This is a genomic window from Actinosynnema sp. NPDC002837 (assembly GCF_040295345.1).
Taxonomy (GTDB): Bacteria; Actinomycetota; Actinomycetes; order Mycobacteriales; family Pseudonocardiaceae; genus Actinosynnema.
On sequence record NZ_JBEOVG010000005.1, the window covers coordinates 171,579 to 227,231 of the forward strand.

The following is a 55,653-nucleotide window of genomic DNA, read 5'->3' on the forward strand; positions in this document are numbered from 1 at the left end:
GAGTTCGAGACCGGTCACCTGGTCGAGCGGGGCGTCGAGCCGACGGAGTCCGAGGACGCGTCGACCCGCACGCCGGAGCCGAGCGCCCGCTAGCCCCGGAACGTCCGCACGACCAGGTGCGTGGTGGCCGCGACGACCAGCGCGCCGGTGACCACGTGCGCCGCCACCAACGGCGCCGGCAGCGCCAACGCCTCCTGCACCGAGCCGATCACGCCTTGGACGACCGACAGCGCGAGCGCGGCGAACGCGGCCGCGGTGCGCAGCACGATCGCCGCACCGAGCTGGAGGCCGACCAGCACCACGACCGCCACCGCGTGCCACGCGGCCACCTCGGCGAGGTCGTAGCCGAACCGGCGCGCGTCCTCGTCACCGCCGTGCGGACCGCTGCCGGTGACCAGGACGCCCAGCACGACCACGGCGGTCAGCGCCACGGGCATCGCCCTCATGCCGTACCGGAGCCGGAAGTCGGCCGGCGCGGTCGGCACCGCGTCGGGCCTGCCGAGCCGGTCGACCAGCACGACGAGCGCGGCGACCAGCACCATGCTGACCAGGAAGTGGACCGCGACGATCTCGGGCGCGAGGGCGCGGCGCACGCTGAGGCCGCCGATCAGGCCTTGCAGACCCACGCCGACCAGCACGCCGACGGCCAGCGGCAGCGTCTTCGGCGGACGGGCGCGGTGCCGGGCGACCGCCACCACCAGGACCAGCACGACGAGCCCGACGACGACGCCGAGCACCTGTGTTGGAGTGCGCCGCCTCCGGCGTCGCGGGCTCGGTCGCCTGGAAGTCGGTCGTTCGCGCCCTGATTTCCCGACGATCGAAAAGCGTGATCCCCGGCAAATGAGGACGCGAACGACCGACGCGCCCTCGCGTGGTGGTCCGCCGGCGATGCGTCGGAAAGCTGCCAGACCCGGCCGCACCGCCCAGGCAGCCCGGATCGCGCTACCGGGCGCGCTTGACCCGCGTCTCGTCCCACACCGGCTCGTCCACCTCGACGACCTCGCCGTCGGACCGGAACAGCAGGAACCGGTCGAAACCGCGGGCGAACCAGCGGTCGTGCGTGACCGCGACGACCGTGCCGGTGAAGCCTTCCAGGGCGTTCTGCAACGCCTCGGCCGAGTTCAGGTCGAGGTTGTCGGTCGGCTCGTCCAGCAGCAGCAGCGTGGCGCCGGACAGCTCCAGCAACAACACCTGGAACCGCGCCTGCTGGCCGCCGGAGAGCGTCTCGAACCGCTGGTCGCCCTGCTTGCCGAGGCCGTAGCGGCTCAGCACGGCCATCGCCGCGCCCCGGTCGAGCCCCTTGCGGCCGCCCTCGCCGTGCCACAGGACGTCGACCAGCGTGCGGCCGATCCACTCCGGGTGCTGGTGGGTCTGCGCGAACAGGCCCGGCACCACCCGCGCCCCGAGGCGGCACACACCCGTGTGCGCGACGTCGCCGCCACCGAGCAGCCGCAGGAAGTGGCTCTTGCCCGACCCGTTCGAGCCGAGCACGGCCACGCGGTCGGAGAAGAAGACCTCCGTGCTGAACGGCTTCATCAACCCGGTCAGCTCGAGGTCCTCCACGGTGATGGCGCGCACGCCGGTGCGGCCGCCGCGCAGGCGGGGCGTCACCTTCTCGTCCGTCGGCAGCTCCGGCGGCGGACCCGCCTCCTCGAACTTCTCCAGCTTGGCCCGCATGACCCGGTACTTCGCCGCCATCACCTCGCTGATCCTGGCCTGGATCTGGAGCGTGCGGACGAGCTCCTTGAGGTGGTCGTGCTCCTCGTCCCACCGCCGGTGCAGCTCGGCGAGCCGGTCGATGCGGGCCGCGCGGGCGCCGTGCCAGGTGCCGAACGAGCCCGCGTGCGTCCACGCCGAGTGCGCCTCCACCGTCACGACGTGCGTCGCGGCGACGTCGAGCAGCTCCCGGTCGTGGCTGACCAGCAGCACGGCCTTGCCGGTCTCGCGCAGCCGGTCCTCCAGCCAGCGCTTGCCGGGCACGTCGAGGTAGTTGTCCGGCTCGTCGAGCAGCAGCACCTGCTCCGGGCCGCGCAGCAGCGCTTCGAGCACCAGCCGCTTCTGCTCGCCGCCGGACAGCGTGCGGACCTCGCGGAACCGGGCCCGGTCGAATGGCACGCCGAGCGCGGCGACCGTGACGGTGTCCCACAGCACCTCGGCGTCGTAGCCGCCGACCTCGCCCCACGCGGTGATCGCGTCGGCGTAGCGCATCTGGGTCGGCTCGTCGTCGGTCTCCATGAGCTGGAGCTCGACCTCGTCGAGCGCCTTCGCGGCGGCGCGCAGCGACGCGGGCGACGCGGCCAGCAGCAGGTCGCGGACGGTGCTTCCGTCCCGGACCGAGCCGACGAACTGCGGCATCACGCCGAGGCCGCCCTGCACGCGGACGCTGCCCGCGGTGGGCGTCAGCTCGTTCGACAGAATCCTCAGCAGGGTCGTCTTGCCGACGCCGTTCGCGCCGACCAGGGCGACCACGCTGTTCGTGCCGACCTTGAACGACACGTCGCGGAACAGCTCGCGGCCGTCGGGCAGGCGGAAGGCGAGGCCGTTCGCGTCCAGGTATCCCACCCGCGCATGGTCGGCCATGGCCACCGCGGAGGGCCAGCGGATTAGGCCGGATCCGCGAAGTGTGACGCACCTCCCCGACCACCGGGGTCGGTCGACGGGCGTGATCGGGCGCGGCGCGACTGCGCGATGAGCTGGTGGGCGCCGGCCCGCTCGTGCGGGACCGCGGGGCGGTCCCGGCTCACCGCCAGGTGTAGCCGCGCATCAGCATCAGCAGCGCGCCGAACCCCAGCGACGCCAGGGCGGGGCCGAACGCCCCGAGGAACAGCAGCAGCACACCCAGACCACCGAACGTGGCCACGAGGGCGTAGCTGAGCACGGGGTGCCGGGGTTTGCCGGCGACGAGCGCCGAGGCCAGGCCCGGCTCCTCGTCCGCGAGTCTGCTCTCGATCTCACTGAGGGTGCGGCGTTCCGCTTCGCTCATCACGGCCGAGGGATACCCGGCGCCCCACCCGCAAAACCACCCCGAACGGGGGCCTGAGCAGGCAAGATCAGCGCGACAGGGCTACAAGCCGCGATACCGCCCGCAGGTACTTCTTGCGGTAGCCGCCGCGCAGCATTTCGGCGGTGAAGAGCTCCGAGAGCGGCTCGCCGGACACCGCCACCGGGATGTCCCGGTCGTAGAGGCGGTCGCCGAGCGCCACGAGCCTCAGCGCCACCGCCTGGTCGGGCGCGGGCCGGACGTGGCGCAGGTGCACCGCGGTCACCCCGTCCACCAGCCGGCCGTAGCTCGACGGGTGGATCCGGGCCAGCGCGGCGCACAGGTCGGCGAAGTCGTCCAACGTGCTGCCGGGCGTGCTCACGGCCTTGGCCACGAGGTCCTCGTCGGCCATCGGCGGCGGCGCGTCGGGCAGGCCGCGGTGGCGGTAGTCGGGGCCGTCGACCCTGACCACGGTGAACTTCGCCGACATCGACTGGATCTCGCGCAGGAAGTCGGCGGCGGCGAACCGGCCCTCCCCCAGCTTGTCCGGCAGCGTGTTCGACGTGGCCGCGACCGACACGCCCGCCGCGGTCAGCTCCTTGATCAGGCGGGTGACCAGCATCGTGTCGCCCGGGTCGTCCAGCTCGAACTCGTCGATCGCGAGCAGCTTGTGTGCGGACAGCCGGCGGACGGTCTCGCCGAAGCCCAGCGCGCCGACCAGGTTGGTCAGCTCGACGAACGTGCCGTAGGCCTTGGGACCGGGCACGGCGTGCCAGACCGAGGCCAGCAGGTGGGTCTTGCCGACGCCGAACCCGCCGTCGAGGTAGAGCCCGGGCTTGGCGTCCTCGGCGCCCGACCGCTTGAACAGCCGGCCGAACACGCCCCGGCCGCCGCCCTCGGACACGCGTTCGGCGAACTCACGGCCGGCCCGCACCGCCGCGGCCTGGCTCGGCTCGTCCGGGTTGGGCAGGTAGGTGGCGAAGCGGACCGCGTCGAAGCGGGGCGGCGGGACCATCGCGTCCACCAGCTCGTCCGCGGCGACGTGCGGGGTGCGGTCGGACAGGCGCGGCGGGGCGGACATGACCGGATCGTAACGGCGTGCTGGGATGTGGCGGTGCGGATGTTGTGGCCACCACGTGACGGCGAGATCACCGACGACGAGCTCGAACGGCTCTACGACTACCCCGACGGGCTCGACCGGCCGTGGGTGCAGGTGAACTTCGTGTCCAGCGTGGACGGTGCGGTGTCGGTGGCCGGGCGGTCCGAGGGGCTGGGCAACGACGCCGACCGAAAGGTCTTCATGCTGGGCCGCGACCTGTGCGACGTGGTGCTCGTCGGCGCGGGCACGGCCCTGGTCGAGGGCTACCACGGGGTCAAGGCGGGCGAGGTGCGCGCGTCCCGGCGGGCCAGGCTGGGCCTCGCGCCCGTGCCGCCGGTCGCCGTGGTGACGGGGCGGTGCTCGATCGAGCCGACGTCCACGCTGCTGACCAGCACGACCGTGCCGCCGATCATCCTGACCACGCGGGCCGCGCCCCGGGAGCGGCGTGACGCGCTGGCCGCGGCGGGCGCCGACGTGGTCGTCGCCGGCGAGGAGACCGTGGCCATGGACCTGGCGCTGGCGGCCCTGCGCGAGCGCGGCCTGCACCGGGTCGACTGCGAGGGCGGGCCGAAGGTGTTCGGCGCGTTGATCGACGCGGACCTGGTCGACGTGCTGTGCGTGACGTTCTCCCCGCTGCTCGCGGGAGGTGACGCGGGTCGGATCTCGAACGGTCCGCTGCCGCCGGCGCCCCGGTCGCTGGAGCTGGCGTCGGTGCTGCACCACGACAGCGCCCTCCTCCTGCGGTACCGCAAGGTGACGCCTGATCCGGTGACGTCCGGCCCGTCCACGCCCTGATCCGGATACGGTCCGCTCCCGAACGTGCACGCACCGATTCGGAGGGACCGCCGTGGCCCAGAGCACCGCCGTCAAGCCGGAGACCGGCACCGCGCCGCGTGCGGCCGACGACACCGAGCAGGGCAGGACCACGATCGCGTCGTCGGTCGTGCAGAAGGTCGCGGGCATCGCGGCCCGGGAGATCTCCGGCGTGCACGCCGTCGGCGGCGGGGTGTCGCGGGCGTTCGGCGCGTTGCGCGAGCGCATCCCGGGCGCGGGCACCGTGAACACCGCCGGCGTGGCCGTCGAGGTGGGCGAGAAGCAGGCCGCGGTCGACCTGGACATCATCGTCGAGTACGGCGTGAGCATCGTCGACCTCGCGCGGGCGGTGCGGCGCAACGTGATCGGCCAGGTCGAGCGGATGACCGGGCTCGAGGTCATCGAGGTCAACATCGCGGTCAACGACATCCACCTGCCCGAGGAGGACGAGGAGACCACGCCGACCACGGGGTCCCGGGTCGAGTGACGGACGTGGCGGAGGACGTCGAGGCGGCGGTGCTGGCCCACCCGGAGGTGGCGCGGCTGGACGGCGCGTTCGCCTCCTACCTGCCGGGACGGCGCGTGCTCGGCGTCCGGGTCGGCGCGCGGGTCGAGGTGGCGGTGGTGCTGCGGACCGACCGGCCGATCGGCGAGGTGGTGCCGGAGCTGCGGGCGCGGGTGACGCGGGTGGCGGGCGCCGCGCCCGTGGACGTCGTCGTGGCCGATCTGGAGTGGGAGAGCTGATGAGCGCGACGCAGACGGGTCTGCTCGCGGGCCTGGTCCTCGGGCTGGCCGCGACCAGCGGTTTCACCGCCTTCCTGGTGACCCTGGCGGTCGGGGTGATCGGCCTGGTCGTGGGCCGGGTCCTCGACGGCGAGCTCGACCTCGGCGACCTGCTCGGCCGGGGCCGCGACAAGTGACCGACGCGGAGGGCTCGCTCGAGATTCACCCGACCGTGGTGCGGAAGGTCGCGGCGCACGCCGTCCGGCTCGTGCCCGGCGCCGAGCCGAGCGCGGTGGTGAAGGTCGACGAGGTGGAGGGTGACCTGGACCTCGCGGTGAAGCTGGCGTTGCGCTACCCGGCGCCCGTGCGCACGGCCGCCGCGGACGTGCGGCGGCGCGTCACCGAGGAGGTCGAGCGGATCACCGGCTACCGGGTCCGCTCGGTGGCGCTGACGGTGTCCGCGCTGCGCGCCGAGACCCGGCCGCGGGTGGTGTAGGTGCGGGTCCTGCTGCGGGTGCTGTCGCCGTTGCTCGGGTCGGCGCTGGCGGCGGCCGGCGCGCTGCTGGTCGTCGCGGTCGCCCGGCACTGGTCCGGGCACGGGTGGCCGACGTGGCCGGACTGGTCCTGGGTGGACCGACCGGTGCTCGTGACCGGCGCGTGCGTGGCCGCCGGAGGGCTGTTCCTGCTGGTCGTGGCGTCACGGGCGGGGGTGTCGCAGGTGCCGCTGGACGACCCGGCCGACGGCGTGCGGGTGGTGACCACGCCCGCGTCGCTGGCCCGCGTGGTCGGGCACCGGGTGCGGGCGGAGGACGGGGTGGTGGACGTGTCGGTCACCGCGTCGCGGCGCAAGGTGCGGGTCCGCGCGACCAGCCGCCTGCACGACGAGGCGTCGTTGCGGCCGCGGCTGCTGGAGGTGGCCCGGGCCGCGGTGGACGACCTGCCGATGCCCGTGCGGCCGAAGGTGTCGGTCATCGTCATCTCGCCGAAGGACCGACCGTGAACCGCTCGAACCGCGCCGAACGCGTGCTGGCCGCCGTGCTCGGCGTGCTCGCCCTGCTGGTCGGCGGCGCCGCCGTCGTGCTGCACCGCTTCGCCGTCGACCGGCCGGTGCTGGACCCCTTGGTGCTCGACTGGGCCCGGCGGCACCTGCTGCCCGTCCGGCTCGGGCTGATCGCGCTCGGCCTGCTCGCGGTGGTGCTCGGGCTGTGGTGGGCGTGGCGCGCGGTCCGCCCCGAACGGCACCCCGACCTGCTCCTGGACGACGTGGTCGTCACCGCCAAGGCGCTGGCGGCGGCGGTGCGCGGGGACGCCGAGCAGGTGCACGGCGTGGCCGGCGCGAAGGTGGCCGTGGTGGGCGGGCGCGCGTTGCGGCTGCGGTTGACGCTGCGGCACGGCGCGGACGTGCGCCGGGTGTGGCGGGAGTTGGACGGTCGGGTGCTGTCGCGGGCCCGCGCCGCGCTCGGCGTCGAGGTCCTCCCGACCGCGGTGCGCCTCGATCTGGCGAAGAGGCAGCGCCAACGCGTGCGCCGGGCCCGGTCACCCGGCAGGATGGCCGCGTGGCGCTCCCGTTGACCCCTCCCGTGCAGCCGATGCTGGCCACCTCGGTGGACGAGATCCCGACCGGCTCGGACCTCGTGTTCGAGCCCAAGTGGGACGGCTACCGCTGCCTGGTGTTCCGCGACGGCGACGAGGTGTTCCTCCAGTCCCGCAGCGGCAAGCCGCTCAACCGGTACTTCCCGGAGGCGGAGGCCGCGCTGCGGCGCACGCTGCCGCCGCGGATCGTCGTCGACGGCGAGCTCGTCGTGGCCAAGGACGACAAGCTGGACTTCGACGCGCTGTCCGAGCGGATCCACCCGGCGGAGAGCCGCGTGCGGCTGCTGGCGGAGCGGACGCCGGCGAGCTTCGTGGCGTTCGACCTGCTGGCCCTGGGCGACGAGCTGCTGCTGGAGCGGCCGTGCACGGAGCGCCGGTCCGCGCTGGAGGGGCTGATCACGCCCGGCGACGGCCTCTACCTCACGCCCGCGACCACCGACGGCGACCTGGCCGCGCAGTGGTTCGAGCTGTTCGAGGGCGCGGGCCTGGACGGCGTCATCGGCAAGCCCGCCGCCGGCGAGTACACGCCGGGCAAGCGCACCATGATCAAGGTCAAGCACGCCCGCACCGCCGAGTGCGTGGTGGCCGGGCTGCGCTGGCACAAGGACACCGAGCCGGGCACGGCGGTCGGTTCGCTGCTGCTCGGCCTGCACGACGACGCGGGCGTCCTGCACCACGTCGGCGTCGTCGGCTCGTTCAAGGCGGCCGAGCGGCGGGCGTTGGCCGAGGAGTTCAAGGACCTCATCACGACCGACGAGCACCCGTGGCTGGTGGAGCCGGACGGCCGCCGGCTGCCCGGCGAGATCAACCGGTGGCGGGGCAAGCACGCCGACTGGGTGCCGTTGCGGCCCGAGCGGGTGCTGGAGATCGCGTACTCGCAGACCGAGGGCGGCGCGCCCGCCCGGCTGCGGCACAACGGCCAGTTCCGCCGCTGGCGGCCCGACCGCGACCCGGCGTCGTGCGGCTACGACCAGCTCGAGCAGCCCGCGCGCTACGACGTGGAATCGGTGCTGCGAGGCGAAGTTCGCCCCGCGTGACCGCTCGGGTGAGTACCGTGGTCGGCTGTGGCCGAGGTAGCTGACGTGAACGTGCTCATCCGGGAGTTGGACGATCGCATGCAGCACGACTGCCGGCGGCTGTCGGCGTGGCGGGTCGTGCACCGGACGACCGGGCTGTTCTACACCGTGGTGCTGATCTTCGTGCCCGCCGTGCTGGCGGTGGGCTTCACCTCGTCGGAAACGCCGCTGGGCAAGGTGCTGCTGCTCATGGCGGCGGTGGTGGGCGGGCTGAACGTGACGTTCCGGCCCTACCTGCACAGCCTGAACCGCCGCAGCGCCGTGAACACCATGCGCCGGCTGCGCGACGAGTTCCGCGCCGACGTGGCCGCCACGGTCGAGGGCGAGCTGCTGGCCGTCTACCGCAAGTACTCGGCGACCTACGCGACGATCTTCGAGGAGCGCGGCGGCGAGCTGATCGACGGGCGGCTCAGCGTGGAGGAGCCGCCGCCCGACCCGCCGGCCAAGCCTCAGCACTGAACCTCAGCTGCGGGCCGCGCGCACCTTCGCCACGAAGTCGTCCACGCCCTGCCGTGCGACCTCACGTCCGATGAGGTCCAGCGGCAGGTCGTCGAGCCGCTTGAAGCGCACGCAGCTCTTGCCCATGTCGAGCTTCCGCCCGGTCGCCTCGAACTCGGCCCGGAACTCCTGCTCGCGCTCGCCGTACACGCCCATCAGGTACAGCGAGACGTGGTTCTTCTGCGACGCGAGGGACACGTACCCGAGCGGCTGCCCGTTGTAGGTCTTGCCGGACACCTCCAGCGGCACCGAGTAGGTGATCATCCCCCACTGCACGCCCTCGACGTACCCGGCCGGCAGGTTCGCCAGGATCACGTCCCGCACCGCCGACACCGTGGAGCGCCGGTCCTCCGGCAGCTCCGCGAGGTACTCCTCGACCGTCCCGGCCTTGCTCCGGACCACTCCTCACACCTCCGGTCTGCCGGTCCGGGTGGCGCCGATCGACGCCAGCACCACGCAGAACACCGCGACCCACTGCGCGGGGCGCAGCGCCTCGTGCAGCAGGACCAACCCGGCCACCGCCGCGACGGCCGGCTCCAGGCTCATCAGGATGCCGAACACGCGCGGCGGGATCTTGCGCAGCGCCTCCAGCTCCAGCGAGTACGGGACCACCGACGACAGCAGCGCCACCGCCGCGCCCGCGACGAGCACCACGGGGTCGAGCAGCATCGTGCCCGCCTCGGCCACGCCGAACGGCAGCGCCACGGCCGCGCCGACCACCATCGCCAGCGCCAGGCCCTTGCCGTCGGACGTGCGGCTGCCCAGCGCCGCGGTCAGCAGGATGTAGCCGGCCCAGCACGCGCCCGCGCCCGCCGCGAACAGCACGCCGGGCAGCGACAGGCCGCCGTCGACCCTGGTCAGCAGCAGCACGCCGGTCGCCGCGAGCAGCGCCCACACCCCGTCCAGCCAGCGCCGCGACCCGATGACGGCCACCGCCAGCGGGCCGAGGAACTCGATGGTGACCGCCGCGCCCAGCGGGATGTGCTTGATCGCCTGGTAGAAGCTCAGGTTCATGGCGCCGAGCACCAGCCCGTAGCCGAGGACCACCGCGTACGTCCGGTGGTCCAGCCGCAGCGACGGCCGCCACACCGCGAGCAGGATGAGGGCGGCCAGCACGAGCCGCAGCGTGACCGTGCCCGCGGCGCCCGCCAGGGTGAACAGCTGCTTGGCCACGGCGGCGCCGACCTGCACGCTGACCACGCCCAGCAGCACCAGCGCGGGCGGAGGTATCGCGCCGAACGCCTTGGCCGCGATCGTGACCGGCCCGGAGCGGTGGAGCCTGCGTTCGGGGATGCCCTCGACGTGCACTGTGACCACGCGGACATCCTGCCCCAGCCCGCTCACCGAAGTCTCACCTGGACTGTGTGAGGCTCTGCACCGAACCTCTGGGGCAACCAGCCCACCGGGAGTCCAATGCCGTGGGAGAGAGCGAGGGGACCGCTGTGCCGCGTCGGCGTCACGCCGCTTCGATGTTGGTGGCTCTGAGCGCGCTGGCCGCGTGCAGCGCGGGTCCGTCGACCCGGCCGGTGATCGCCGTGCACGGTGACGGCGAGGAGCCGTCGTCCGTCACCACCCCGTCCGGTCCCCGCGAGGTCCCGCCGCTGGAGAGCTACGAGACGCCCGGGCTGTCCTGGTCGTCGTGCACGGACTCCGCGCGTGCCCGGATGGGTGATTCCGCGCCGGCCGGCACGTGGGAGTACGAGTGCTCGCAGCTCACCGTGCGGCTGGACGTGCCGAGCCGTCCCGGGCGGGGCAACTTGGGTATGTCCCTGCTGCGCGTGGGCACGGGCGGCAGCCCCTTGGTGGTGGTCGGCGAGGCGGGCGGCGAGCCTGGGACGTTGAAGGCGGCGCGGCTGGCGGCGAGCCTGCCCGCGACGGTGCTGAGCACGTTCACGCTGATCGGTGTCGACCGGCGGGGCACCGGCGAGTCGGACCCCGTGCAGTGCGTGCCGGACGCGGCGCGGGTCGGGATCGTGGAGGCCGATCCGGGGGCGGAGTCGAACGAGGACCTGGTCGACGCGTACACGTTGGCGAGCCGCGAGTGCGTGCTCGACATGGAGAACCGGTTGCCCGCGGTGGACTCGTGGCGTGCGTCGGCCGATCTCGAGCAGCTGCGCGAGGCGTTGGGCGTGCCGCACCTGAACGCGATCGGGCTCGGTGAGGGTTCGCGGGTGCTGACGCTGTACGCGTCGCGGTTCCCGGACCGGATCGGGCGGATGGTGTTCGACGGCGCGCCGGACCCGACGTTGGACGTGACGGCCGTGATGCAGACGCGGGCGGTGGCGGCGGAGGAGACGTTCTCGGCGTTCCAGAAGGACTGCGTGGTGCGCGGGTGCCCGTTGGGGGCCGGTGCGACCGATCGGTACAAGGCTTTGCTGGACTCGCTGCGGGACCGGCCGTTGCGCGGCGGCGATTTCGACCTCACGCCGGGGACCGCCACGGAGGCCGTGCTGGCCGGCTTGGCGGACCGGTCGCGGTGGGGCGCGCTGGCTGACGCGATCGTGGCGGCGGAGGGTGGTGACGGCGCCAAGCTGGGTGCGTTCATCGAGCCGCTGCTGCTGGAGCGGGACGACGACCCGCCGCGCATCGACGCCGGGATCATCACGGGGTGCAACGACACGACGACCCGCGTGCCGCCGGAGCGGGTGGCGGGTTTGACGGAGGACTGGCGCACCAAGCACCCGATGTTCGGTGCTCACTTCGCGCGCAAGCTGCTGGCCTGCGGCCCGTTCCCGGTGCCTCAGGCGGTGAAGGTGCCGAGGCTCGTGGGGGCGCCGCCGGTGCTCGTGCTGACCACGGCGTCCGACCCGGTCACGCCGCGTGAGGGCGGGGAGCGTGCGGCGCAGGCCCTGCCGGCCGGGGTCGTGGTGGGGTGGCAGGGCGGCGGGCATGGCGCACTCGGCCAGTCGGCGTGCGCGACGAAGGCCGCGGAGGAGTTCCTGGTGGACGCCAAGGTGCCGTCCAACGGCACCGCCTGCCCACCGTGAGGCCGGCACCACGTCACCCGGCACCCCGACCGCAACCCCGCTACCCTGCCCGCGGACCCTCCCGCGTCCCACCCGCCAGGGCCCACGACAACCAAACACGATCGAGTGAACCTGGCCGGAAAGTGTACGGAAACACTGTTCCCGTACCTCGGTTGAAAACCAGCGGACCCGCCGAAACCACCCCCGACCGCCCACCACCCGGCACCCACCACCTGGCAGCCGGCACCCGGCAGCCCGTCAGCCCGTCAGCCCGTCACCCGTCACACCAGCCCAACCAGCCGCCAACCCCCGGACCCTGGCCCCGCCGCCCCGAGCCCTGCACCCGCCGAGCCCGAACGCGACCCCGCCACGAGACGGCCACCGCACACCCTCTCGGCGAACGACGGCCCTGACGCACCACGGACCTGACGACGCCACGGACTCGGCAGCACGGACTCGGCAGCACGAGCCCGACGGCACGACGAGCCCGGCAGCACGAGCCCGGCAGCACGACGAGCCCGGCAGCACGAGCCCGACGGCACGACGAGCCCGGCAGCACGAGCCCGACGGCAGGGCGCCTGACCCCCGCGACATGGCGTGTCCGCAGAGGTGATCCGGGCGCGGAACCCTGGGTGCGAAGTCCCGGCCCGGTGGATCCGGGCCGCGAACCCGAGCGGGCGTTCGGACGGCGCGCGAAAGGCCAGCGGCGGCCGGTAGTCGGCGCGAAAGCTGGCGGTGGGTCGGCGCAAAGGCCGGCGCCGGCGGCGGGGCGGCGCGAAGGGCCGGCGGCGGGCGGTGGGGCGGGCGAAAGACCGGTGGCGCTCGATTGGCGGCGGTGGTCGGTGGTGGTCGTTGGCCCGGACCCCGGCTCGCTGGGGCGGGCCGGGGTCGGGTGGTTGCGGTTTGCGGCCTGCTTGGCAGGCGCGGGATGGACTAGCAGGTGGAGCAGCACCCGCAGCCGGGGCCCGTGCAACCCGAGCACCCGCAGTTGTGGGCTTGAGCGTGCTCAGCGGTCGTGATCTCAACAACCATCTTGTGCCTCCGCGGCGTCGAGGGACTTCGTGCGACCGAAGGTATTTCGACCCCACGGTCCGCCCCTACCGCCGGCCAGGGGAAGTACCCTCACCCGATCGCGGAACGCCAATCATCAATACGTTGCAATACGTGTTCTCGCCAGGTCAGCACCCGCTCCCGCCCGGTCAGCCGGTCAGCTCGTCCAACGCCCGCTGGGCCGCCTCCAGCTCCGCCCGCAGCTGCTCCACCCGCGCGAGGTGGCGTTCGCGGGCCGCGCTGAGCACGCTCTCGACCGCCTCGTCGACCTCCGGCGGCAGCAGCTTCGACGCCTGCGACACCGCCGACGCCGCCACCGGCGCGGCCTTCAACGTGCGCTTCGACCCCCACTGCACGTCGACCGTCCACTCGCCGTCCGCGGTCGACGTGAGCGTCACGGTCACCTCCGCCGGCTTCGCCTGCTTGCGCGCGGCCGGTCGGCGTTCCGCCGGCGCCGCGGGCGCGGCAGGCGCCGGAGCGGGCCTCGGCTTGGGCGGGGCGGGCGCCGGCGTGTAGATGTGCTCCACCGGCGCCACCGGCGGCGGGGTTTCAGCGGCGGGCGCCGGGGTGCGCTTGCGCGGAGCCGGCTTCTCCACGGTCAGTTCGGCCGGCGAGAACGACAGCTCGTCCTTCTCCCCCGTCGGCCGCACCTGGATGAAGTCCCCCTCGGCGGGTTCGGTGAACGCCACCACCTTCGCCGACCGCCCGGCCTCCACCCCGACCGCGGCGGAGGTGAACCAGACCGCGGGCGGTCGGCCCGCGGCCAACTCCGCACGCAGGTGGTCGATGTCCTGCGGGGACAACGAGCTCTGCTTCGCCTTCGCCATCGCCTACCTCCACGACTTGCACAAGATCTGTCGGGTGCAGCTTGCCCTACCCCACCGACAATCCCGCGAGCTGCCGGTCGTGGGCACGTCCCAGCGCCCCCTGCGCGACCACCGATCCCACGAGCGCGAGGAGCATGTCCCAGTGCGTGTCCCACACATCACCTTGCGTGCCAAGGAAGTCCGTCGCCGACTCACCCCCGATCACCGCGCCGGCCCACTCCACGAACTCGTAGCCCGCGCTGACCGCCAGGCACGTGGCCGACACGAGGAAGAACGTCCACCGCCCCGGCCGCAGCGGCGTCCGGCGCAACAAGATCTCCCGCGCCAGCACCGCGGGCACGAAACCCTGCACGAAATGGGCGAACCGGTCGTAGTGGTTGCGGTCGGTCCACAGATCGCCGAACGGCACCTCGGCGTAGGTGTAGTGGCCGCCGAGCGCGAGCACCAGCGCGTGCCCGAAGATCAGCCAGTACGCGAGCGGCGTGAGCGGGAACCGGCGGCGCGTCCACGCCAGCAGGGGCAGCGCGATGAGGATCGGCGCGACCTCCAGCAGCCAGGTGACGTAGCTCTTGGGCCGGATGGCCGACACCGCGACCGCCACCACGACGAGTACCGCGAGGGTGACCGGCAGGCGGTCCCTTGGCTGCATCCGGCGATCCTGCCACCAACGGGCCGCCCCGCGCATCAGTCCACAGTGGACGAGCGGCGGAGGACAACGCCCCCGCCGCCCGCGCGACCCCTAGATCGGGTTGCCGTTCGTGCCGCAGATGCGACCCGCGTTGACGCAGTTCCGCACCCGTCGTTCCAGTTCCGGCTGGTCCCACGCGTTGATGAAGTCACCGTGGAAGGTGTACCCCGGCGCGTTGGTCACGTTCACCCCGTTCACCGTCCCGCCCAGCGACAGCCCGCCGCCGTTGACCGGGTAGGTGATCAGGAACTCCAGCCTCGGCAGGACCACGTTGTGCGTGGACGGGCACGACCCGTTCCAGAACACGATGTGGTCCTTGTGGTTGGCGCTGTCCAGGTCCCGGCCGTTCCAGCAGGTCGGGAAGTCGAGGTAGGTCTCCAGCTTGGTGCCGGCCGGGCAGTTCATGAAGTCCCGGCTCGACGGCGACTGCGTGGTGCACGACCACCGCGCGGACGGGTTCTGGTCGGGGCTGGTCGCCCGGGCGTTGCCGACGACGTACCGCAGGTCCGGCGGGTACGCGACGGCGCGTTGCATGTCGTGGATGCCCTGGTAGTACACGGTGACGCTCTCCGGCGCGACCGGCTGCCCGTTCTTGTAGAGCGTGGGCACCCAGTAAGCGGACAGGTCGACCAGCGGGTCGCACGTGGTGCCCGCCGCCTTGAGCGACGTGTACGTGGACGACGCGTTGGTCGACCGGTTGCCGAAGAACTCGTGCACGTGCGACACGCCGGTCTGGTTGGGGTAGATGATCGGGTCGTTGCCGGACCGGTGGCTCGCGCGGCAGTTGGCGCGGAACTCCGACGCGGCCTGGATGCCGGCCTGCTGTTCGATGGCCGCGGCCTGGTGCGCGTCCGGTGCGGCCGGGTGGTTGTCGTGGTTCACCAGGGGGCCCGCGCCCGCCGGCTGGTAAGCGACCACCGACCCGATCAGGGCCAGTGCCAGCGCGACGGACGCGGCGCCGATGACACCTCTCAATCTCGCGTTCATCCGATCTCCTCCGGGTGGAGCGGGATGCGGCGGCAGGTCTAGGAGCCGAACGTGATCCAGTTGACGTTGACGAAGTCGGCGGGCTGGCCGCTGGTGAAGGTGAGGTAGACGTCCTGCTTGCCGGTCAGGCCGGCGATGTTGGCGGGCACGGTGCGCCAGCTCTGCCAGCCGCCGGTGTTGGCGATGGCGAAGCTGCCCAGCGGCGCGGCCGTGGGGCTGCCGACGCGGACCTCGACCAGGCCGCTCACGCCACCCGCCGCGCCGCTGGCGACCCGGGCGATGAACTGCCGCCCGGTGCGGGAGCCGAAGTCGACGCCGCGGAAGAGCGCCCACTCGCCTTTGGCGATGCCGGCGATGTTCTGGCCGCCGCCGCTGTCGGTGGTCGTCTCCTTGAACACGCCCTTGTGCTCGTCGTAGGACTCGGCCTGGATCGTGGCGAAGGCGTCCCGGCTCACGGGCGGAGCGGTCGTGGTCGTGGTGGTGGTGGTCGTCGTCGTGGTCGTAGTAGTGGTGGTCGTCGTCGGGTTCACGCCACCGGAGCCGGAGTCGACGCCGCTGCCGGCCGGCCCGCGCCACGCGGTGGACGACGCGGGCACGGACAGGGTCTGCCCGTCGGAGAACGTCACGGTGGCCGTCGTCGTGCCCGGGTTGTAGGCCACGTAGGTGCGGGCGCCGTTCTTGCTCAGCACGGCGTGCGTCGGCACGTTCGCGGTGACGGACGTGTCGGGCGTGCCGTAGGTGTTGAGCGACGTGATCCAGTGGTAGGCGTGCGCCCGCGAGTCGCCGTCCTCCGGCGGCAGGCCGGAGCCGTAGTTCGCCAGCGCCTGCGCCGGGTCGGCGAGCGCGAGGAACTGGGTGATGACGTCCTTCCACTCGACCTCGGTGCCGCCGTTGTTGGCGCGCAGCTCGTTGACGTTCTGGAGGATGTCGGCCTTGTAGTCCGCGTGGTACAGCGAGCCGCCGGTGATCGGCAGCATGTTGATGCCGTGGATCTCCTCCGGGTTCGCCGTCCACCACGTGCTGTAGCTGGCGCCCGCGCCCCACACCATGCCGACCGTGCCGTGCTGGAAGGACGCCGGGAACACCGTGTCGTCCTTGTCGAACCAGTACTGGGCGATCGTGCTCTCCTGCGTGGTGTGCAGGTAGATGCCCGCGTCGCGCAGCGCGGTGTCACCGGTCGCCTGGCCGAACAGCACCGCGGCGGTGGCGAACATCATGCCCTCGGACGAGGACTCCTCGTTGTTGCCGTGCGCGAAGCCGGCGTGGCCGGACGCCCAGCCGTGGCCCGCGTAGGCGTCGAAGTTGCGCAGGAACGGGAAGCGCGACTCGCCGCGGTCGTAGTTGTTGGCGTCCTTGACCAGCAGCTTGACCATGCCGCCGTACCGGGAGTCGGAGGCCCAGGTCGGGTCGTGCTGCGCCAGGACGGCGGCGGCCAGCACGTAGTAGCCGGCGTGGAAGTGGTGGTCGTTCAGCTCGGCGTCGGTGCCGTAGGAGGCCTTGTAGCCGGTCAGCGCGCCCCACGTGGCGTCGTAGACGAAGTGGTTGCCCGCCTCGCCGGACGACGCGGTGAGCCAGTCGGAGAGCCGGTCGCGGACCATGCCGAGCAGCCGGTCGCGGCCGTCGGTGTAGCCGATCTGGTTGGCCACCCGGGCCAGCGCCGCCAGGCGCCACAACGCCTTGCCGGTCCAGTAGGTGTCGCCCGCGCCCTTCCACGGGTCGGCGGCGTTGAGCTCCTGGTCGATCTCGGCGCGCAGGCGGTTCTTGTCGGCTGCCGAGGACAGGGGGAGCGCCGGCAGGACGCCGTTGAACGTGCTGCGGGTCGTGAACGACGAGCCCTCGCGCAGCCGCATCTCACCGCGCGGCGAGGTGTAGCGGTAGCCGGTGACGGTGTCGGTGGAGTTGAGCCACTGGTGCCGGTAGAGGGCCTGCAGGGTGCCGGTCTGGGTTCCCTGGCGCGCCGTGGTCGTGGCCGTGTAGGTGGCCGTGAGCTGGGCGTTCGCCGAGTTGTACGTCCAGTTGACCTTCGTGTCGGTCACGAACGAGAACGCGTAGCGCTGGAACAGCGAGAGCGCGTCGCGGCTCGGCAGCACGGCCACCGAGAAGAAGGCGGCCGACGAGGTGGCCTCGGCGGTGCCGACGACGTTCCAGTTGCTCGGCGAGAACAACGCGTAGTCGCGGCCGTTGATCGTGACGCCGAGGGTGGTGCCTGTGTTGCTCCAGATCGTGGTGGCGCCGTTGAAGCCGACCCTGGCCGCGCCGCCGGTGGCCTCCGCGTACACGTACGGCGAGCCGTGGCCGATGGTCGTGCGCAGGGTGCGCGTCCCGTCGGTCCACAGTGGACTGACCGTCCAGTCGGACCAGCCGTCGACCTGGGTGCGCGGCGCGTTGAGGCCGCTGACGCCGACGAACAGGTCGTCGGTGTGCATGAACTCGTAGAACCGGCCGTCCGGGGTGATGTTCGGGCTGGTCGGGTAGCCGACGCCGAGGCCCTGCGCCGCCGCGTGGAACGTCAGCGGGTGGGCGTACATGTTCTCGGAGTACGGGTTGCCCGGATAGCGCTGGAAGGCCAGCGACGACCACCAGTCGTTGGTCGGGACCGGGCGGCCGGCCATCCGGGCGGTGACCTTCGGCGTCACGGGCGCGCCGTTGGAGTCGGACGGGCCGACCGCGCCCGCCGGGCGGGTGGTGGCGTAGCTGCCTGCGCCGACCGTGACGGCGCTTGCCGTTCCGGGCAGGGCGAGGGGGATCGCGGCAGCCGCGGCCACGGCGACCGCGAGGGCCGCCAGGTGGGGGCGGATTGAACGCACAGGGACCTCCAGCAGGGACTCACAGCTCTGTGAGAGCGCTCTCACGCAAGCCAAACGGTAAACCGCAGGTGAGGCGTGTGTCTACGGTTGGCCGCTACTGACTCTGTCAAGAGCCGGGCTGGTCCTCGACGCGGAGGCGGTACTCGCAGCCGTACTCGACGGCGTACTGGAGGTCGTAGTGGTGCACGATCTTCGGGCCGCCGTGCAGGTGGACGTGGGTGACGGTCGGCTTCGGGGACTCGGGCGGCTTCGCGTGCGAGTCGACCCGGCCGTCGAGGGGACCACCGACGAACCGCACCACGTACGCCTGCGTCATCGGCCTGCCTCCCTCTCTTCGGCGTTGCCCCCATGGTACGAGAGGACCAGTCGGATCGCGGCTGAACCGCTGCCGGAAACAGCCGGTCGGCCGAAGGTCAGGTCCGGAACCAGTGGTCGGCCAGGTCGTCGAGCGTGGTCGCGCCGGTCGGCACCTCGCGCAGGTACCGGGCGACGTTCGAGTAGACGTGCAGCAGCGTGCAGGCCGGCACCTTGCGCGGGTCGACCGTGCGGCCGTAGCCGTCGTGCAGCGCCTTGTTGGCCGCGCGTTCGCCGCGGGTGAGGAAGACGCCGGTGGCGACGAACTCGTACTCGCGGGCGGCGCGCATCGCGGGCTCGAAGTCGAACAGGCCGGTGAGGCGGCCCTCGTCGACCAGCAGGTGGGCGCTCATCACCTCGGTGTGCGCCGGCACGAGTTCCGGGTGCCCGAGGTCGACGGAGTCGAGGAAGTCGGGTACCTGCTCCAGCCACCCGGGCGCGAGCCCGCGGTCACGCTGCCGCGCGACGCACGGCGGGAGGCTGGAGCGTTCCCGCGGGGTGGGCGAACGATTACCGGTCCTCGCCCGACTGCTCGTCGGCTGTCTCCTCGTCGGTCTTCAGCGAGCCGTCCTCGCCGAGGCCGACCCTGTCCAGCACCCCCCAAATGGCGTGGGCGACGGCCGCGTAGTCGCGGGCGGGCACGTCGGCGGGCAGCAGGACTTCGAGGCGTCGGGCGTTCATGCGGCCACCCTGCTCCCAGCCCACCGGGCCACGCGATCCCCCGTCCGTGGCGGGTGGACCACGAGTCCTCCCGCGTCCTCGCCGCACGGCCGCCCGACGTGCGCACTCCGGCGGCCGACCGACCCGCCTCCCGCCCCCTCGGGTCGGCCGCACACCACCCGGGCAGGTGACCGTCAGTCGCCGAAGATCCTGGTCGGGTCCCCGGTGAACCAGGCGTTGTCGATGCGGAGGCGGCGGATCACCCACCGCTCGCCGTCCCGCACGAGGACCACGTCGTAGGGGTTCTTCAGCAGCGCGAACACGCCGTGGTCGGCGGCGAGCAGGTGCTGCGCCTCGACCAGCGCGGTCAGCCGCGCGGTGTCCCCGTCGACCGCGATCCGGGCGTTGGTCACCTGGTGGGTGGTGTCGACCCGTCCGGTGAACATGCCCAGGACCGTGGTCACGATCGCGTCCCGCCCGGACATCAGCGGCGGTCGCGCGCCCCACTTCGCGGCGGCGGGCCGGAAGTCCAGCTCGGCGTCGGCGGCGAAGGCCGACGCGAACAGCGCCCGGTCCTTCAGGTCCTGCCCGAGGCCGAAGCGGTGCAGCGCGTCGAGGACCTCGACCCGGTCCCGCAGCTCCCGCACCACCGCCTCGCCATCGCCGGCGGACAGCGCGCGGTCATCGGTGACGTGCATCAGGTGCTCCTGTCGAAGGTTGATCGGCAGGTCCACCCTGCGGCCGGCGGGATCCGGGAACAACGCCGCGTCGTGCCACGATCGTGAAGCGACGGTTGACGATGCGGAGGTGCGGGCGTGCTCGAACGACACGAGATCGACGCGTTCCTCACGCTTGCCGAGGAGCTGCACTTCGGCCGCACCGCCGAGCGGCTGCACGTGTCCACCGCCCGGGTCAGCCAGACGATCCGCAAGCTCGAACGGCGCGTCGGAGTCCCGCTGTTCGACCGGACCAGCCGCCGCGTGGAGCTCTCGCTCGCCGGACGTCGGCTGGAGGAGGACCTGCGGCCGGCGTGGCACCAGGTCGCCGCCGCGCTCGCCCGCGCGATCGAGGCCGGCCGGGGCTTCACCGGGACGCTGCGGGTGTGCTTCACCGGAGCCGCGGGCGGCCAGCTGCTGGTCGGCGTCACCGAGCTGTTCCGACAACGCCACCCCGACTGCGACGTCGAGATCAGGGAGGCGCAACCGGCCGATCTCATGCCGTGGCTGAGGGACGGCACCGTCGACCTCGCGCTGACCACGTTCCCCGTGCTCGAACCGGACATCACCACCGGACCGGCCCTGGTCTCGGAGGCCAGGTTCCTCGCCGTGCCGATCGGGCACCCGTTCGCGTGCCGCGACCGCCTCTCCGTCGAGGACCTGGCCACCGTTCCGGTGCTCCGGCTGCCCGACACGCTGCCCGAGTCCCTGCGCGCCGACCACGCCCCGGCGACGACCCCCGCGGGCCTGCCGATTCCGGCCGGGCGGTCGGCCGCGACGTTCCAGGAGCTGCTCACCCTGGTCGGCGCCGGGCACGGCGTCCTGCCGGTGGGCGCCAACGTCCGCCGCTACTACGCCCGCCCCGACACCGCCTACGTCCACCTGCACGACGCGCCACCCGTGCACTGGGGCCTGCTCTGGCGCACCGACAACGCCACCGCCCGCGTCCGCGCCTTCAGCACCGCCGCCGACGACTACGTCACCGCGCGCTGACGACGTCACCCGGAGATCGTCACGCGGCCTCGTGCACGCGCTGGACGGTCGGACGGGCAACCGGCCTGACTCCCGCGCTAGTTCCGCTTCCGCGACGGCTGCACGCGCGGCGGTTCGCCGGGCATCTTCGGGTAGTCCGGCGGGTAGGGCATCTCGCCCCGGTCGTCGGCCTCGTACCACTCCAGCAGGCGCTCGATGCCGAACGCCTCGTCGTCCAGGGACGCGTGCGGGTCGCCGTTCTCGGCCAGGTAGGCGGGCACGGTGAGGACGTCGAAGTCGTCCGGGTCCACAGTGGACAGGCGGTCCCACGTCACGGGGGTCGACACGGTGGCGCGAGGCGTGCCGCGGACCGACCAGGCGGACGCGATGGTGCGGTCGCGGGCGGCTTGGTTGAAGTCGAGGAAGACCCGTTCGCCGCGCTCTTCCTTCCACCACGACGTGGTCGCCTTGTCGGGCACGCGCCGTTCCACCTCACGTGCCAGCGCGATCACCGCGTGCCGGACGTCCACGAAGTCCCACTCTGGCCGGATGCGCACGGCCACGTGGATGCCACGACCGCCGGACGTCTTCGGGTACCCGGTGAACCCCAGCTCCTCCAGCACCTCCCGCAGCACCATCGCGACCGCGACCGCGTCCCGGAAGTCGGTGCCCGGCTGGGGGTCGAGGTCGACGCGCAGCTCGTCCGGCCGATCGGTGTCCGCACGCCGCACGGGCCACGGGTGGAAGTCGAACGTGCCCAGGTTCGCCGCCCACGCGAGCACCGCGGGCTCGGTCGGGCACACCTCGTCCGCGGGTCGCCCGGAGGGGAACTTGATGCGCGCCGTCTCCACCCACTCGGGCGCCCCCTTGGGCAACCGCTTCTGGTAGAACGCCTCCCCGGTCACCCCGTCGACGTAACGCTTCAGGGTGGTCGGCCGGTCGCGCAGCACGCGCAGCAACGGCTCCGCGACCGCCAGGTAGTACTCGACCACCTGGATCTTGGTGATCCCACGCTCGGGGAAGTAGACCTTGCCCGGGTTGGACACCCGCACCACGCGTTCGCCTACGTTCAGTTCCACAGCCTGGGCCACGCGGGCGAGCCTAACAACGAACCACGTGCCCAGCGCGATGATCGCCCGACACGGCCGTGACCACGAACACCACCCTCCACATCGCCCACACCGGTCCGGTGCGCGGGCTCAGCCGGGCGCTCGCGCCGCCAACCCGGTGACGAACGCCTCCAGCGCCAGCTCGAAGCTGTCGTGGTCCAGCTCGCGGGCCACGGCGGGCAGGAGGTGGGCCTTGTCCAGGTTCGGGTACCGGTCGCGGTAGAAGGTCTGGTCTTCCGAGAAGCCGCTGGAGAACGAGCTCAGCGCCGCGCCGAACACCAGGTACATCAACGACGCCGCGATCATCGTCGCCTCGCGCCGCGACCAGCCCGCCGAGACCAGCCCGCCGTGCACGACGTCCAGCCGCCGCAGCGACGCCTCGCGGTGCGCCGGCCCGTACGCCAGGAACGGCACGATGTTGGGGTGCGCGGCCAGCGCCGCCCGGTAGGAACGGGCGCAGCTGCGCAGGCCGTGCCGCCAGTCGCCGCCCTCGAAGCCGGACACGTCGACCCGCTCCAGGATCCCGGCGGCCACCTCGTGCAGCAGGTCGTCCTTCGTGCTCACGTGCCCGTACAGCGACGCGGCCTGAACTCCCAGCTCAGAGGCCAGTTTGCGCATCGACAGGCCGTCGAGCCCGTCCCGGTCGATGATGTGCAGCGCGGCGGTCCGGATGCGCGAGGCACTCAGGATCGGGCTCCTCGGCATGTCCGCTCCCCTTGCCTGTGGTCGATTCCGCGCCTAGGTTAGATAACCTAACACCGTTCGGTTAGGAGGTCACCCCGGTGGATCTGCGCATCTCCGACGAACACCGGCAGCTCAAGGAGCTGGCACACCGGTTCACCGAGGAGCGGATCGTCCCGCACGCCACGCGCTGGGACCGGGACGAGGCCATCGACCGCGACCTGGTGCCCGCCCTGGGCGACGTCGGTTTCCTCGGTCTCGGCATCGACGAAGCGTACGGCGGCTCGGGCGGCGACCACCTGGCGTACTGCCTGGTGCTCGAGGAGGTCGCCCGCGGCGACTCGGCCGTGCGCGGCATCATCTCCGTCTCCCTCGGCCTGGTCGGCAAGACGATCGCCAAGCACGGCACGGAGGCGCAGAAGCAGCGGTGGCTGCCGGGCCTGTGCTCGGGCCGCGAGCTGGGCTGCTTCGGCCTGACCGAGCCGGGCACCGGCTCCGACGCCGCGTCACTGGCCACCAAGGCCGTCCGCGACGGCGACGACTGGCTGATCACCGGGCGCAAGGTGTTCATCACCAACGGGACGTGGGCCGACGTGGCGCTCGTCTTCGCCCGAACGGGTGGTCCCGGCCCGAAGGGCATCACCGCGTTCCTGGTGCCGACCGACTCGCCCGGCTTCACCGCCACGGAGATCCGCGGCAAGCTCGGGATGCGCGGCCAGGCCACCGCCGAACTGACCCTCGACCAGGTCAGGGTGAGCGACGCCGACCGGCTCGGCGACGAGGGCGCGGGCTTCAAGCTGGCCATGGCCGCCCTCGACCGGGGCCGGATGTCCGTCGCCGCCGGGTGCGTCGGCGCCGCCCGCGGGGCGCTGGAGGTCAGCGTCGCGTACGCCAAGCAGCGCGAGCAGTTCGGCAAGCCCATCGCCGGTTTCCAGCTCGTGCAGGAACTCCTGGCCGACATGGCGGTGGAGACCGACGCGGCACGCCTGCTCACGTGGCGGTGCGCGGACCTCGCCGACCGCGGCGAGCCGTTCGGCACGGAGGCGTCCATGGCGAAGCTCTACGCCAGCGAAGCCGCCGTGCGCGTGGCGAACAACGCCATCCAGGTCTTCGGCGGGTACGGCTACGTCGACGAGTACCCCGTCGGCAAGTACTTGCGGGACACCCGCGTGACGACCCTCTACGAGGGCACCAGCCAGATCCAGAAATTGCTCATCGGCCGGGCGCTGACCGGCGTCAACGCGTTCGCGTAGAGGGAGGACGGCATGGACTTCACGCTCGACGAGGAGCAGAAGGAGATCCGCGACTGGGTGCGGACCTTCGTGCGCAAGGAGGTGGCGCCGCTGGAGCCGGAGGTGCTGCGCCGCGAACGCCTCGGTCAGCCCGGTCTGACGCGTGACGAGCTCAAGGAGCTCCAGGACAAGGCCAAGGCGGCGGGCTTCTTCGGCGTGCTCACGCCCCAGGAGTACGGCGGCATGGGCCTGGGCGCGCTCATGACGGCGCTGTTGGAGGCCGAGCTGGGCCGCACGTTCGTGCCGTTCCGGTTCGGCGGGTACGCGGACAACATCCTGTTCCACGGCAACGAGGAGCAGAAGCAGCGCTACCTGCTGCCCACGATCTCCGGTGAGCGGGTGTCGTGCTTCGCGATCACCGAGCCGGGCGCGGGTTCCGACGCCAAGGCCATCCGCACGTCCGCCCGCAAGGAGGGCGGCGAGTGGGTGATCAACGGCGAGAAGACGTTCATCACGCAGGGCAACGAGGCCGACTTCGTGATGGTGTTCGCGGTGACGGACAAGGAGAAGGGCGCGGACGGCGGCGTCACGTGCTTCCTGGTCGACCGGGACATGGGCTGGAAGTCCGAGCCGATCCCGACCATGGGCCAGTGGGGTCCGGCCGCGCTCGTGTTCGAGGACGTCCGCGTGCCCGAGGAGAACGTGCTCGGCGAGGTCGGTCGCGGGTTCAACCTGGCCATGCAGTGGATCGGCCAGGGCCGCTACCTGCTGCCCGCGCGGGCGCTCGGCTCGTGCGAGCGGCTGGTGGAGATGGCCATCGAGCAGGCGAAGACCCGGGTCACGTTCGGTCAGCCGATCGCCGAGTACCAGGCCATCCAGTGGATGATCGCGGACTCGGCGGTGGAGATCGAGGCGTTGCGCTGGCTCGTGCTTCACGCGGCGTGGCTGGTCGACCAGGGCGCGGACTCGCGGCAGGCGCAGTCGATGGCGAAGCTGTACGGCGGCATCAAGGCGAACGAGATCGTGGACCGGGTGCTGCAGATCCACGGCGGCATGGGCTACACGCGCGAGCTGCCGATCGAGCGCTGGTACCGGGAGCTGCGGCTGCTGCGCATCTACGAGGGCACGGACGAGATCCAGCGCCGCACGATCGCCCGCAACCTGCTCAAGGGCCACGCGAAGGTGACGGGGACGCTCGGCTGACCTGCTTCGGTCGGGCTTGACGGGGTCGCCGGCTCCGCCAAGCCCGACCGGCCCCCGTCAAGACCACCCGGTCGTGATCTTGCCACTGTCGAACGCCAGTTCGAGAATGGACCCATGACCAACAGAGGTAGGGCAGACCCCACCAGGGCTCGGGGAGCGCGCACCAGGGACTGAGCGCGATCACCCGACCACGATGAGTGCATGCGATCACGACCGGCGCTCTTCCCGTCCGACCTGACGCGTCAGCGCATCACGACACCCGCGGGCACGTTCGACGCCGTCGCGACCGGCCCCAGCACCGGCCGCAAGGTGTTGCTCCTGCACGGCGCGCTGGAGTGCGGGATCGAGTGGCGGCACCAGTTGCGGGCGTTGGCGGCCCACGGGTACCGGGCGGTCGCGCCGGACCTGCGCGGCTACTCACCGGGCGTGCGGCCGCGCCGGGCAAGCGCGTACGGGCTGGACCACCTGGTGCGGGACGTGGTCGAGCTGGCGGACGCGCTGGAGTGGACGAGGTTCGACCTGGTCGGGCACGGCTGTGGCGCGATGGCGGCGTGGGTCGCGGCGGCGAGGTTCCCGCTGCGGGTGCGCACGGTGACGGCGGTGTCCGCGCCGCACCCCGGCGCTCTCGCCGCGGCGGTGCGCACGGACCCGGACCAGCGTCGTCGGTGGGCCCGCCTCGTCCGCCTGCCGGAGCCCGGTGTCGCGGAACGCGCCCTGCTGGCGGACGACGGCGCGCGGCTGCGTGCCGGCTGGCCGTCGGCGATCCCGCCGGAGCGGGCGGCGCAGTACGTGCGGAAGCTGGCCGAGCCGGGCGCGCTGACCGCGGCGCTGAACTGGTACCGGGCCAACGACTTCACCGAGGGAACCGCCGCGGACCTCACCGACCTCCACCGCCCGGTCTCGGTGCCCACCCGGTACCTGTGGGGCGAGGAGGACGAGATCATCTCGCCCGACACTGCGCAGAACGCGGCGCGGTGGACCACCGGCCCGTACTGGTTCGAGGTGCTGCCGGGCGTCGGCCACTTCGTGCCGGAGGAGGCCGCGGAGGAAACGACCCTGCACCTGCTCGACCACCTGGCCACCTACTGACCCACCCCCGACCGAACCGCCAGAAGCCCTCACCTCCACCGCCGGCCCAACCCACGCCGCCGCCGATGCACACGACCGCCCCGGTTCGACCCGACCCACTGCGCCCGACCCGTTGGCGGCGGACCCGGCACGCCCGATCCATTGCCGCCCGAGCCGTTGCCACGCGGACCCAGAGCGGGCCGGGAGCCGGCTGGAGCCTTGTCAGCCGTAGTCGGCGAAGATCCGGCGTTCGATGCCGTCGACGGTGATGTCACCGCCGTGCGGAAGGATCCACTGCGGCCTGGTGTGGCCGAACGGAACGCCGACGCAGACGACCGCCTCGGGGTGGTAGCGGCTCACCACCTCGACGACCGCGTCACGCTGCTCGGCCCGCAGCCGCGCCCGGTCCGCAGCAGGCGGCCGGCGGGTGAAATCCGACACCGGCGGCCGGGCCACCAGGACCGCGTCCACCGCGCCGAGGACGCCGCGTTCGCCGAGCGAGCGGACGATCCAACCGACGTTGCGCGCCGGCAGGAGTTCCTCCGACGTCTCGATGATGAGCACGCCGCCCTGCAGAACGTCCGGCGGGAACGGGAACCGGCCGGCGGTCAGGATCCACTCGATCACCTCCAGGCAGCCGCCCCAGGCGCGGCCGGTCACGGAGCGGGCCGGGCCGTGCCAACTCCAGGGCTCCGTCGCCTCCCGATCACCGAAGGACTCCAAGGCGCGCGGGTCGGCCCAGTCGATGCCGACGTCCTCGGACTCACCCGGATCGGTGATCTCCAGGCGCTCACCGGTCAGCAGGGCCGCCCGCAGCGACCGGGCGTGGACGTCGTCCACGGCGGGTCCGGGGCCGAGGTGGACCTGGGAGGAGCCGCCGTAGAAGCTCGCGATGCCGTTCGCCCAGAGCCAGTGGTGCAGGTTGGTGTTGTCGCTGGTGCCCAGGAACGGCTTGGGATCCGCCCGGGCGAGGTCCGCGCGCAAGTGCGGGATCACGGTGATCTGGTCCTCACCGCCGACCACGGCGAGGATGCCGCGGATCTGCGGGTCCGCGAACGCGGCGTTGACGTCCGCGGCGCGCGCCACAGGTGTCGCCCCGACGTCCCGCGTCGTCGGGTACTCGACCGGAATGAGGCCGGTCACCTCGGTGAGCCGGCGCATCGCCTGCTCGTGCACCTCGGGAAAGGCGCCTGCGGCCGCGAACGACGGAGAGAGGACCGCGATGCGATCACCCGGTCGGGCCTTCGGCGGGTGGACGAGGTCGAGCGCCATGCCGAAGATCCAAACACGACTGCGGCGGATGCGCGCTCCCCCGCCGAGCGGCCGTCAGGCCAGGCTGGTGAGCATCTGGGCGCAGACGCGGGCCAGGTGCTTGCGCATCACGTCGGACGCGCGGGACGGGTCGGTGGCGGCGATGGCGGCCACCAGGGCGTCGTGGTCGTCCAACGACGCGTGCTGGTGCGGCGGGTCGTCGCGCAGACCGCTGCGCAGCAACACCACCCGCTGCTGCGCCAGCCGCACCTGCTCGGCGATCCGAGGGCTGCGCGCCGCGTCCAGCAACGCCTGGTGGAACGCCAGGTCCAACCGGTACGGGAAGCGCTCACCGGCCGAGTACGCCCGACGCGACTCCTCGCACACCGCGCGCAGCCGCACGACGTCCGCCTCGGTCCGCCGTGACGCGGCCAGCTCGACCGCCGCGCACTCCAGCGCGGTCCGCAGCTCGAACAGCGCCCGCACGTCGGCCTCGTCCGAGATCGGCACGGAAGCGCCCCGGTGCGGCGCCAGGACCAGCAGCCCCTCGGACGCCAGGTGCCGGATCGCCTCGCGCAGCGGTCCCCGCGAGATCCCGAGCCGCTGGGCCAGCTCGACCTCGTTCACCCGCGCCCCGGGCGGAATGTCGCCGGTGAGCACCAGCTCGCGCAGCACGTCCACGGCCTGACCGGCCAAGCTCAGGTGCAAGGGGGGTCTGACGTGCTCACCGCCGGGCGCCGCCTCGTGGCTAGACCGCGTCCGGGGAGCGTCCTGCTTCATCACCGACCACCACCCGGGCACACCAGAACGTGCGCGCCGGCATCGCCCGCCGAGCCACCTCGGGCTCCAGCCGGTGGCGACACGTGACCAGCACAGTGATCAATATAGCGAACCGGCCCGCGGCGGGAGCGAGGCTCACCGACGGCTCGGAACATGCCACGTGTCACGAACGTCTCCTAGCGCACCGGGTCGCCAACGATGTTAACTGTCGACAGTTGGCAGCGCACACGCGCACAGGGTGGAGGTACCGGCATGGCACACGAACTGGTCGCCGAGGTCTGGCGTGGCGAGTTCCTCGAGTCCGTGCACCACGGCTCCGTCATCGCCCTCGACCGCACAGGCCGCGAAGCGCTGGCGCTCGGCCGCCCGCACGACACCGCCTACCCGCGCTCGTCCAACAAGCCGATCCAGGCGCTGGCCATGCTCCGCCACGGCCTCGACCTGAAGGACGAGCTGCTCGCCCTGGCCTGCGCGAGCCACTCCGGCGAGGACTTCCACGTCGACGGCGTCCAGCGCATCCTGCACGCGCACGGCCTGACCGAGGCCGACCTCCAGTGCACCCCCGACCTGCCGATCGGCGAGGACGCCCTCCGGTCCCACCTGGCCGCGGGCCGGGCCAAGGCGCCGGAGTACATGAACTGCTCGGGCAAGCACGCCGCCATGCTCGCGACCTGCGTCGTCAACGACTGGTCGACCCGGGACTACCTCGACCCCGCCCACCCCCTCCAGCGGGCCATCCGCGACACCCTCGAGGAAGTGGCCGGCGAGCGCGTCGGCGCGGAGGGCGTCGACGGCTGCGGCGCGCCGTTGCTCGGCATCAGCCTCACCGGCCTCGCGCGGGCGTTCGCCAAGCTGGCCGGCGCGCAGGACGGCCCGGAGCACCGGATCGCGCAGGCCATGAACGCCTACCCGGAGTGGGTCGGCGGCACGGGCCGCGACGTCACGAAGCTGATGCGGGCGATCCCGGGCGCGGTCGCCAAGGACGGCGCGGAGGGCGTCTACGCGATCGGCCTGCCGACCGGCGAAGCCGTGGCGTGCAAGATCGCGGACGGCTCCAGCCGCGCCAGGGCGGTGGTCCTGGTGGCCGCGTTGCGCAAGCTGGGAGTGGACGCGCCGGACGAGTTGGCCACGTTCCCGGTCCTCGGCCACGGCAGGCCGGTCGGCGCGGTCCGGCCGTCACCCGTCCTGGCGAGTTGAGCCGCCCGGCCGCTTGAAACGCCGGCTACGCTGGGTCCCATGGCCAGCGCCAGAGCCGCCGACGCACCGGACGATCGCCCACTGGGCAGCATCGACGACGAGCTGATCGGACTCGACCCCGACGACCCCGAGACGAGGGCGTTCGCCGAGCACCTCGGCCGGATGCAGCAGCAGCCACCCAGCTTCACCATCGAGGGCACGGTCGCGGGCGTCGGGCAGTTCGCGGACTCGGCGAACCGGGCGGGCGGCCTGCGCAGGCTCACCGCGGTCGTCGTGGTGGGCCTCATCCTCCTGGGTGTGCTGGTCAGCGTCTGGTACTACCTGGGCACCCTCGTCTGGGTGTTCTTCTACTGACTTCCGCCGACGTTTCGGCCGCCGCGGTTTCGACTAACGTGGAGGTATGGAACCTGTCGTCGGCGCCACCCCGAAGGTGGTCCACTCGGAGCTGGAGTGGCGGGAGATCCTGACCCCCAAGGAGTACGCGGTGCTGCGCGACGCGGGCACCGAGCCGGCCTGGGTCGGCGAGTACACGGACACCAAGACCGAGGGCGTCTACGAGTGCCGCGCGTGCGGCGCGGAGCTCTTCCGCAGCGACACGAAGTTCGACTCGCACTGCGGCTGGCCGTCGTTCTTCTCGCCGCTGGCCGGTGACGCGGTGATCCTGCGTGAGGACCGCGCGCACGGCATGGTCCGAACGGAGGTGTTGTGCGCCACGTGCCACAGCCACCTCGGGCACGTTTTCGAGGGTGAGGGCTACGCCACCCCCACGGATCAGCGCTACTGCATCAACTCGGTGAGTTTGCGTCTGGTCGAAACCCCCGGTGGTCGAGCAGACTGAAGGCGCTACTCCGAATGATGACTGATCCACTCCAGGAGGAATCATGCGCATCTTCAAGGGCACTGACGGCGAAGGCTCCGGCGGCGTGGACGGCGCGTCGTCCTCCTGACGGACCACCGGCGAACCGGCCAACCCTAAGGCTTGCTCAAGCCCCCTTGCTGGAGTGTGGCCTGGCGCACACGATTGCCTCCTAGCTGGTGGACCTGGTTCCACCGAGGGCCACAGGGGGTGGACCGTGGAGCGACCGTGGGGGCTTTCAGGCCCGGAATTCCTTGAGCTGTACTGGATCGCGCTGGCCGGGTCACTGGTCTTCGCGATCTTCGTCCGAGTGCGCCTGCGGGGGACGCGGGGAGACGCCCCCGCGGGTGCGCTCGGGTTGCTGGACATCGCTTACCTGACCGGCGGGCCACGTCGAGTGGTCGAGACGTCGGTCGCGTCGCTCATCGACTCGGGCGCCCTGGTGGCCGCCCGCAACGGGGCCGTGCGCCTCGTCGGCTCGCCCGTCGCCGACCACCCGGTCGACCAGGCCGTGCTCGCCGACGCGAAGCGCTACCGCTACCGGACGTTGACGCTGCTCATCACCTCGGTGTCGGAGAAGGACGCGCCGCGCGAGGTCGGCCGCCGGCTGTCCGAACAGGACTACCTGGTCGCGCCGGACGTGCTGAAGAGGCGGTTGCGGACGGGTGTCGCGCCGATGGCGCTGTTGTTCGTCGTCGGTGTCGCGCGCTGGATCACCGAGCTGGCGGTCGGCGCGCCCGAGTGGACGATGTCGTGGCAGCTCGTGCTGACGGGCTTGCTGATCTGGGGGTTGTCGCAGGCGGCTCCGTGGACGCGCACCGCCAAGGGGCGCGACGCGGTGGCGAAGGCTCGCGCAGGCGAGATCACCGGGGGGTGGGGAGGGACCAGCTCGGCGAACGCCGCCGAGCTGGTCGCTCTCAACGGTTTCACCAGCCACCCGAGCATCACGTTGCGTGCCGCCGCACGGCCGCGTCCGCCTGCTCGGAAGGCGTCGCGCGGTGCTCGCGCGAGCAGCGCGTACAGCGCGACGAGCGGCGGCAGCACCTGCAGCGGCGGCGGTGGCAGCAGTTGCAGCAGCAGTAGTGGGAGCAGCTGCGGTGGCGGGAGCAGCTGTGGCGGCGGGGGCGGCTGCGGTGGTGGCGGCGGGGGCTGACGGGGTTCTTACGCTTCCGTGACCACGGCCGTCATCGGCCTGACGGCTCCTAGGGTGGCGGCCATGACGTTCCTGTGGTGGTACGGCCCGGCGCTCGTCGCCGCGGTGCTGGTGGGCCTGCGGTGGAAGCGGGTCGCCGGCGACGTGCCCGACCGGCCGCTGTCGTTCGAGGAGATCGGTTACCTCGGTGGTGGCCCGGTGCGGGCGGTCGAGGTGGCGTTGGCGGGGTTGGTGGCCGAGAACCGGGCGCGGGTGTCCGGTTCGGTGGCCGCGGCGGTGCCCGGCGAGGAGCAGCCGGCCACCGCGTTGCAGGCGGTCGTGCTCGCCCGGCTCACGCCGCCGCGTGACCTGGACGAGCTCGTGGTCGGCGCGGCCACCAGCGGTCCCGCCCGGCAGATCGGGCAACGCCTGGTCGCGGGCGGTCTGCTGGTGTCGCCGCGGCGGCGGTTGGCTCGGGCGGTGCTGTCGGTCGTGCCGGTGGCGGCGCTCGTGGTGGTGGCTGTTCTCGCAGGTCCGGGCGGGTGGGTGACGGTCACCGCGCTGTCGGTCACAGGCTTGCTCGGAGTCCTGCTGCTGTTGGGTCCGCCGCCCGTCCTGACCAGGAGGGGCGCGTGGGCGTACGAGGAGGCCACGGCGGGCCTCGCACCGGTCGACCCGGCCGAGGTGACCGCCCGCTACGGCCTGGTCCGCACGACGTCGCGCACCGCCGGACCGCCCGTGCCGCGCAAGGGGTCGGCACGGGCGGAGACGGCGGTGTTCGACGGCGAACGGGCGGAACCGATCGCACCTGCGGAAACGTCACAGGCACCGCTACCGCGGCGCAGGCGTGCCGTGGTGGTCGAACCGCAACGCTGGCAGCGGCGCAACGGCTGGCTGGTGGCAGGCGGGTGGTTCGCCGGTGGGTGGTTGGCCGCGGAGTGGTTGGAGGGCGATGACGGTGGCGACTCAGTGGACGCCGACTTCGGCGGGTTCGGCGGGTTCGACACCTGAGCCGGGGCCCGAGCAGCAGGGCTTGCTGGTCGGCGGGCCGGGCCGCGCGGCCGAGGTCGCGGTGGTGTCGCTGGTCGAGGCGGGCGCCGTGCGGATCTCCCGCGAGGGCTTGGTCTCGGTGGTCGGACGGCCGGGTCACGGCTGGAGCCCGTTGCAGGCGTACGTGCTGCGCTCCGCGCCGAGGACGCTGGGCGAGCTGATCACCGCGACGGCGTGGAGCGCGGAGGCCCAGTCGCTGCGGCAGCACCTCGTGGACGTCGGCCTGGTCACGCCGCCCGGTCGGCGCAAGGCGCTGCGCACGCTGCGCCTGCTCGTGGTGGCCGCCGTCGTGGTCACGATGATCGTGGCGGGCGCGCTCGACCTGCCGTTCGCGTTGGCCTTCTTCACGGCGGTGGCGGGGGCGGTGGTGGCGGTGGTGCTCGGGCGGCTGAGTCGTCCGCTGACCGCCCGGGGACGGCAGGTGGTGCGGGCGCTGAAGCAGGTGGCCGTCTCGCCGAACCGGATCGCGCTGGTCGCCTACTACGGGCTGCTGGGCAAGGTCGAGCGCCACCACGTGTGGGAGGTGCTGGGCATCGCACCGGCCGCGGCGGCGACACTGCGACGGCGATCGCGCGGCAGCGGGTCGGACGGCGGCGCGTCGTGCGGCGGTGGGTGCGGCAGTTGTGCCAGCAGCAGTTGTGGCGGGAGCAGCAGCAGCAGTTCCGACAGCGGCGGCTCGTCGTGCGGTGGTGGCGGTTGCGGCGGCGGTGGCGGCGGCGACTGATCGGGTCGAAGGCGACGAGGAGGCGGTGGCACGTGGAGAAGCTGGGTGTCGGCATCGGGTGGCGGCCGGAGATCGACCTGACCGTCGAACGCCTGCCGGGCATCGACTTCGTGGAGGTCGTCGCGGAGAACCTGCACGTGGGGCACCTGCCCGAGTCCGTCCTGCTCCTGCGCGAACGGGGCGTCCCGGTGCTGCCGCACGCGGTCTCCCTCTCGCTCGGCGGCGCGGAACCCGTTGACGCGCAACGGGTCGCGCACCTCGGCGCGCTGGCCGAGGCGCTCGACGCCCCGCTGGTCAGCGATCACGTGTGCTTCGTGCGCGCGGGCGGCCTCGACTCCGGCCACCTCATGCCGCTCCCCCGCACCCGCGACGCGCTCGACGTGCTCGTCGCCAACGTCAAGGCCACGCAGCAGGACCTGCCCGTGCCCCTCGCCCTGGAGAACGTCGCCGCGCTGCTCGACTGGCCGGACGGCGAGCTGACCGAGGGCCAGTTCCTCGCCGAGCTGGTCGACCGCACCGACTGCCACCTCCTGGTCGACGTCGCCAACCTCTACGCCAACGCCCGCAACCTCGGCACGGACGTGGCCCGCTTCCTGGACGAGATCCCGCTGGAACGCCTCGCCTACGTGCACGTCGCCGGCGGCGAGGAGCACCAAGGCGTCTACCACGACACGCACGCGCACGCCGTGCGGCCCGAGGTGCTGGACGTGCTGGCCCAGCTGCGCGCCCGCGTCGACCCGCCCGGCGTGCTGCTCGAACGCGACGACGACTACCCCGCCGACGCCGAACTGGCCGACGAGCTGGCCGCGATCCGGGCGGTGCTGGGATGACCGGACCCCAACGGGACCGGTTGGCCGCGGCGCAGGCGGAGCTGCTGCGGGCGCTCCTGGCCGACGGCGACGTGCCCGAGGGGTTCGACGCGGAACGGGTGCGCATCGAGAGACGCGCGTTGCTCAACAAGCGGCGCGGGATCGTGGAGATGCTCCGGCCCGAGGTCGCCGTCGAGCTGGGCGACCGGTTCCGGCCCCTGTTCGACGCCTACGCCAAGGAGCACCCCAAAGAGGTCGGCACGCGCTTCCGCGAGGACGCCGCGCGCTTCGCCGAGTGGGCGACCGCCCGGGGCGAGCTCCAGCCGCCGAGGAGAAGACGGTGGTGGCGGCGCGCAACCTGATCGGCGTCCCGTTCCGTCCCACCGGCATGTGGAGACGGACCTGGCCGTTGGGCGTGCTGCTGCTGGCCACCGCGTGCGGCCCCATCGAAGGCGTGACCTGCACGGCGATCGGCACTCGCACCGGCGTGAGCGTGGAGGTCGCGCACCCCGAGGCGGCTTCCGCGAAGATCGAGGTTTGCTGGGACGGCTCCTGTGCAACCCCCTCGCTGGAGCTGTACCCGTCGAGCAGGGTCGCCGAGACGACCTGCACCGGCACTTCCCCGGACGACTCGTGCAGCGCGCGTTCCGAGCCGACGGGAGGCAAGCACGGGTTCGCCGACCTCCCCGACCTGCCCGCGCAACCGGTCACGGTGACCTTGACGCTGCTGGACCAATCCGGTTCTTCCCTGGTGGACCGGAATTTCGTGCTGACCCCCGAAATGGTCTACCCCAACGGTCCGGACTGCCCATCGGGTGGTCCACAGGCAGGTATCTCAGTTGGTGCCGACGGCTCTATTACTGAACGGTAGGTAACCGTTTACTCGGCTGAATTGGTCAAGAACATGCCGACCAATCAGCGGCTGTCCGCCCTTCCCGAACCCTCTAGCGTCGGTGACGTCAAGGGCAACGTCGCTCCCGGTACATCCGCCGCCACCGCGGGTAGCAGCCCTTCCGGCCGCGTACCCGCCATGCGCGGCACTCACCGGGAGGTTCGAGACAGTTGAAGAGCAAACGCATCCGTGGCATGACGTGGGGGGCCGTGCTCGTCGCGGCCGGCCTCACGGCGAGCGGCCCGGGGGTGTCGGGGGCGGAGGACGCCCCACCGGTCACCGGCGAGCACCACGAGGTCACCCTGATCACGGGCGACCGGGTCGTGCTCCTCGATGACGAGGTCACCGCCCTGGTCGCCGCTCCGGGACGAGAACGCACGGTGTTCCACAGCTACCGGCGCGACGGGCACCTGCACGTCGTGCCGCGCGACGCGGCGAAGGCCGTCTCGCAGGGCAGGCTGGACCCGAGGCTGTTCGACGTCACGGGGCTGGTCGAGGCCGGCTACGACGACGGCAGCCGCGACACCCTGCCCCTGATCGTGACCGGCGAGCAGGAGCCGGCGACGGCCGGTCTGCGCGTCGGCCACCCGCTGCCCGCCGTCGGCTCGTACGCCGCGCAGGTGGTCAAGTCCGAGGCCGCGGACACCTGGCACACGCTCGTGTCGAGGGCGAGCGTGCGCAAGGTGTGGTTGGACGGGTTGCGCCAACCGGGTCTGGACCGCTCCACCGCGCAGATCGGCGCGCCGACCGCGTGGCAGGCCGGGCACACCGGCAAGGGCGTGAAGGTGGCCGTGCTGGACACCGGCGTCGACCAGGACCACCCGGACCTGGCGGGCCACGAGGTCGCCGAGCGCAACTTCACCGACGACCCGGACAACACCGACGGCGTCGGGCACGGCACGCACGTCGCCGCGACGATCGCGAGCTCGGGCGCGAAGTACAAGGGCGTCGCGCCGGACGCGGACCTGCTGGACGGCAAGGTGTGCGTGCTCTCGGGCTGCCAGGAGTCGGCGATCGTGGCGGGCATGCAGTGGGCCGCCGAGCAGGGCGCGGACATCGTGAACCTCAGCCTCGGCGGCGGCGACACCAGCGAGCTGGACCCGTTGGAGGAGGCCGTGAACACGCTGTCCGCGCAGACCGGTGTGCTGTTCGTGGTCGCGGCGGGCAACAACTCCCGCCCCGAGACGATCAGCTCGCCGGGCAGCGCCGACGCCGCGCTGACGGTGGGCGCGGTGGACCGGCAGGACGGCATCGCGCCGTTCTCCAGCCGCGGCCCGCGCGTCGGCGACGGCGCGGTCAAGCCCGACATCACCGCGCCGGGCGTGGACATCGTGGCCGCGAAGTCGAGCAGCGGCACGGTCGGCACACCGGCCGGCGACGGGTACGTGTCCATGTCCGGCACGTCGATGGCGACGCCGCACGTCGCCGGCGCGGCGGCGGTCCTCGCGCAGCAGCACCCGGACTGGACGGGCGCGCAGCTCAAGGCGGCGCTGGTGGCGTCGGCGAAGAACAACCCGGCGCTCACCGCGTTCGACCAGGGCGCGGGTCGGGTCGACCTGGCCAAGGCCATCACGACCTCGGTCACCGCCGAGCCCGCGAGCCTGGCCATGGGCCTGCAGAAGTGGCCGCACGACGACGACACCCCGATCAGCAAGACCGTGACCTACCGCAACGACGGCACCGCGCCGATCACGTTGTCGCTGGCCACCGAGGTCAAGGCTCCCGACGGCGGCTCCGCGCCCGCCGGTCTGGTCGGTGTGTCGCCGGCGAAGGTGACCGTGCCGGCGGGCGGCGAGGCGACCGCCTCGGTCACCGCCGACACCCGGCTCGGCACGCAGGACGGCCTGTACGTGGGTTCGGTGGTGGCGACCGGCGGTCCGACGCCGCTGCGCACCGCGCTCAGCGTGAACCGCGAGGTGGAGAGCTACGACGTCACGTTCGACTTCGTGGACGGCGCGGGCGCGCCCGCGGCCGACTACTACACGTCGATCATCGGGCTGAGCAACGGCACGTTCGCCTTCCCCTACGACGCGGACGGCTCGTTCACGCTGCGGCTGCCCAGGGGCGAGTACTTCACCAACTCCGACGTGCAGACCGACGACACGCGGTTGGCGCTGCTGCCCCGGCCGGGGCTCAGCGTCACCGCGAACACCACGGTGACGCTCGACGCGCGCACGGCCAAGCCGTTGAAGATCACCGCACCCGACGCGGGCGCGGCGGAGGCGTTGGGCGACGTCACGATGGCGCGCAACCACGGCGACCGGCAGGCCAGCGTGAGCACGGCGTTCCTCGGCGGGTTCGGCCCGAACGTGTCCATCGCGCACGTCGGACCGGAGCTGGCGGCGGGCGACATGACCGCGTTGCTGGGCGCGCAGTTCCGCGGCACGCCGGTCGGCGACAAGCCGGTGACCTACCGGTTCGCCTGGACGCAGCAGGGGAAGATGCCGGTCGGGTTCGTGAAGGACGTGGCCGCGACCGAGCTGGCCGAGGTGCGGACGACGTTCGGCCCCGGACCGGCGGGCCGCCGGTTCGGGCACGGCGGCAACCCGATCACCGCGGGCGGTGTCGGCGGCTGGGCGTGGCTGCCGGACGTGGCCTCGCCCGGTGAGGCGATCAACCGGGTCACCACGGACCTGGCGTGGTCGTGGGGCTTCCTGCAGTTCGGCGCGGAGGGCGCGGTCGAGGCGACGTTGACCTCGCCGGAGCGCACCTACCAGCGGGGCGGCACGCACGACGAGCGGTTCAACGACCCGGTGTTCTCCCCCGCGCTGCCCGAGTCGCGCTCGCCGTACCTGGCGCGCAGCGGCGACGAGATCAGCTTCGCGGTGCCGCTGTTCACCGACCGGGCGGGCAACGGCGGCAACGCGGCGGTGTCGTCGGCCCGGACCACGTTGCTGCGCAACGGGACGAAGGTCGGCGAGACGTCGTACGCGGCGAACGGCCTGTTCGAGGTGCCCGCGGGCGCGGCGGCCTACCGGGTGGAGACCGACGCGGTGCGGGCGACCGGCACGTCGGAGTTCGCCACGAAGGTGAGCGCCGCGTGGACGTTCCGCTCGGACACGGCGGCGACCGACCGGTACGTGCCGCTGCCGCTGTCGGTGGTGCGCTTCACGCCGGAGCTGGACGCCGGCGGCGCGGCGCCGAAGGGGCAGGCCCTGCGCGTGCCGCTGACCGTGCAGCAGCAGGACGGGGCGGTCAACGGCACGATCAGCCGGATCGACGTCGAGGTGTCGTTCGACGACGGCGCGACGTGGACCGCGGCGCCGGTGTCGGGGGGCGTCGCGACCATCTCGAACCCGAACGCGGCCGGCTACGGCTCGGTGCGGGTGAAGGCGACCGACAGCAACGGCAACGCCTTGGAGCACACCGTGATCAGGGCTTACAAGATCGCCTGATCGAGCCCGGGAGGGGCGTCCGCGACCGGCGGGCGCCCCTCCCGGCGAGCAACGCCCGTTGGGCTGCTCGGCCGCCCGCACGCACCACTTTGGGCCGCTGAATCCGCTCCCCCGGCTGGATAGCGTCGAAACGTCGGGGGGCGACGTCCAATCGGTTCACCGCACTTCCACCCCGCCTCCCGCAGGCGCGTTCCACAGCGCGCTCAACCAGATTCGGGAGGTATCTGCGTTGAATCCGAGATCACGAAGGCGCGGCGTCGCTTGGGGTGCCGCGCTGCTGGCGGTCGGACTGGCCGCCGGCACCGCCACGGCTGTCGCGTCACCCGCACCACCACCATCAGCATCACCGAACGTCGCCGACGGCGAGCGGCACACCGTCACCCTGATCACCGGCGACCGGGTCGTCGTCGCGGGCCAAGCGCTCCTGTCGGTCACGCCGGGCCGGGACCGCGGCGGCATCACGTTCCACCGGTTCCTGCGTGACGGCCACCTGCACGTCATCCCGCGCGACGTCGCCCGGCCGCTCGCCGACGGCAAGCTGGACCTGCGGCTGTTCGACGTCACCGGGCTCGTGGACGCGGGCTACGACGACGCGCGCCGCGACACCGTGCCGCTGATCATCACCGGCGACCAGCCGCGCACCGGCGGCGTCCAGGTCACCCGCGCGCTGCCCACCATCGGTTCGGTGGCCGCGCGCACCGCGAAGTCCGAGGCCGCCACGGCCTTCCAGGGCCTGGTGAACGACCCGGGCGTGAAGAAGGTCTGGCTGGACGGCATCCGCAAGCCGAGCCTCGACCGCTCGGTGGCCCAGATCGGCGCGCCCACCGCCTGGCAGGCCGGGTTCACCGGCAAGGGCGTGAAGGTCGCCGTGCTCGACAGCGGAGTCGACCAGACGCACCCCGACCTCGCCGGCCGCGAGGTCGTGGAGCGCAACTTCACCGAAGACCCCGACAACAGCGACCTGGTCGGCCACGGCACGCACGTCGCCGCCACGGTCGCCAGCGCCGGCGAGAAGTACCGGGGTGTCGCGCCGGACGCGCAGCTCCTCGACGGCAAGGTGTGCTCGTTGAACTGCGCCGAGTCCTGGATCGTCGACGGCATGCAGTGGGCCGCCGACCAGGGCGCCGACGTGATCAACATGAGCCTGGGCGGCACGGACACCCCGGACGTCGACCCGCTGGAGCAGGCCATCGAGACCCTGTCCGCGCAGACCGGCACGCTCTTCGTGGTCGCCGCGGGCAACTCCGGCCGCCCCGAGACGCTGAGCTCGCCGGCCAGCGCGGACGCGGCGCTCGCGGTCGGCGCGGTCGAGCGGGACGACGCCATCGCGGACTTCTCCAGCCGCGGCCCCCGCGTCGGCGACGGCGCGCCGAGGCCGGACGTCACCGCGCCCGGCGTGGACATCGTCGCGGCCAAGTCCAGCACCGGCCAGATCGGCACACCCGTTGGCGACAAGCACATCGCCGTTTCCGGCACGTCCATGGCCACACCGCACGTCGCGGGCGCGGCGGCGTTGATCGCGCAGCAGCACCCGGACTGGAACGGCGCGCAGCTCAAGGCCGCGCTCATGGCCTCCGCCAAGAACAACCCGGCGCTGACCGCGTTCGACCAGGGCACCGGCCGCGTCGACCTCACCAAGGCCATCACCACCACGGTGACCGCCGACCCGCCGTCGCTCGCGCTCGGCCTGCAGGAGTGGCCGCACGAGGACGACGTCGCGACCAGCAAGGAGTTCGCGGTCCGCAACACCGGCACGCAGCCGGTCACGCTCGACCTCACGATCGACGCCAAGGGCCCCGGCGGCACGCCCGCGCCGGCCGGTGTGCTCACCGTCAGCCCCACCACGGTCACCGTGCCCGCGGGTGGCGAGGCCAAGGCCACCGTCACCGCCGACACCAAGGCGGCGACCGCCGACGGCGCGTACGGCGGCACGGTCCTCGCCTCCGGCGGCGGCGTCGAGCTGCGCGTGCCGGTCGGCGTGAACCGCGAGGTCGAGAGCTACGACGTGGCGTTCGACTTCATCGACGCGGAGGGCAACCCCGCGGTCGACTACGTCGCGTTCGTCATCGGTCTCGACAACGACAAGTTCGTGGTGCCGAGCGGCACGGGCGGCAAGGCCACCGCCCGGCTGCCGGTGGGCGAGTACATGTTCGTGGGCGAGGTGCTGACCGACGGCACGAACAGCGCCGTGCTGCCGCAGCCGAGCCTGCGCGTCAGCCGCGACACCACAGCGGTCACCGTGGACGCGCGCAAGGCGAAACCGATCTCCATCACGTTCCCCGACCCGAAGGCGGAGCCCGACTTCGGCGACCTGCTGATCACCCGCAGCCGGGACGGCGAGCTGGTGACCGCCCTGGGCGCGGGGTTCGCGGGCGGCTTCCGCACGGTGTCGATCGGGCACCTCGGCCCCGAGCTGCCCGCCGCCGACGTGTCCGTGCTGGTGAGCACGCAAGCGGTGGGCACACCGGTCGGCACGACGCCGGTGACCTACCGGTTGTCGTGGGCCGAGCACGGCAAGGCGCCCACCGGCCTGGTCCGGGCGCCGACCAAGCGGGACCTGGCCGAGGTGCGGTCGGAGTTCGCCGCCGGTCCGGCGGGCAAGGAGCACCGGTTCGCGGGCTTCCCCGTGCTGCCCGGCGGGTTGAGCGGTCTCGGCGTCGAGACGACGGTGACCGCTCCGGGCAGGTCCCTCGACTACGCCACCACGCCGTCGGGCGTCGAGTGGGTGTGGTCGCTCGCGCAGTTCGGGCAGGACGGGATCGAGGCGCAGTTCGACTCGCCGCTGCGCACCCACCAGCCGGGGCGCACGTACCACGAGCGGTTCAACCGGCCGGTGTTCGGGCCGGCCATGCCCAGGTCCCCGTTCCCGTACCTGGCCCGGGCGGGCGACGTGGTCGGCTTCTCGCTGCCGCTGTTCGGCGACCGGGACGGCAACGCCGGCCGGTCGGTGACGTCGTCGGCCCGGACCACGTTGCTGCGCAACGGGGTCGTGGTCGGTGAGACGGGCGAGGCGGCCGCCGGCCGGTTCCTCGTGCCGCCGGGTGCGGCCGACTTCCGCGTCGAGGCGGAAGCCGTGCGCGCGCCGGGCGTCTCGGAGTTCTCGACGGCGGTCAGCGGCGCGTGGACGTTCCGCTCGGACACCGTGCCGGGTGACCGGTTCGCGCCGCTGCCGTTGACCGTGGTCCGGTTCACCCCCGCGCTCGACGCGAACGGCGTCGCGCCCGCCGGCCGGGTGCTGCGGGTGCCGCTCGTGGTCGAGCAGCAGCCGGGCGCGGCCAACGGCCGGGTCGACCGGGTCTCCGTCGAGGTGTCGTTCGACGACGGCAAGTCGTGGACGTCGGCGCCGGTGGTCGGGCGCACCGCCCTGGTGCGCAACCCCGCCGCGGCCGGGCACGCCTCGCTGCGCGTGAAGGGCGCCGATCGCGACGGCAACACGTTCGAGCAGACCCTGATCCGGGCCTACAAGATCGGCTGAGCGAGATCGGGTGACGAGAGGGGGCATTCGCTCGATCGGATGCCCCCTCTCGCACACCATCGACGGTGAGTGATCACCGGCTACCCCGTTCGAGGGGTGAACTCCCCACGAAGAGACGCTGTCTTCACCCTGACGGGTGGATAGCGTCGAAGTCGTTGGGGGGCTTCGACTGTTCCGGTACTCCGCCGCACCGTGAGCCGGCGGTGCCTTCCGACGCGCGCGTTTCCGCAGCGCGACAACCAGATTCGGGAGGTATCTGCGTTGACGTCGAGATCACGAAGGCTCTGGGTCGGGTGGGCGGCCACCGCCCTCGCGGCCGGGCTCGCGGCAGGCACGGCAACGGGGGTTGCCGCCGCGACACCGGAGCGGCACGACCAGGTCGCCGGGCACCGCCTGGCGACCGTCACCCTCATCACGGGCGACCAAGTCCTGCTCAACGGACCCACGTCCGGCTCGTTGCGGGCCGGCCCCGGCCGTGAAGGGGTCGTCGTCCACACGTTCCACCGGGACGGCAACCTGCACGTGGTGCCGGCCGACGCGCTCGACGCGGTGGCCGAGGGCAAGCTGGACCTGCGCCTGTTCGACGTCACCGGGCTGGTCGAGGCCGGCTACGACGACGCGCGGCGCGACACCCTGCCGCTGATCATCACCGGCGACCAGCCGCGCACCGGCGGCGTCCACGTGACCCGCGCGCTGCCCACCGTCGGCGCGGTCGCCGCGACCACGGCGAAGGCCGAGGCCGGCACGACGTTCCAGGCCCTGGTGAACGACCCGGGCGTGAAGAAGGTCTGGCTCGACGGCCTGCGCCAACCCAGCCTCGACCGCTCCACCGCCCAGATCGGCGCGCCGACCGCGTGGCAGGCCGGGCACACCGGCAAGGGCGTCAAGGTCGCGGTCCTCGACGGCGGCGTCGACGGCGCGCACCCCGACCTGACGGGCAAGGAGGTCGCGGAGCAGAACTTCACCGAGGACCCCGACGCCACCGACGTCGACGGCCACGGCACGCACGTCGCCGCGACCATCGCCAGCTCCGGCGAGAAGTACCGGGGCGTCGCGCCGGACGCCCAGATCCTCGACGGCAAGGTGTGCGTCCTCCAGGGCTGCGCCGAGTCGTGGATCCTCGGCGGCATGCAGTGGGCCGTCGACCAGGGCGCCGACGTGGTCAACCTGAGCCTGGGCGGCAACGACTCACCGGAGCTCGACCCGCTGGAAGAGGCCGTGAACACGCTGTCCGCCCAGAGCGGCACGCTGTTCGTGATCGCCGCGGGCAACTCGGGCCGTCCCGGCACGGTCGGCTCGCCGGGCAGCGCGGACGCCGCGCTCACCGTGGGCGCGGTCGAGCGCGACGACAGCATCGCGTACTTCTCCAGCCGCGGTCCCCGCGTCGGCGACGGCGCGGTCAAGCCCGACATCACCGCACCGGGCGTGGACATCGTCGCGGCGAAGGCAGCCACCGGCAGCATCGGCACGCCCGTGGACGAGCACCACGTGGCGCTGTCCGGCACTTCCATGGCCACGCCGCACGTCGCGGGCGCGGCGGCGTTGATCGCGCAGCAGCACCCGGACTGGACGGGCGCGCAGATCAAGGCCGCGCTCATGGCGTCGGCCGAGCACAACCCGGCGCTGACCGCGTTCGATCAGGGCGCGGGCCGGGTCGACCTGGCCGAGGCCATCACCACCTCGGTGACGACGGACCCCGTCAGCCTGTCCATGGGCCTGCAGCAGTGGCCGCACACCGACGACACGCCGGTCACCAAGGAGCTGACCTACCGCAACGGCGGCGCCGCGCCGGTCACCTTCCCGGTGTCCGTCGAGGCCAAGGGCCCGGACGGCAAGCCCGCGCCCGCCGGCATGTTCACCGTCGCGCCGACCACCGTGACCGTGCCCGCCGGCGGTGAGGCCAAGGTGACGGTCACCGCGGACACCAGGGTCGGCGCGGTCGACGGCGCGTTCTCCGGCACGGTGGTCGCCGGTGACGTCCTGCGCACGCCGGTGGCCGTCGACCGCGAGGTGGAGAGCTACGAGGTCGAGGCGACGTTCCTCGACGCCGACGGCCAGGCGCCCACCCGCTACAGCGGCACGGTGATGGGCCTGGACAACGACACGTTCACGTTCCTGGACGGCACCGACAACACCGTGACCACCCGCCTGCCCAAGGGCGAGTACCTGGTGTCCGCCACGGTGGTCACCGATGACGTGGAAGACGGCCGGTTCGCTGTACTGCCGCAGCCCTCGCTGACGCTCACCGGGGACGTCTCCCTGACGTTCGACGCCCGCACCGCCAAGCCCATCAAGATCACGCCGCCCGACCAGGGCGCGGTGGCGTTCATCGGCGACATCAACCTCGAACGCACGATCGGTGACCGGCGGACCGGGTACGGCGTGGCGTTCCTCGACGGGTTCCCGGAGAACGCCACGATCGCCCACACCGGCCCGGCGCTGGCCGACGACCAGCTCGAAGTCACGATCGGCGCCCAGTACAAGGGCACGCCGGTCGACGGCGCGCAGGTCTCCTACCGGTTCTCGTGGATCGAGCACGGCCGGGTGCCCACCGGCTTCGTCCGGGCGCCGGCCAAGCGCGAACTGGCCGAGGTGCGGACGAGGTTCGGCCCCGGCCCCGCCGCCGACGAGTTCATCCACGGCGGCGGCGCCATCGGCCCCAACGGCTCCGGTGGCTGGTTCGTGCTGTTCCCGGTGAAGCCGGGCAGCGCGGCGGTCGACTACGTCAACACCGCCGGTCTCAAGTGGGTCTGGCAGTTCGCCCAGCTCCAGGGCGAGTTCGGGTTCGTCGCGGACTACCGGTCGCCGGACCGCGCCTACCGGCCCGGCGAGCGCGGCCGGGAGAGCTTCAACTTCCCGGTCTACGGTCCCGGCCTGCCCGCGTCCCGCTACGAGTACCTCTCCCGGATCGGCGACCACCTGCTCGTGCAGGTGCCGTTGCTCAACGACGGCGCGAACAACCTGGGCGGGTCCGCCTACGAGACCGCGCGAACCGCGCTCTACCGCGACGGGGCCGAGATCGGCGAGGTGCCGAGGCCGAGCGGGCAGTTCACCGTGCCCGGTGGCGCGGCGGACTACCGCGCGGAGGTCGACTTCGTCCGGGCGCCGGGCGTCTCCGAGCTGAGCTCGCGGGTCACCGGCACGTGGACGTTCCGCTCGGACACCGTGCCCGAGGGCGAGCTCCGCAAGCTGCCGATCTCGGTGGTGCGGTTCGCGCCCGAGCTCGACGCGAACGGCGGCACGCCCGCCGGACGCCTGCTGCGCATCCCGTTCACCGTGGAGCAGCAGCAGGGCGCCGACAACGGCCGCGTCCGCAAGGTCGAGGTCGAGGTGTCGTTCGACGACGGCAAGACGTGGTCCAAGGTGCCCGTCGTCGGTGGCGCGGCGCTCGTGCGCAACGCCGACCAGGCGGGCTTCGCGTCCTTGCGCGCCAAGGGCGCCGACAGCTCGGGCAACACGTTCGAGCACTCGGTGATCCGGGCCTACCGGCTCACCCGGTAACCGCGGACCGGAGCGGAGGGGCGTCCGGGGTCGGGCGTCCCTCCGCCCGTGTCACCACGTGTCCTTGCGGAAGATCGAGCCACCTTCGTCCGGGTCGTCGTCCACCGGCGGGCGGCGCGCAGGGGGCGGCGGCTGCTGCTGGAACGGCTGCGGCGGAGGCGGCGGCTGCGGGTAGTTCCGCACCGGCTGCTGGAACGTCTGGGGCGGCTGCTGGTACGGCCCACCAGGCCCACCCGGCCCTGGACCACCAGGTCCTGGACCGCCAGGTCCTGGACCGCCGGGTCCGGGCATCCCGGGCGCACCCGCCACGACCGGCGGCGTCGGGCCGAGGCCCAGCTCGGACGGGTCGATCGAGCTGTCCTCCAACAGCGGCGCGGCCAGCGCCTGCACCTGCCGCGACGCCTCCGCCGACGCCTGGAACACCAGGTTGAGCAGGTTCGCCGCCAGCTCGCGGCCGTTGCGCAGGGCCCGGTCGTCGATGCGCAGGTCGACCAGCTGGCCGTTCGCGGTCACGGTCGCGGTCAGCAACCCGTCACCCGACTTCCTGGTCACCCGCAGCCCGGCCAGCTGTCCCTGCAGTTCGTCGGCCTGCTGCTGCTTCTGCTCGGCGAGTTCGGTGATCCGCGCCAGCTTCTGTTCGAGATCTTCTCGCATCGCGCCCTCGATCCGCTGTACTACTGTCTGCCGCAGGCTAGTGCACCGAACGGCGGCGCAATTCGCGATCCGGTGGAACCAGAGCGTGTTCGCGACCGTCCGAGGGATCGATATCGGGGAGGTGGCGCGATGACGGCGAAGTTCGACGTCAAGCTCGACGGCATCCTGGAGTTCGCGGGCACGTCGGTCCGCCGGGGCGACCGGTTCGACCAGGTCATGGCCGCTCTGGAGGCCGCGAAGGTCGGCCGCGAGTCGTTCGGCAAGATGCCGTCCAGCGGTGACGTCTACGCCTCGTACGAAGAGCGCGTCACCTCGACCATGAACGATCTCAAGGAATGCGCCGAGGCCATGCGCGACATCGCCGAATCGGTGCGCGACACCGCCGAGGACTACCAGGGCGTCGACGGCGGAATCGGAGAGATCCTCACAGACATCGTCCAAGGCCTCGAAGGGCTGACGATTTAAGAAGGTGGGCGGATGAGTCCCAGCACGACCGTCGAGGTCAACAACAAGATCGAGACTTTCCTGAACGGCTGCCCCGGCCCGGTCCAGGGCATCATCCGGCCGCTGCTCAACCCGTTCCTGGAAGCCATCGACTGGGTCGCGGGCGATCCGGACGACCTGATCCGCGCGGCCGACGCGTGGGAGAAGGCCGCCACCGACATCCGCGCGATCGTGTCGGACGAGGCGAGCGCGCGGCAGGCCGTCAGCGGCGTGTGGCAGGGCCCGGCGGCGGACAAGTTCAACGGCAGGCTGACCGAGATCGAGGAGCAGATCGACCAGCTCGCCCAGAACGTGCAGGACACGTCCGGGATGCTGGTCGAGGCCGCCAAGGGCTGCGTCGACTCGGCGAACCTGATCATCGACCTCGTGATCGACCTGATCATGATGCTGGTGACCGACCTGCTGGTCAGCCTCGCGCTCTCGGTGGTCAGCTTCGGCGCGTCGCTGGCCGCCGGCGCCGCCGCGGCCGCCGCCAAGGCCGCGGCCACCCTCGGCAAGGTCTTCAAGATCGTGAAGAAGCTGGCCGACCTGCTGATGAAGCTCTCGAACATGCTGCGCAAGCTGGCCGAGGCCGCCAAGGCGTACAAGGCGGGCCTGAAGGCGATCAAGGCGCTGAAGAAGGCCGCGGGCACGTTCAGCAAGGAAGGCATCGCGCTCGGCGTGGCCAAGTCGATCTACACCGCGCCGGTGCGCATCCCGCTGGGCCAGGTGCTGGGCGAATCGGTGCCCGGCGGACCGGCGGGCGGACTGTTCAACATGGGCAAGGACGTCTACAACTACGCCACCGACGACGACTGATGCCACTGGTCGACGACCTCAAGGTGTGGGGGGACGACGCGCGGCGCGTGCTCGCCCCCGGTGAGGCCCTGCTCGCGATCACGTCCGTGGGCGTGGCCTACGGCGCGCGCGGCGGGGCCGAACCGGACTTCTGGACCACGCCGGCGGGTCGGGTCGCCGACCGGGTGAACCGGGCCGTGCCGGAGCCGAAGGGCTGGGTCGGCAAGGCGTTGGCCGGCGTCGGCGGGGTGGCGTTCGCGTCGCCGTCGCTCGACCTGCCGGCCGACTTCCCGGAGAGCTGGATCGGCGGGCGCACGTGCTACGGCCCGGCCGGGTCGTCGGCCAGGCAGCTCGAAGCGGTCGTCACCGGGCACAGCTTCTTCGCCGTGACGTCGCAGCGGGTCGTCGTCCTGGTCGCCGCCGACGACCGGATGAGCGTGGCCTGGGCGGTGCCGCGCGACGTCGTGGCGGCGGCCAGGCGCCGTCCCCGGCTCCTCGCGCGGGGACGGTTCGGCCTGGTGTTCCGGGACGGCTCGTGGATCGTGCTCGGCACGTTCGGCGCGCACGTCGGCAGCGCCCACGCCAAGCGCGTCGTCGCCGCCCTTACGGCAGGTTCGTGACCAGCTCGGCGGCCGGCACGCGGGTGCCGGTGTAGAACGGCACCTCCTCGCGCACGTGGAGACGAGCCTCCGTGCCGCGCAGGTGCCGCATGAGGTCGACGATGCGGTGCAGCTCGTCGGCCTCGAACGCCAGCATCCACTCGTAGTCGCCCAGCGCGAACGACGCGACCGTGTTCGCCCGCACGTCCGGGTAGTCGCGCGCCTCCTTGCCGTGGTCGGCGAGCATGCGGCGGCGGTCCTCGTCCGGCAGCAGGTACCACTCGTAGGACCGCACGAACGGGTACACGCACACGTACTTGCGCGCTTCCTCGCCCGCCAGGAAGGCCGGGATGTGGCTGCGGTTGAACTCGGCGGGCCGGTGCAGCGCGACCTGGCTCCACACCGGGGTGGACACCCGGCCGACGGCGGTGCGGCGGAACCCCGTGTAGGCCTGCTGGACCTGCTCGATCTCCTCGGCGTGCCACCAGATCATGTAGTCGGCGTCCGCGCGCAGGCCCGCCACGTCGTACACACCGCGCACCACGACGCCCTTGGACTCCAGGCCGTCCAGGTACTCCTGCGCCTCGGAGGCCGCCGGACCGCGGTCGTCGGGCAGGCGACCGGGCTCGACCCGGAAGACCGACCACATGGTGTAGCGGATGGTGTCGTTGAGTTCGTTGTAGTTCAGGCGGGCCATGGCCCAATCCTCTCACTCACCCGGCGCGGGGCAGCACGTGAGCGGCGACACGCGCGGCGGCGGCGTCCCCGGTCGCGATGCACGCGGGGATGCCGACACCGTGCAGCGTGGCGCCCGCCACGGCCAGGCCGGGCACCGCGTCGACCGCGTCCTCGATGCCTTGGACGACGTCGAGGTGGCCGACGCCGTACTGGGGCAGGCCGCCGCCCCAGCGGGTGACCACGGCGTCGATCGGCTGGGCGGTGACGCCGGTGAGCTGCCGCAGGTCGTGCCGGACGGCCGCGATCAGCTCGTCGTCGTCGCGCTGCAACAGGTGCGCCTCGCCGTGCCGGCCGACGCTGCCGCGCACCAGCACCGGCTCGCCGGCCAGGTGCGCCCACTTGCGGCTGGAGAAGGTGAACGCCTTCGCGGTGAACGGCACGCCGTCGGCGGCCCGCTCGTCCTCCGCCAGCAGCACGCCGGACCGCTCGGGCAGCTCGGTGCCGGGCGGCAGGGCCAGCGCCACCACCGCCATCGACGCCAGCTCGACCTCGGCGTAGCGGCGGGCCGCGGCGGGCGCGACGTCGGCGAGCAGCTTGCGCGCGGCGGGCGCCGGCACGGCGAGCACCACGCCGTCCACGTCCAGGTGCCGCGGCGCGGCGGCGGAGCCGATCTCCAGCCGCCACCCGTGCTCGCGGCGGATCAGGGCGCGCACCGGCAGGCCGAACCTGATCTCGGCCGCGGACGCCTCGGCCAGGCGGTCGACCAACGTCGACAGGCCGTCGCGCAGCGTGCCGAAGACCGGCGGCCGGGTGACACTCGGCTGGGGTGGCGCGGGAATCGTGGTCGCGGCGGCGGCCAGCAGCGAACCGACGCCCGAGTCGAGCGCGCGGGCGAGCTGCGGCATGGTCGCGCGCAGCCCGAGCACGTCGGTGCGACCGGCGTAGACACCGCCGAGCAGCGGCCCGACCAGGCGGTCTCCCACCTCGGGGCCGAACCGCTCGCGCAGCAGCGCGCCCACGGACACGTCCGCGCCGTCCAGCCGGATCGGCGGCAGGTCGGGTTCGGCGGCGACCCGGAGCAGGCCCTCGTGCGACAACACCTGGCGCACGGCGTCGACCGACGCGGGGACACCCATCAGGGTTTGCGCGGGGATGGGCCGGGTGTCGCCGGCGGCGTGGATGCTCGCGGCGACCTTCGCCGGGTGCACCAGCTGGTCGGCCAGGCCCAGTTCGGCGACCAGCCCGGTGGCCTCGGGGCGGCGGTTCAGGAACGCCTCCGCGCCCACGTCGTAGGCGCGCCCGCCGACCTCGGCGGTGCGCAGCTTGCCGCCGAGCCGGTCGGACTGCTCCAGCACGGTGATCCCGGCCCGAGGACCGAGCAGGTGGCGCAGCCGGTGCGCGGCGGCGAGGCCGGAGATCCCGCCCCCGACCACCGCCACTCGCAGCGCTCTCATGCGGCTCGGTGCACCAGCTCGACGGCCCGGGTGATCACGTCCGGGTCGGTGTCGGGCAGCACCCCGTGGCCGAGGTTGAAGATGTGCCCGGCGGCGGCCCGGCCCTCGTGCTTGATCCGCTCGATCTCGCGTTCCAGCGCGGGCAGGCCCGCGAACAGCAGCGCGGGGTCGAGGTTGCCCTGGACCACCGGCTTCGGCAGGTCCGGCGCGGCCCGCACCAGCCGCTCGACCGCCACGTCCAGCGGCGTGCGCCAGTCGACGCCGACCACGTCCGCGCCCGCCTCGCGCATCGCCGGCAGCAGCTCGCCCGTGCCGACGCCGAAGTGGATGCGCGGCACGCCGCTCACGCTCTGCAGCACCCTCGCCGAGTGCGGCAGGACGAACTCGCGGTAGTCGCGCTCGGACAGCGCGCCCGCCCACGAGTCGAACAGCTGGACCGCCTTCACGCCCGCGCGCACCTGCACCCGCAGGAACTCGGCGGTGATGCCCGCCAGCCGGTCCAGCAACGCGTGCCACAGGTGCGGGTCGCCGTGCATGAGCGCCTTGGTGCGCTCGTGGTTCTTGCTCGGGCCGCCTTCGACCAGGTACGAGGCCAGCGTGAACGGCGCGCCGGCGAAGCCGATCAGCGGCACGTTCCCGAGTCGGGCGTTGAGCAGCCCGATCGCGTCGGCCACCGGGCGCACCTGCTCCTCGTGCAGCTGCGGGATGGCCTTGACGTCGGACTCGGTCGAGATCGGCTTGGCCACCACCGGCCCGGTGCCCGGCACGATGTCCAGGTCGACGCCCGCGGCCTTGAGCGGCACGACGATGTCGGAGAACAGGATCGCGCCGTCCACGTCGTGGCGGCGCACCGGCTGGAGGGTGATCTCGCAGACCATCTCCGGGTCCATGCAGGCGTCCAGCATGGCGGTGCCTTCGCGCAGCTTGCGGTACTCCGGCAGGGAGCGACCCGCCTGGCGCATGAACCAGACCGGGGTGCGTGACGGCCTGCCGCCGCGCGCGGCGACGAGCAACGGGGCTTCGGTGATGTCGTTCATCTCGCCCTCCATGCTCCCACGGGCCGGGTGGTGGGCGTCTTGGGGCGGCGTCTCCAGGCACGGCGTGCCGCGCTCACGTTCCGAGGTTTAGGGGCCTACAGTCCGTGGTGTGACGGAGCCCGAACTGTTCCAGCGGGCGGTGGCGACGCTCCGGTCGGTGCGAACCCGACCCGAGCTGGAGTTGACCGAGGTGCGCCCGCCGCAACGGCTTGCGCCTTGGGCCTTCGCGTTGACCGCGGAGGTGACCGGGCCCGCCGACGAGCTGTCCTCCGGACGGCTCGTGCTGCTGCACGACCCGGACGGGGTCGAGGCGTGGTCGGGCGTGTTCCGGCTGGTCGCCTACGTGCGGGTGGAGCTGGACCCGGAACTGGCCGCCGACCCGCTGCTGCCCGAGGTCGGGTGGTCGTGGCTGGTGGAGGCGCTGGAGGTGGCCGGGGCGGAGTTCCTGGCGCTGGGCGGGACCGTCACGCAGACCTCGTCGGCCCGGTTCGGCGACATCGCGGGCCCCGCCCGCACCGACGACCTGGAACTGCGCGCCTCCTGGACCGCCCGCACCGCCGACCTGGTGGCCCACGGCACCGCGTTCTACGACGTCATGGCCACCGCCGTGGGCCTGCCCCCGGTGGGCGTGAGCACCCTTCGCTGACCCGCGCTTCCGCCCCTACCGGGCCTGCCCCCGGTCGGCGTGCCGACCTCGCGCCGATGCCGGCAGCGAGGCGGGTCAGTCGTTGGCGCGGAGGACGCGCAGGGCGTTGAGACCGGCGAGCTTGGCGCAGTCGTCCTCGCTCCACCCGCGATCCAGCAGGGCGCCGATCAGGTCCGGGTAGCAGGAGACGTCCTCCATGCCCTCCGGCAGGCTGCGCGTCCCGTCGTAGTCGCCGCCCAGGCCGATGTGGTCGATACCGGCCACCTCACGGGCGTGATCCAGGTGGGCGAGGACGTCGTCCACGGTCACGCGCGGTGTCGGGCCGGCGGCCGGCCAGGTGTCCGCGAACCGGTTGCGGGCGTCGAGGTCGTTGTGGTTCTCCCCCGCCGCCTCCATCGCGTCCTTCAGCCGGCCGTCCCAGTCGACGTAGGCCTGCGACAGGAACTGCGGCACGAACGTCACCATGCACACACCGTCGTTGTCCCGCAGCCGCGCGAGCACGTCGTCCGGCACGTTGCGGGGGTGGTCGGCGACGGCGCGGCACGACGAGTGGCTGAACAGCACCGGCCGCGTCGAGACCTCCAGGGCGTCGCGCATGGTGGACGGCGCCACGTGCGACAGGTCGACCATCATCCCGATGCGGTTCATCTCGCGCACCACGTCGCGCCCGAAGTCGGTCAGCCCGCCGTGCACGGGCTGGTCCGTGGCCGAATCCGCCCACGGCGTGTTCTCGTTGTGAGTGAGCGTCATGTACCGGACGCCGAGCCGCCGCAACGCGCGCAGCACGCCGAGCGAGCCGTTGACGCTGTGTCCGCCCTCCGCGCCGATCAGGGAGGCTATCCGCCCGTCCCGGAAGGCCCGTTCAGCCTCGTCGGCGGTGGTCGCGATGCGCAGGTGGTCGGGGTAGCGCGTGGCGAGGTCGTGCACCAGCTCGACCTGCTCCACCACGGCGGTGACGGCTGCGTCGCCCGCCAGTTGGCAGGGCACCCAGACGGACCAGAACTGCATGCCCAACCGGCCGTCGCGCGCCCGGACCAGATCGGTCTGCAGGGCGGGCTGCCGGACCGCCAGGTCGACTATCGAGACGGCCGAGGCCGGATCGCCGGCTGTTGACTTTTCACCGAATTCACCCTCGGCGACCAAGGCGCGCAGGGCCCACGGCAGGTCGTTGTGCCCGTCGACGAGGGGCACCCGGGCCAGCAGTTCCTCGGCCCGGCCTCGACCTGTGGTGCTCGCCACCCGCAACTCCTTGATGTCGTCGTGAGAACCGCTCGCGTTACGTGCCCGATCGAGTTGTCAGCCGATCGTGTGACAGCGGGGGCCATCAGTGACAACTCATTCGGGATAGATACCCGATTGATCGTCCCGTAGACCCGCTTGGGCGGCTACGCTGCCCCAGACGACACCACTTTCGGTCGATCAGTGGCGCGGCTGATTGGACGAAAGTCCCGGTGCCGGTCGGGGGGCACGACCGACTCCAGGGAGGTAGTGACGTGGCTGCCGTCGGCTTAGGTCAGGCCGTTCGTACCACGCCAGCCGGCACGTTGCCGGCGAACATGGTCCCGCACCCGCGGGAGGAGCTTTTTTCAGTGCTGGTGGTCGACGACCACCCACTGCTGAGGGAGGCGATATCGGCTCGGCTCACCCAGATGGGAGCCGGGACAGTGCATGAGGCGGCTTCGGTTGCGGAGGCTCGGGCGCGGGCACTCGCTACCGGACCGTGCGACCTCGCGATCCTCGATCTGGGTCTGCCGGATGGCACCGGCATCGACCTGGTCACGGAACTCCGTGCCCAGGGCTGGCCCCGCATCGTGGTCCTCGCGTCCTCCGACGACCCCTACGCGGTCAGGTCGGCCTTCCAGGCAGGCGCCCAGGCGTACCTGCTGAAGTCCGCCTCGCCGATGGTGGTCACCGACGGGGTGCGCAGGGTCCTCGACGGCGGCGTCTACGCAGACCCGAGCGTCGCGCCCGTGCTTGCCGCGGGCACGAGGGTGCCGGGCACCGACAACACGCCGCGGGAGCTCTCCGCGCGTGAGGTCGAGGTCCTCCAGCTGGTCGCCGATGGCCAGAGCAACAAGGAAATCGGCGAGGCGCTCAGCCTTTCCGCGCTCACGGTGAAGTCTCACCTGTCGCGGATCGGACGCAAGCTGGGCACCGGGGATCGGGCTCAGATGGTGGCGCTGGCCATGCGTGCCGGCGTGATCCGCTGAGCAGGTCGGCACACTGAACCGGCCGAACACACCCGCGAGTGGTGCGTTCGTCGTAGGGTCTTCCGCCGTGGACGTACCCTCCGACGAGCCAACCGAACCAACCGGTGCTGATCCGGTGCCGCTGGTGGAACCCGCTGACGGCGTTCCGCCTGTCGTCGCCGACGCACCGTCGCTCCGGCGTGCCGCTGATGCGCTCGCCGGAGCGACGGGTCCGGTTGCGGTGGACACCGAGCGAGCCTCGGGATACCGCTACTCGCAACGCGCTTACCTGGTGCAACTGCGCCGGGAAGGCGCCGGGACCGTGCTGGTCGACCCGATCGCCCTCGGCGGTCGGCTCGATCCGCTGGTCGAGGCGCTGGACGGGACCGAGTGGGTGTTGCACGCGGCGTCGCAAGACCTGCCGTGCCTCGCCGAACTCGGGCTGCGTCCGAGCGTGTTGTTCGACACCGAGCTGGCGGGCAGGCTGGCCGGCTTCGAACGGGTGGCGCTGGGCACGCTCGTCGAGCGGTTGTTGGGCTACCGGTTGGAGAAGGGGCACGGCGCGGCCGACTGGTCGCGCCGCCCCCTTCCCGCCGATTGGCTGAACTACGCCGCCCTCGACGTCGAACTGCTGGTCGAGCTGCGTGACGTGCTCGAGCAGGAGCTCAAGCGGCAGGGGAAGCTGGAGTGGGCGCTCGAGGAGTTCGAGGCGGCCCGCACGGCGCCCCTGCCGCGTCCGCGCGCCGAACCGTGGCGGCGCACGTCGGGCATCCACCGGATCCGCAGCCCGCGACAATTGGCCGCGGTGCGGGCGTTGTGGGAGGCGCGTGACGCGCTGGCCCGTGAGCGCGACATCGCGCCGGGTCGGGTGCTGCCGGACGCCGCGCTGGTCGACGCCGCGGTGAAGAACCCCTCCGACGAGGCGGCGCTGCTGGCGCTGCCCGTGTTCCGCGGACGTGCGCAACGGCGCATGGTGGGCGTGTGGCTGGGCGCGCTGCAACGCGCCGCCGCACTGCCCCGCAACGAGCTGCCGGAGCCGTCGCAGCAGCACGACGGCCCGCCGCCGGCCAACCGCTGGGCGGACAAGGACCCGGTCGCGGCGGCACGTCTGGCGGCCGCCAGGACCGCCCTGACGGCCGTGGCCGAGGCGAACACCCTGCCGGTGGAGAACCTGCTGCTGCCCGACCTCGTGCGGCGCACGTGCTGGCAGCCGCCGGCGGACGTCTCCCCCGAGGGCGTGGCCGCGGCGCTGCGCGAGGGCGGCGCCCGAACCTGGCAGATCGCCCTGACCGCCGACGCCCTCTCCGAGGCCCTGACCCCGACCCCCGAGCCCTGACCCCGCGCGTGTCCTACCTCCAGGGCCCGCGTGTCCGACGTTCAGGACGCGGGACCTGGAGGTTCGACCCGCGAGGTCAGGTGTCGGAGCACGGTTGGGCGGGGGTTTCCTCGGCCTGGCGCACGCCGGAGAGCTCACGTCGGGCCAGCGCGCGCACGGCCGCCATGGCCGCGTCACCCAGCACGGTCCCCACGACGACGCTCTCCAGCGCCTCGTCCTTCGTCCCCGCGCCGAGCGCGTAGCCCAGGTCGGCCTCGGCCAACGGCCGGGCGGCGGCGGCGAACCCGTCGAGCAGGTCCGCGAACCGCTCGTGCCCGACCTCGCGCGCCGTCGCCAGCACGCCCACCAGCGCCTTGAACGCGTACGACGTGGGCCGGCACACCCACCCCTGCCGCTCCAGGAACGCCCGCACCTGCTCGTGCGCCACCTCGTCGTCCGCGCCGAGGTCCGGCGGCGCCACCGCGGCCGAGATCGTGCCCATCGCCTTGTGCAGGGACTTCTCCGGGTCGTCCAACGCGCCGAGCACCTCGCGCACGGCCGCGATCGACAGCCCGCCCAGCTCCACCATCGCCCGGACGAGCCGCAGCCGGTGCAGGTGGTCGTCGGAGTACCTGG

56 protein-coding genes and 1 pseudogene (2 of these 57 running past the window's edge) are annotated in these 55,653 nt (G+C 72.7%); 33 read left to right on the forward strand and 24 right to left on the reverse strand.

The annotated features are described in order from the left end of the window. Positions 1-93: the final stretch of a histidine phosphatase family protein gene (locus ABTZ99_RS06010; RefSeq protein ID WP_498782114.1), read on the forward strand. 642 nt of this gene lie to the left of the window's left edge; only the last 93 of its 735 coding nucleotides appear in the window; the start codon falls outside the window, past its left edge; the stop codon is at positions 91-93. Here the strand turns inward: ABTZ99_RS06010 and ABTZ99_RS06015 are convergent. From ABTZ99_RS06015 to zapE, 4 genes are all read right to left on the reverse strand, one after another. Beyond that, positions 90-737 (reverse strand): COX15/CtaA family protein, encoded by a 648-nt coding sequence (locus ABTZ99_RS06015; RefSeq protein ID WP_499608533.1) that lies wholly within the window; start codon positions 735-737, stop codon positions 90-92. The genes ABTZ99_RS06010 and ABTZ99_RS06015 overlap by 4 nt on opposite strands. Before the next feature lie 205 nt (positions 738-942). After that, positions 943-2,562 (reverse strand): ABC-F family ATP-binding cassette domain-containing protein, encoded by a 1,620-nt coding sequence (locus ABTZ99_RS06020; RefSeq protein WP_499608537.1) that lies wholly within the window; start codon positions 2,560-2,562, stop codon positions 943-945. A 178-nt stretch (positions 2,563-2,740) separates the two neighbouring features. Next, the gene (locus ABTZ99_RS06025; protein ID WP_106618954.1) at positions 2,741-2,983 is read right to left on the reverse strand and encodes a DUF3040 domain-containing protein; all 243 of its coding nucleotides are present in this window, start codon (positions 2,981-2,983) and stop codon (positions 2,741-2,743) included. Positions 2,984-3,050: 67 nt separating this feature from the next. After that, positions 3,051-4,061, reverse strand: coding sequence for a cell division protein ZapE (gene zapE, locus ABTZ99_RS06030; RefSeq protein ID WP_498782674.1), 1,011 nt, complete (start codon positions 4,059-4,061; stop codon positions 3,051-3,053). A 39-nt stretch (positions 4,062-4,100) separates the two neighbouring features. On the opposite strand from zapE, the gene ABTZ99_RS06035 reads away from it, so the two are divergent. From ABTZ99_RS06035 to ABTZ99_RS06075, 9 genes are read left to right on the forward strand one after another with little or no spacing between them, the layout of a single operon-like run. Further along, positions 4,101-4,874 (forward strand): pyrimidine reductase family protein, encoded by a 774-nt coding sequence (locus tag ABTZ99_RS06035; RefSeq protein WP_499608621.1) that lies wholly within the window; start codon positions 4,101-4,103, stop codon positions 4,872-4,874. A gap of 52 nt (positions 4,875-4,926) precedes the next feature. Continuing rightward, positions 4,927-5,379, forward strand: coding sequence for an Asp23/Gls24 family envelope stress response protein (locus ABTZ99_RS06040; protein ID WP_498782676.1), 453 nt, complete (start codon positions 4,927-4,929; stop codon positions 5,377-5,379). Beyond that, complete coding sequence (locus ABTZ99_RS06045) at positions 5,376-5,636, forward strand: hypothetical protein (RefSeq protein WP_499608539.1); 261 nt, start codon at positions 5,376-5,378, stop codon at positions 5,634-5,636. The genes ABTZ99_RS06040 and ABTZ99_RS06045 overlap by 4 nt, the downstream gene beginning before the upstream one ends. Further along, positions 5,636-5,812 carry a hypothetical protein gene (locus ABTZ99_RS06050; protein ID WP_498782680.1) on the forward strand — a complete coding sequence of 59 codons (177 nt, stop codon included), beginning with the start codon at positions 5,636-5,638 and terminating at the stop codon, positions 5,810-5,812. Before ABTZ99_RS06045 ends, ABTZ99_RS06050 begins: the two co-directional genes overlap by 1 nt. A gap of 38 nt (positions 5,813-5,850) precedes the next feature. Then, a complete protein-coding gene (locus ABTZ99_RS06055) occupies positions 5,851-6,111 on the forward strand; it encodes an Asp23/Gls24 family envelope stress response protein (RefSeq protein ID WP_498782682.1) in 261 nt (86 codons plus the stop codon). Then, positions 6,112-6,615, forward strand: coding sequence for a DUF6286 domain-containing protein (locus tag ABTZ99_RS06060; protein ID WP_498782684.1), 504 nt, complete (start codon positions 6,112-6,114; stop codon positions 6,613-6,615). Beyond that, on the forward strand, positions 6,612-7,187 hold the full coding sequence (locus ABTZ99_RS06065; RefSeq protein ID WP_499608543.1) for an alkaline shock response membrane anchor protein AmaP: 576 nt from the start codon (positions 6,612-6,614) through the stop codon (positions 7,185-7,187). Before ABTZ99_RS06060 ends, ABTZ99_RS06065 begins: the two co-directional genes overlap by 4 nt. Next, positions 7,172-8,245, forward strand: coding sequence for an ATP-dependent DNA ligase (locus tag ABTZ99_RS06070; protein ID WP_498782688.1), 1,074 nt, complete (start codon positions 7,172-7,174; stop codon positions 8,243-8,245). The genes ABTZ99_RS06065 and ABTZ99_RS06070 overlap by 16 nt, the downstream gene beginning before the upstream one ends. Before the next feature lie 27 nt (positions 8,246-8,272). Next, a complete protein-coding gene (locus ABTZ99_RS06075; protein ID WP_499608546.1) occupies positions 8,273-8,743 on the forward strand; it encodes a hypothetical protein in 471 nt (156 codons plus the stop codon). A gap of 3 nt (positions 8,744-8,746) precedes the next feature. Here ABTZ99_RS06075 and ABTZ99_RS06080 read toward each other — a convergent pair whose 3' ends face one another. Together ABTZ99_RS06080 and ABTZ99_RS06085 are read right to left on the reverse strand one after the other, a co-directional pair. Further along, positions 8,747-9,184: an iron chaperone gene (locus tag ABTZ99_RS06080; RefSeq protein ID WP_498782692.1), complete on the reverse strand. Its 438-nt coding sequence runs from the start codon at positions 9,182-9,184 to the stop codon at positions 8,747-8,749. 3 nt (positions 9,185-9,187) lie between these two features. Then, a complete protein-coding gene (locus tag ABTZ99_RS06085; RefSeq protein WP_499608624.1) occupies positions 9,188-10,090 on the reverse strand; it encodes an EamA family transporter in 903 nt (300 codons plus the stop codon). A 161-nt stretch (positions 10,091-10,251) separates the two neighbouring features. On the opposite strand from ABTZ99_RS06085, the gene ABTZ99_RS06090 reads away from it, so the two are divergent. Then, positions 10,252-11,769 (forward strand): alpha/beta fold hydrolase, encoded by a 1,518-nt coding sequence (locus ABTZ99_RS06090; protein WP_498782695.1) that lies wholly within the window; start codon positions 10,252-10,254, stop codon positions 11,767-11,769. A 1,178-nt stretch (positions 11,770-12,947) separates the two neighbouring features. Here the strand turns inward: ABTZ99_RS06090 and ABTZ99_RS06095 are convergent. From ABTZ99_RS06095 to ABTZ99_RS06130, 8 genes and pseudogenes are all read right to left on the reverse strand, one after another. Continuing rightward, entirely contained in the window at positions 12,948-13,625 is a 678-nt protein-coding gene (locus ABTZ99_RS06095) for a DUF6319 family protein (RefSeq protein ID WP_498782697.1), read from the reverse strand. A 46-nt stretch (positions 13,626-13,671) separates the two neighbouring features. Further along, positions 13,672-14,274 carry a DUF2238 domain-containing protein gene (locus ABTZ99_RS06100; RefSeq protein WP_498782699.1) on the reverse strand — a complete coding sequence of 201 codons (603 nt, stop codon included), beginning with the start codon at positions 14,272-14,274 and terminating at the stop codon, positions 13,672-13,674. A gap of 90 nt (positions 14,275-14,364) precedes the next feature. Beyond that, positions 14,365-15,300, reverse strand: coding sequence for a DUF1996 domain-containing protein (locus tag ABTZ99_RS06105; protein ID WP_498782701.1), 936 nt, complete (start codon positions 15,298-15,300; stop codon positions 14,365-14,367). A 38-nt stretch (positions 15,301-15,338) separates the two neighbouring features. Continuing rightward, positions 15,339-18,107: a glycosyl hydrolase gene (locus ABTZ99_RS06110; protein ID WP_499608551.1), complete on the reverse strand. Its 2,769-nt coding sequence runs from the start codon at positions 18,105-18,107 to the stop codon at positions 15,339-15,341. A 106-nt stretch (positions 18,108-18,213) separates the two neighbouring features. Further along, positions 18,214-18,423: a DUF8847 domain-containing protein gene (locus tag ABTZ99_RS06115; RefSeq protein ID WP_230571353.1), complete on the reverse strand. Its 210-nt coding sequence runs from the start codon at positions 18,421-18,423 to the stop codon at positions 18,214-18,216. A 97-nt stretch (positions 18,424-18,520) separates the two neighbouring features. Continuing rightward, positions 18,521-18,919, reverse strand: a pseudogene (locus ABTZ99_RS06120) (phosphotransferase); the annotation flags it as partial. A 52-nt stretch (positions 18,920-18,971) separates the two neighbouring features. Then, positions 18,972-19,142, reverse strand: coding sequence for a hypothetical protein (locus ABTZ99_RS06125; RefSeq protein ID WP_498782706.1), 171 nt, complete (start codon positions 19,140-19,142; stop codon positions 18,972-18,974). A gap of 173 nt (positions 19,143-19,315) precedes the next feature. Continuing rightward, on the reverse strand, positions 19,316-19,819 hold the full coding sequence (locus tag ABTZ99_RS06130) for a nuclear transport factor 2 family protein (protein ID WP_499608554.1): 504 nt from the start codon (positions 19,817-19,819) through the stop codon (positions 19,316-19,318). A 117-nt stretch (positions 19,820-19,936) separates the two neighbouring features. Here ABTZ99_RS06130 and ABTZ99_RS06135 point away from each other — a divergent pair, with 117 nt between their 5' ends. Continuing rightward, entirely contained in the window at positions 19,937-20,830 is an 894-nt protein-coding gene (locus ABTZ99_RS06135; RefSeq protein ID WP_499608556.1) for a LysR family transcriptional regulator, read from the forward strand. A 77-nt stretch (positions 20,831-20,907) separates the two neighbouring features. Here ABTZ99_RS06135 and ligD read toward each other — a convergent pair whose 3' ends face one another. Together ligD and ABTZ99_RS06145 are read right to left on the reverse strand one after the other, a co-directional pair. After that, a complete protein-coding gene (gene ligD / locus ABTZ99_RS06140) occupies positions 20,908-21,900 on the reverse strand; it encodes a non-homologous end-joining DNA ligase (RefSeq protein WP_499608558.1) in 993 nt (330 codons plus the stop codon). A 108-nt stretch (positions 21,901-22,008) separates the two neighbouring features. After that, complete coding sequence (locus ABTZ99_RS06145; protein ID WP_498782712.1) at positions 22,009-22,623, reverse strand: TetR/AcrR family transcriptional regulator C-terminal domain-containing protein; 615 nt, start codon at positions 22,621-22,623, stop codon at positions 22,009-22,011. Between the two features lie 77 nt (positions 22,624-22,700). Here ABTZ99_RS06145 and ABTZ99_RS06150 point away from each other — a divergent pair, with 77 nt between their 5' ends. The 3 genes from ABTZ99_RS06150 to ABTZ99_RS06160 all read left to right on the forward strand — a co-directional run bounded on the left by ABTZ99_RS06150 (position 22,701) and on the right by ABTZ99_RS06160 (position 26,123). Then, positions 22,701-23,852: an acyl-CoA dehydrogenase family protein gene (locus tag ABTZ99_RS06150; RefSeq protein WP_498782714.1), complete on the forward strand. Its 1,152-nt coding sequence runs from the start codon at positions 22,701-22,703 to the stop codon at positions 23,850-23,852. Positions 23,853-23,864: 12 nt separating this feature from the next. Then, positions 23,865-25,034 carry an acyl-CoA dehydrogenase family protein gene (locus tag ABTZ99_RS06155; protein WP_498782716.1) on the forward strand — a complete coding sequence of 390 codons (1,170 nt, stop codon included), beginning with the start codon at positions 23,865-23,867 and terminating at the stop codon, positions 25,032-25,034. Positions 25,035-25,235: 201 nt separating this feature from the next. After that, positions 25,236-26,123, forward strand: coding sequence for an alpha/beta fold hydrolase (locus ABTZ99_RS06160; protein WP_499608562.1), 888 nt, complete (start codon positions 25,236-25,238; stop codon positions 26,121-26,123). Between the two features lie 201 nt (positions 26,124-26,324). Here the strand turns inward: ABTZ99_RS06160 and ABTZ99_RS06165 are convergent, their stop codons facing one another. Together ABTZ99_RS06165 and ABTZ99_RS06170 are read right to left on the reverse strand one after the other, a co-directional pair. Next, on the reverse strand, positions 26,325-27,374 hold the full coding sequence (locus ABTZ99_RS06165) for a S66 family peptidase (RefSeq protein ID WP_499608564.1): 1,050 nt from the start codon (positions 27,372-27,374) through the stop codon (positions 26,325-26,327). 54 nt (positions 27,375-27,428) lie between these two features. Beyond that, positions 27,429-28,133, reverse strand: coding sequence for a GntR family transcriptional regulator (locus tag ABTZ99_RS06170; protein ID WP_499608566.1), 705 nt, complete (start codon positions 28,131-28,133; stop codon positions 27,429-27,431). 252 nt (positions 28,134-28,385) lie between these two features. Between ABTZ99_RS06170 and ABTZ99_RS06175 the strand changes: the two genes are divergently transcribed. The 12 genes from ABTZ99_RS06175 (at position 28,386) to ABTZ99_RS06230 (ending at position 45,164) form a co-directional block, all read left to right on the forward strand. After that, a complete protein-coding gene (locus ABTZ99_RS06175) occupies positions 28,386-29,330 on the forward strand; it encodes an asparaginase (RefSeq protein WP_498782724.1) in 945 nt (314 codons plus the stop codon). Positions 29,331-29,369: 39 nt separating this feature from the next. After that, positions 29,370-29,684: a hypothetical protein gene (locus tag ABTZ99_RS06180; RefSeq protein ID WP_498782726.1), complete on the forward strand. Its 315-nt coding sequence runs from the start codon at positions 29,370-29,372 to the stop codon at positions 29,682-29,684. 46 nt (positions 29,685-29,730) lie between these two features. Then, complete coding sequence (gene msrB / locus ABTZ99_RS06185; RefSeq protein WP_498782728.1) at positions 29,731-30,168, forward strand: peptide-methionine (R)-S-oxide reductase MsrB; 438 nt, start codon at positions 29,731-29,733, stop codon at positions 30,166-30,168. Between the two features lie 235 nt (positions 30,169-30,403). After that, a complete protein-coding gene (locus tag ABTZ99_RS06190; protein ID WP_499608569.1) occupies positions 30,404-31,339 on the forward strand; it encodes a TIGR04222 domain-containing membrane protein in 936 nt (311 codons plus the stop codon). Between the two features lie 63 nt (positions 31,340-31,402). After that, positions 31,403-32,329, forward strand: coding sequence for a TIGR04222 domain-containing membrane protein (locus ABTZ99_RS06195; RefSeq protein ID WP_498782732.1), 927 nt, complete (start codon positions 31,403-31,405; stop codon positions 32,327-32,329). Next, positions 32,271-33,092: a TIGR04222 domain-containing membrane protein gene (locus ABTZ99_RS06200; RefSeq protein WP_499608571.1), complete on the forward strand. Its 822-nt coding sequence runs from the start codon at positions 32,271-32,273 to the stop codon at positions 33,090-33,092. Before ABTZ99_RS06195 ends, ABTZ99_RS06200 begins: the two co-directional genes overlap by 59 nt. A gap of 32 nt (positions 33,093-33,124) precedes the next feature. After that, the gene (locus tag ABTZ99_RS06205) at positions 33,125-33,922 is read left to right on the forward strand and encodes an MbnB/TglH/ChrH family RiPP precursor modification enzyme (protein ID WP_499608627.1); all 798 of its coding nucleotides are present in this window, start codon (positions 33,125-33,127) and stop codon (positions 33,920-33,922) included. Then, entirely contained in the window at positions 33,919-34,263 is a 345-nt protein-coding gene (locus tag ABTZ99_RS06210; RefSeq protein WP_498782736.1) for an SCO6045 C-terminal-like domain-containing protein, read from the forward strand. The genes ABTZ99_RS06205 and ABTZ99_RS06210 overlap by 4 nt, the downstream gene beginning before the upstream one ends. Next, a complete protein-coding gene (locus tag ABTZ99_RS06215) occupies positions 34,245-34,772 on the forward strand; it encodes a hypothetical protein (RefSeq protein ID WP_499608573.1) in 528 nt (175 codons plus the stop codon). Before ABTZ99_RS06210 ends, ABTZ99_RS06215 begins: the two co-directional genes overlap by 19 nt. 215 nt (positions 34,773-34,987) lie before the next feature. Next, positions 34,988-38,188 (forward strand): S8 family serine peptidase, encoded by a 3,201-nt coding sequence (locus ABTZ99_RS06220; RefSeq protein ID WP_499608575.1) that lies wholly within the window; start codon positions 34,988-34,990, stop codon positions 38,186-38,188. Between the two features lie 229 nt (positions 38,189-38,417). Then, positions 38,418-41,663 (forward strand): S8 family serine peptidase, encoded by a 3,246-nt coding sequence (locus ABTZ99_RS06225; protein WP_499608578.1) that lies wholly within the window; start codon positions 38,418-38,420, stop codon positions 41,661-41,663. Between the two features lie 261 nt (positions 41,664-41,924). Beyond that, complete coding sequence (locus ABTZ99_RS06230; protein WP_499608581.1) at positions 41,925-45,164, forward strand: S8 family serine peptidase; 3,240 nt, start codon at positions 41,925-41,927, stop codon at positions 45,162-45,164. 51 nt (positions 45,165-45,215) lie between these two features. Here the strand turns inward: ABTZ99_RS06230 and ABTZ99_RS06235 are convergent, their stop codons facing one another. Further along, positions 45,216-45,818, reverse strand: coding sequence for a YbaB/EbfC family nucleoid-associated protein (locus ABTZ99_RS06235; RefSeq protein ID WP_499608584.1), 603 nt, complete (start codon positions 45,816-45,818; stop codon positions 45,216-45,218). Between the two features lie 129 nt (positions 45,819-45,947). Between ABTZ99_RS06235 and ABTZ99_RS06240 the strand changes: the two genes are divergently transcribed. The 3 genes from ABTZ99_RS06240 to ABTZ99_RS06250 are packed head-to-tail and all read left to right on the forward strand — an operon-like array spanning position 45,948 to position 47,719. Further along, positions 45,948-46,283: a hypothetical protein gene (locus tag ABTZ99_RS06240; RefSeq protein ID WP_499608587.1), complete on the forward strand. Its 336-nt coding sequence runs from the start codon at positions 45,948-45,950 to the stop codon at positions 46,281-46,283. Positions 46,284-46,295: 12 nt separating this feature from the next. Beyond that, the gene (locus ABTZ99_RS06245) at positions 46,296-47,120 is read left to right on the forward strand and encodes a WXG100 family type VII secretion target (RefSeq protein WP_499608590.1); all 825 of its coding nucleotides are present in this window, start codon (positions 46,296-46,298) and stop codon (positions 47,118-47,120) included. Beyond that, the gene (locus ABTZ99_RS06250; protein ID WP_499608593.1) at positions 47,120-47,719 is read left to right on the forward strand and encodes a hypothetical protein; all 600 of its coding nucleotides are present in this window, start codon (positions 47,120-47,122) and stop codon (positions 47,717-47,719) included. The genes ABTZ99_RS06245 and ABTZ99_RS06250 overlap by 1 nt, the downstream gene beginning before the upstream one ends. Here ABTZ99_RS06250 and hemQ read toward each other — a convergent pair. The 3 genes from hemQ to hemE are packed head-to-tail and all read right to left on the reverse strand — an operon-like array spanning position 47,703 to position 50,879. Beyond that, entirely contained in the window at positions 47,703-48,395 is a 693-nt protein-coding gene (hemQ, locus tag ABTZ99_RS06255; RefSeq protein ID WP_498782754.1) for a hydrogen peroxide-dependent heme synthase, read from the reverse strand. The genes ABTZ99_RS06250 and hemQ overlap by 17 nt on opposite strands. Positions 48,396-48,411: 16 nt before the next feature. Continuing rightward, the gene (gene hemG / locus ABTZ99_RS06260) at positions 48,412-49,830 is read right to left on the reverse strand and encodes a protoporphyrinogen oxidase (protein ID WP_499608596.1); all 1,419 of its coding nucleotides are present in this window, start codon (positions 49,828-49,830) and stop codon (positions 48,412-48,414) included. Then, positions 49,827-50,879 carry a uroporphyrinogen decarboxylase gene (hemE, locus tag ABTZ99_RS06265; RefSeq protein ID WP_498782758.1) on the reverse strand — a complete coding sequence of 351 codons (1,053 nt, stop codon included), beginning with the start codon at positions 50,877-50,879 and terminating at the stop codon, positions 49,827-49,829. The genes hemG and hemE overlap by 4 nt, the downstream gene beginning before the upstream one ends. A gap of 97 nt (positions 50,880-50,976) precedes the next feature. Here hemE and ABTZ99_RS06270 point away from each other — a divergent pair, with 97 nt between their 5' ends. After that, entirely contained in the window at positions 50,977-51,513 is a 537-nt protein-coding gene (locus tag ABTZ99_RS06270) for a DUF3000 domain-containing protein (RefSeq protein ID WP_498782760.1), read from the forward strand. A 75-nt stretch (positions 51,514-51,588) separates the two neighbouring features. On the opposite strand, the gene ABTZ99_RS06275 is transcribed toward ABTZ99_RS06270, so the two are convergent. Further along, positions 51,589-52,752, reverse strand: coding sequence for a dipeptidase (locus tag ABTZ99_RS06275; RefSeq protein ID WP_499608600.1), 1,164 nt, complete (start codon positions 52,750-52,752; stop codon positions 51,589-51,591). A 254-nt stretch (positions 52,753-53,006) separates the two neighbouring features. Between ABTZ99_RS06275 and ABTZ99_RS06280 the strand changes: the two genes are divergently transcribed. Then, positions 53,007-53,723 (forward strand): response regulator, encoded by a 717-nt coding sequence (locus ABTZ99_RS06280; RefSeq protein WP_053718177.1) that lies wholly within the window; start codon positions 53,007-53,009, stop codon positions 53,721-53,723. Positions 53,724-53,790: 67 nt separating this feature from the next. Next, positions 53,791-55,038 carry an HRDC domain-containing protein gene (locus tag ABTZ99_RS06285; protein ID WP_498782763.1) on the forward strand — a complete coding sequence of 416 codons (1,248 nt, stop codon included), beginning with the start codon at positions 53,791-53,793 and terminating at the stop codon, positions 55,036-55,038. Between the two features lie 76 nt (positions 55,039-55,114). Here ABTZ99_RS06285 and ABTZ99_RS06290 read toward each other — a convergent pair whose 3' ends face one another. Then, positions 55,115-55,653, reverse strand: partial view of a MerR family transcriptional regulator gene (locus ABTZ99_RS06290; protein ID WP_498782765.1) — the 3' portion only. 109 nt of this gene lie beyond the right edge of the window; 539 of the gene's 648 nt are visible here — the last part of the coding sequence; its start codon lies beyond the right edge, outside the window — the gene reads right to left on this strand; its stop codon occupies positions 55,115-55,117.

Bases quoted from the DNA above. Each gene is read 5' to 3' on its own strand.
- ABTZ99_RS06250 (WP_499608593.1), top strand. From the start codon at position 47,120: ATGCCACTGGTCGACGACCTCAAGGTGTGGGGGGACGACGCGCGGCGC.
- ABTZ99_RS06050 (WP_498782680.1), top strand. From the start codon at position 5,636: ATGAGCGCGACGCAGACGGGTCTGCTCGCGGGCCTGGTCCTCGGGCTG.
- ABTZ99_RS06155 (WP_498782716.1), top strand. From the start codon at position 23,865: ATGGACTTCACGCTCGACGAGGAGCAGAAGGAGATCCGCGACTGGGTG.
- hemE (WP_498782758.1), bottom strand. From the start codon at position 50,879: ATGGAGGGCGAGATGAACGACATCACCGAAGCCCCGTTGCTCGTCGCC.
- hemQ (WP_498782754.1), bottom strand. From the start codon at position 48,395: ATGGCCCGCCTGAACTACAACGAACTCAACGACACCATCCGCTACACC.
- ABTZ99_RS06105 (WP_498782701.1), bottom strand. From the start codon at position 15,300: ATGAACGCGAGATTGAGAGGTGTCATCGGCGCCGCGTCCGTCGCGCTG.
- ABTZ99_RS06090 (WP_498782695.1), top strand. From the start codon at position 10,252: ATGTTGGTGGCTCTGAGCGCGCTGGCCGCGTGCAGCGCGGGTCCGTCG.
- ABTZ99_RS06130 (WP_499608554.1), bottom strand. From the start codon at position 19,819: ATGCACGTCACCGATGACCGCGCGCTGTCCGCCGGCGATGGCGAGGCG.
- ABTZ99_RS06170 (WP_499608566.1), bottom strand. From the start codon at position 28,133: ATGAAGCAGGACGCTCCCCGGACGCGGTCTAGCCACGAGGCGGCGCCC.
- msrB (WP_498782728.1), top strand. From the start codon at position 29,731: ATGGAACCTGTCGTCGGCGCCACCCCGAAGGTGGTCCACTCGGAGCTG.
- ABTZ99_RS06160 (WP_499608562.1), top strand. From the start codon at position 25,236: ATGCGATCACGACCGGCGCTCTTCCCGTCCGACCTGACGCGTCAGCGC.
- zapE (WP_498782674.1), bottom strand. From the start codon at position 4,061: ATGTCCGCCCCGCCGCGCCTGTCCGACCGCACCCCGCACGTCGCCGCG.
- ABTZ99_RS06220 (WP_499608575.1), top strand. From the start codon at position 34,988: ATGACGTGGGGGGCCGTGCTCGTCGCGGCCGGCCTCACGGCGAGCGGC.
- ABTZ99_RS06165 (WP_499608564.1), bottom strand. From the start codon at position 27,374: ATGGCGCTCGACCTCGTCCACCCGCCGAAGGCCCGACCGGGTGATCGC.
- ABTZ99_RS06180 (WP_498782726.1), top strand. From the start codon at position 29,370: ATGGCCAGCGCCAGAGCCGCCGACGCACCGGACGATCGCCCACTGGGC.
- ABTZ99_RS06195 (WP_498782732.1), top strand. From the start codon at position 31,403: ATGACGTTCCTGTGGTGGTACGGCCCGGCGCTCGTCGCCGCGGTGCTG.
- ABTZ99_RS06210 (WP_498782736.1), top strand. From the start codon at position 33,919: ATGACCGGACCCCAACGGGACCGGTTGGCCGCGGCGCAGGCGGAGCTG.
- ABTZ99_RS06115 (WP_230571353.1), bottom strand. From the start codon at position 18,423: ATGACGCAGGCGTACGTGGTGCGGTTCGTCGGTGGTCCCCTCGACGGC.
- ABTZ99_RS06095 (WP_498782697.1), bottom strand. From the start codon at position 13,625: ATGGCGAAGGCGAAGCAGAGCTCGTTGTCCCCGCAGGACATCGACCAC.
- ABTZ99_RS06200 (WP_499608571.1), top strand. From the start codon at position 32,271: ATGACGGTGGCGACTCAGTGGACGCCGACTTCGGCGGGTTCGGCGGGT.
- ABTZ99_RS06125 (WP_498782706.1), bottom strand. From the start codon at position 19,142: ATGAACGCCCGACGCCTCGAAGTCCTGCTGCCCGCCGACGTGCCCGCC.
- hemG (WP_499608596.1), bottom strand. From the start codon at position 49,830: ATGAGAGCGCTGCGAGTGGCGGTGGTCGGGGGCGGGATCTCCGGCCTC.
- ABTZ99_RS06240 (WP_499608587.1), top strand. From the start codon at position 45,948: ATGACGGCGAAGTTCGACGTCAAGCTCGACGGCATCCTGGAGTTCGCG.
- ABTZ99_RS06025 (WP_106618954.1), bottom strand. From the start codon at position 2,983: ATGAGCGAAGCGGAACGCCGCACCCTCAGTGAGATCGAGAGCAGACTC.
- ABTZ99_RS06175 (WP_498782724.1), top strand. From the start codon at position 28,386: ATGGCACACGAACTGGTCGCCGAGGTCTGGCGTGGCGAGTTCCTCGAG.
- ABTZ99_RS06100 (WP_498782699.1), bottom strand. From the start codon at position 14,274: ATGCAGCCAAGGGACCGCCTGCCGGTCACCCTCGCGGTACTCGTCGTG.
- ABTZ99_RS06235 (WP_499608584.1), bottom strand. From the start codon at position 45,818: ATGCGAGAAGATCTCGAACAGAAGCTGGCGCGGATCACCGAACTCGCC.
- ABTZ99_RS06035 (WP_499608621.1), top strand. From the start codon at position 4,101: ATGTTGTGGCCACCACGTGACGGCGAGATCACCGACGACGAGCTCGAA.
- ABTZ99_RS06245 (WP_499608590.1), top strand. From the start codon at position 46,296: ATGAGTCCCAGCACGACCGTCGAGGTCAACAACAAGATCGAGACTTTC.
- ABTZ99_RS06145 (WP_498782712.1), bottom strand. From the start codon at position 22,623: ATGCCGAGGAGCCCGATCCTGAGTGCCTCGCGCATCCGGACCGCCGCG.